General features: G+C 46.6%; 59 protein-coding genes, 3 tRNA genes, 1 pseudogene and 2 riboswitches (1 of these 65 running past the window's edge). Of the genes and pseudogenes, 51 read left to right on the forward strand and 12 right to left on the reverse strand.

The genetic code is table 11. The features are described 5' to 3' along the window. Positions 1-246 precede the first annotated feature (246 nt). Together L7E55_RS07745 and cysE are read left to right on the forward strand one after the other, a co-directional pair. Positions 247-702, forward strand: coding sequence for an RrF2 family transcriptional regulator (locus L7E55_RS07745; RefSeq protein WP_277443553.1), 456 nt, complete (start codon positions 247-249; stop codon positions 700-702). 119 nt (positions 703-821) lie between these two features. Then, the gene (cysE, locus tag L7E55_RS07750; protein WP_277443554.1) at positions 822-1,481 is read left to right on the forward strand and encodes a serine O-acetyltransferase; all 660 of its coding nucleotides are present in this window, start codon (positions 822-824) and stop codon (positions 1,479-1,481) included. Here the strand turns inward: cysE and L7E55_RS07755 are convergent. Next, positions 1,478-2,665 carry an SAM-dependent methyltransferase gene (locus L7E55_RS07755; protein ID WP_277443555.1) on the reverse strand — a complete coding sequence of 396 codons (1,188 nt, stop codon included), beginning with the start codon at positions 2,663-2,665 and terminating at the stop codon, positions 1,478-1,480. The two genes, cysE and L7E55_RS07755, sit on opposite strands and share 4 nt — an antisense overlap. A gap of 46 nt (positions 2,666-2,711) precedes the next feature. Beyond that, entirely contained in the window at positions 2,712-3,506 is a 795-nt protein-coding gene (locus L7E55_RS07760) for an alpha/beta hydrolase (protein WP_277443556.1), read from the reverse strand. A 148-nt stretch (positions 3,507-3,654) separates the two neighbouring features. Between L7E55_RS07760 and L7E55_RS07765 the strand changes: the two genes are divergently transcribed. Next, positions 3,655-4,305, forward strand: a complete 651-nt coding sequence (locus tag L7E55_RS07765) for an alpha/beta hydrolase (protein ID WP_277443557.1) — start codon at positions 3,655-3,657, stop codon at positions 4,303-4,305. A 10-nt stretch (positions 4,306-4,315) separates the two neighbouring features. Here the strand turns inward: L7E55_RS07765 and L7E55_RS07770 are convergent, their stop codons facing one another. Both L7E55_RS07770 and L7E55_RS07775 read right to left on the reverse strand, forming a co-directional pair. After that, entirely contained in the window at positions 4,316-4,591 is a 276-nt protein-coding gene (locus tag L7E55_RS07770) for a YqhV family protein (RefSeq protein ID WP_277443645.1), read from the reverse strand. 90 nt (positions 4,592-4,681) lie between these two features. Then, positions 4,682-5,791 (reverse strand): MFS transporter, encoded by a 1,110-nt coding sequence (locus L7E55_RS07775; RefSeq protein ID WP_277443558.1) that lies wholly within the window; start codon positions 5,789-5,791, stop codon positions 4,682-4,684. A gap of 216 nt (positions 5,792-6,007) precedes the next feature. Here L7E55_RS07775 and htpG point away from each other — a divergent pair, with 216 nt between their 5' ends. The 8 genes from htpG (at position 6,008) to L7E55_RS07815 (ending at position 14,894) form a co-directional block, all read left to right on the forward strand. Further along, positions 6,008-7,870: a molecular chaperone HtpG gene (gene htpG / locus L7E55_RS07780; protein ID WP_277443559.1), complete on the forward strand. Its 1,863-nt coding sequence runs from the start codon at positions 6,008-6,010 to the stop codon at positions 7,868-7,870. Between the two features lie 155 nt (positions 7,871-8,025). Beyond that, positions 8,026-8,706 carry an MBL fold metallo-hydrolase gene (locus L7E55_RS07785; protein ID WP_277443560.1) on the forward strand — a complete coding sequence of 227 codons (681 nt, stop codon included), beginning with the start codon at positions 8,026-8,028 and terminating at the stop codon, positions 8,704-8,706. A gap of 20 nt (positions 8,707-8,726) precedes the next feature. Further along, positions 8,727-8,834: an SLOG cluster 4 domain-containing protein gene (locus tag L7E55_RS07790; protein WP_277443646.1), complete on the forward strand. Its 108-nt coding sequence runs from the start codon at positions 8,727-8,729 to the stop codon at positions 8,832-8,834. Between the two features lie 285 nt (positions 8,835-9,119). Next, positions 9,120-10,763 carry a ribosomal protection-like ABC-F family protein gene (gene abc-f / locus L7E55_RS07795; protein ID WP_277443561.1) on the forward strand — a complete coding sequence of 548 codons (1,644 nt, stop codon included), beginning with the start codon at positions 9,120-9,122 and terminating at the stop codon, positions 10,761-10,763. 157 nt (positions 10,764-10,920) lie between these two features. Then, the gene (locus L7E55_RS07800) at positions 10,921-11,286 is read left to right on the forward strand and encodes a hypothetical protein (RefSeq protein WP_277443562.1); all 366 of its coding nucleotides are present in this window, start codon (positions 10,921-10,923) and stop codon (positions 11,284-11,286) included. Between the two features lie 204 nt (positions 11,287-11,490). Next, positions 11,491-11,973 carry an HIT family protein gene (locus tag L7E55_RS07805; RefSeq protein ID WP_277443564.1) on the forward strand — a complete coding sequence of 161 codons (483 nt, stop codon included), beginning with the start codon at positions 11,491-11,493 and terminating at the stop codon, positions 11,971-11,973. A 52-nt stretch (positions 11,974-12,025) separates the two neighbouring features. Continuing rightward, the gene (gene recD2, locus L7E55_RS07810; protein WP_277443565.1) at positions 12,026-14,230 is read left to right on the forward strand and encodes an SF1B family DNA helicase RecD2; all 2,205 of its coding nucleotides are present in this window, start codon (positions 12,026-12,028) and stop codon (positions 14,228-14,230) included. Between the two features lies 1 nt (position 14,231). Beyond that, positions 14,232-14,894 (forward strand): SOS response-associated peptidase, encoded by a 663-nt coding sequence (locus tag L7E55_RS07815; RefSeq protein ID WP_277443567.1) that lies wholly within the window; start codon positions 14,232-14,234, stop codon positions 14,892-14,894. Between the two features lie 10 nt (positions 14,895-14,904). Here the strand turns inward: L7E55_RS07815 and L7E55_RS07820 are convergent, their stop codons facing one another. Both L7E55_RS07820 and L7E55_RS07825 read right to left on the reverse strand, forming a co-directional pair. After that, positions 14,905-15,129: a hypothetical protein gene (locus L7E55_RS07820; protein ID WP_277443569.1), complete on the reverse strand. Its 225-nt coding sequence runs from the start codon at positions 15,127-15,129 to the stop codon at positions 14,905-14,907. A 336-nt stretch (positions 15,130-15,465) separates the two neighbouring features. Beyond that, positions 15,466-15,622: riboswitch (cyclic di-AMP (ydaO/yuaA leader) on the forward strand. A gap of 1,022 nt (positions 15,623-16,644) precedes the next feature. After that, positions 16,645-17,607 carry an FmdB family zinc ribbon protein gene (locus tag L7E55_RS07825; RefSeq protein WP_277443572.1) on the reverse strand — a complete coding sequence of 321 codons (963 nt, stop codon included), beginning with the start codon at positions 17,605-17,607 and terminating at the stop codon, positions 16,645-16,647. Between the two features lie 107 nt (positions 17,608-17,714). Here L7E55_RS07825 and L7E55_RS07830 point away from each other — a divergent pair, with 107 nt between their 5' ends. From L7E55_RS07830 to L7E55_RS07875, 10 genes are all read left to right on the forward strand, one after another. Further along, the gene (locus L7E55_RS07830) at positions 17,715-17,909 is read left to right on the forward strand and encodes a helix-turn-helix domain-containing protein (protein ID WP_277443573.1); all 195 of its coding nucleotides are present in this window, start codon (positions 17,715-17,717) and stop codon (positions 17,907-17,909) included. Between the two features lie 392 nt (positions 17,910-18,301). Next, positions 18,302-18,916: a CHC2 zinc finger domain-containing protein gene (locus tag L7E55_RS07835; protein WP_277443574.1), complete on the forward strand. Its 615-nt coding sequence runs from the start codon at positions 18,302-18,304 to the stop codon at positions 18,914-18,916. Continuing rightward, positions 18,913-20,301 (forward strand): AAA family ATPase, encoded by a 1,389-nt coding sequence (locus L7E55_RS07840; RefSeq protein WP_277443575.1) that lies wholly within the window; start codon positions 18,913-18,915, stop codon positions 20,299-20,301. The genes L7E55_RS07835 and L7E55_RS07840 overlap by 4 nt, the downstream gene beginning before the upstream one ends. Beyond that, positions 20,285-20,713 carry a hypothetical protein gene (locus L7E55_RS07845; protein ID WP_277443576.1) on the forward strand — a complete coding sequence of 143 codons (429 nt, stop codon included), beginning with the start codon at positions 20,285-20,287 and terminating at the stop codon, positions 20,711-20,713. Before L7E55_RS07840 ends, L7E55_RS07845 begins: the two co-directional genes overlap by 17 nt. 4 nt (positions 20,714-20,717) lie before the next feature. Beyond that, entirely contained in the window at positions 20,718-20,876 is a 159-nt protein-coding gene (locus L7E55_RS07850; protein WP_277443577.1) for a hypothetical protein, read from the forward strand. A gap of 123 nt (positions 20,877-20,999) precedes the next feature. Then, the gene (locus L7E55_RS07855; protein WP_277443578.1) at positions 21,000-21,215 is read left to right on the forward strand and encodes a hypothetical protein; all 216 of its coding nucleotides are present in this window, start codon (positions 21,000-21,002) and stop codon (positions 21,213-21,215) included. Between the two features lie 77 nt (positions 21,216-21,292). Beyond that, the gene (locus tag L7E55_RS07860) at positions 21,293-21,625 is read left to right on the forward strand and encodes a hypothetical protein (protein WP_277443579.1); all 333 of its coding nucleotides are present in this window, start codon (positions 21,293-21,295) and stop codon (positions 21,623-21,625) included. Beyond that, positions 21,604-23,796, forward strand: a complete 2,193-nt coding sequence (locus tag L7E55_RS07865) for a tape measure protein (RefSeq protein WP_277443580.1) — start codon at positions 21,604-21,606, stop codon at positions 23,794-23,796. The genes L7E55_RS07860 and L7E55_RS07865 overlap by 22 nt, the downstream gene beginning before the upstream one ends. A 303-nt stretch (positions 23,797-24,099) precedes the next feature. Continuing rightward, positions 24,100-24,261 (forward strand): hypothetical protein, encoded by a 162-nt coding sequence (locus L7E55_RS07870; RefSeq protein WP_277443581.1) that lies wholly within the window; start codon positions 24,100-24,102, stop codon positions 24,259-24,261. A gap of 67 nt (positions 24,262-24,328) precedes the next feature. Then, positions 24,329-25,099 (forward strand): hypothetical protein, encoded by a 771-nt coding sequence (locus L7E55_RS07875; protein WP_277443582.1) that lies wholly within the window; start codon positions 24,329-24,331, stop codon positions 25,097-25,099. Between the two features lie 164 nt (positions 25,100-25,263). Here the strand turns inward: L7E55_RS07875 and L7E55_RS17715 are convergent, their stop codons facing one another. Beyond that, complete coding sequence (locus L7E55_RS17715; protein ID WP_420852024.1) at positions 25,264-25,353, reverse strand: putative holin-like toxin; 90 nt, start codon at positions 25,351-25,353, stop codon at positions 25,264-25,266. Between the two features lie 268 nt (positions 25,354-25,621). On the opposite strand from L7E55_RS17715, the gene L7E55_RS07880 reads away from it, so the two are divergent. From L7E55_RS07880 to L7E55_RS07905, 6 genes are all read left to right on the forward strand, one after another. Continuing rightward, positions 25,622-26,092: an ECF-type sigma factor gene (locus L7E55_RS07880; protein WP_277443583.1), complete on the forward strand. Its 471-nt coding sequence runs from the start codon at positions 25,622-25,624 to the stop codon at positions 26,090-26,092. Then, complete coding sequence (locus tag L7E55_RS07885) at positions 26,044-26,382, forward strand: HIRAN domain-containing protein (RefSeq protein ID WP_277443647.1); 339 nt, start codon at positions 26,044-26,046, stop codon at positions 26,380-26,382. The genes L7E55_RS07880 and L7E55_RS07885 overlap by 49 nt, the downstream gene beginning before the upstream one ends. 85 nt (positions 26,383-26,467) lie before the next feature. Next, on the forward strand, positions 26,468-26,884 hold the full coding sequence (locus tag L7E55_RS07890) for an ImmA/IrrE family metallo-endopeptidase (RefSeq protein ID WP_277443584.1): 417 nt from the start codon (positions 26,468-26,470) through the stop codon (positions 26,882-26,884). Between the two features lie 137 nt (positions 26,885-27,021). Then, positions 27,022-27,375, forward strand: a complete 354-nt coding sequence (locus L7E55_RS07895; protein WP_277443586.1) for a hypothetical protein — start codon at positions 27,022-27,024, stop codon at positions 27,373-27,375. A 50-nt stretch (positions 27,376-27,425) separates the two neighbouring features. Then, entirely contained in the window at positions 27,426-28,169 is a 744-nt protein-coding gene (locus L7E55_RS07900; protein ID WP_277443587.1) for a tyrosine-type recombinase/integrase, read from the forward strand. Then, positions 28,170-28,589, forward strand: coding sequence for a site-specific integrase (locus tag L7E55_RS07905; RefSeq protein WP_277443588.1), 420 nt, complete (start codon positions 28,170-28,172; stop codon positions 28,587-28,589). A 92-nt stretch (positions 28,590-28,681) separates the two neighbouring features. Here the strand turns inward: L7E55_RS07905 and L7E55_RS07910 are convergent. Further along, positions 28,682-28,767, reverse strand: a tRNA-Leu gene (locus L7E55_RS07910). Between the two features lie 479 nt (positions 28,768-29,246). Here L7E55_RS07910 and L7E55_RS07915 point away from each other — a divergent pair. Together L7E55_RS07915 and L7E55_RS07920 are read left to right on the forward strand one after the other, a co-directional pair. After that, complete coding sequence (locus L7E55_RS07915) at positions 29,247-30,176, forward strand: methyl-accepting chemotaxis protein (RefSeq protein ID WP_277443589.1); 930 nt, start codon at positions 29,247-29,249, stop codon at positions 30,174-30,176. 721 nt (positions 30,177-30,897) lie between these two features. Then, positions 30,898-31,731, forward strand: a pseudogene (locus L7E55_RS07920) (methyl-accepting chemotaxis protein); the annotation flags it as partial. 130 nt (positions 31,732-31,861) lie between these two features. Here the strand turns inward: L7E55_RS07920 and L7E55_RS07925 are convergent. Further along, a tRNA-Gln gene (locus L7E55_RS07925) sits at positions 31,862-31,937 on the reverse strand. A gap of 11 nt (positions 31,938-31,948) precedes the next feature. After that, positions 31,949-32,025, reverse strand: a tRNA-His gene (locus tag L7E55_RS07930). A 505-nt stretch (positions 32,026-32,530) separates the two neighbouring features. Between L7E55_RS07930 and tig the strand changes: the two genes are divergently transcribed. Genes tig through clpX form a run of 3 tightly spaced genes read left to right on the forward strand, consistent with a single transcriptional unit; the run spans position 32,531 to position 35,749 of the window. Then, entirely contained in the window at positions 32,531-33,847 is a 1,317-nt protein-coding gene (tig, locus tag L7E55_RS07935; protein ID WP_277443590.1) for a trigger factor, read from the forward strand. Between the two features lie 47 nt (positions 33,848-33,894). Beyond that, positions 33,895-34,485 (forward strand): ATP-dependent Clp endopeptidase proteolytic subunit ClpP, encoded by a 591-nt coding sequence (gene clpP / locus L7E55_RS07940; RefSeq protein WP_277443591.1) that lies wholly within the window; start codon positions 33,895-33,897, stop codon positions 34,483-34,485. Positions 34,486-34,498: 13 nt separating this feature from the next. Continuing rightward, positions 34,499-35,749 (forward strand): ATP-dependent protease ATP-binding subunit ClpX, encoded by a 1,251-nt coding sequence (gene clpX, locus L7E55_RS07945; RefSeq protein WP_277443592.1) that lies wholly within the window; start codon positions 34,499-34,501, stop codon positions 35,747-35,749. Between the two features lie 82 nt (positions 35,750-35,831). Here the strand turns inward: clpX and L7E55_RS07950 are convergent, their stop codons facing one another. Further along, a complete protein-coding gene (locus L7E55_RS07950) occupies positions 35,832-36,164 on the reverse strand; it encodes a helix-turn-helix domain-containing protein (protein ID WP_277443593.1) in 333 nt (110 codons plus the stop codon). A gap of 155 nt (positions 36,165-36,319) precedes the next feature. Further along, positions 36,320-36,408, forward strand: a riboswitch (cyclic di-GMP riboswitch). Positions 36,409-36,487: 79 nt separating this feature from the next. Here L7E55_RS07950 and L7E55_RS07955 point away from each other — a divergent pair. The 10 genes from L7E55_RS07955 to yihA all read left to right on the forward strand — a co-directional run bounded on the left by L7E55_RS07955 (position 36,488) and on the right by yihA (position 46,222). Next, on the forward strand, positions 36,488-37,063 hold the full coding sequence (locus L7E55_RS07955) for an HD-GYP domain-containing protein (protein WP_277443594.1): 576 nt from the start codon (positions 36,488-36,490) through the stop codon (positions 37,061-37,063). A gap of 1 nt (position 37,064) precedes the next feature. Further along, positions 37,065-37,421, forward strand: a complete 357-nt coding sequence (locus L7E55_RS07960) for a hypothetical protein (protein WP_338091191.1) — start codon at positions 37,065-37,067, stop codon at positions 37,419-37,421. Positions 37,422-37,441: 20 nt separating this feature from the next. After that, on the forward strand, positions 37,442-38,263 hold the full coding sequence (locus L7E55_RS07965; protein ID WP_277443648.1) for a GGDEF domain-containing protein: 822 nt from the start codon (positions 37,442-37,444) through the stop codon (positions 38,261-38,263). Positions 38,264-38,477: 214 nt separating this feature from the next. Next, complete coding sequence (locus tag L7E55_RS07970; RefSeq protein WP_277443596.1) at positions 38,478-38,981, forward strand: DNA-deoxyinosine glycosylase; 504 nt, start codon at positions 38,478-38,480, stop codon at positions 38,979-38,981. Positions 38,982-39,142: 161 nt separating this feature from the next. Beyond that, the gene (locus L7E55_RS07975; RefSeq protein ID WP_277443597.1) at positions 39,143-39,433 is read left to right on the forward strand and encodes a type II toxin-antitoxin system Phd/YefM family antitoxin; all 291 of its coding nucleotides are present in this window, start codon (positions 39,143-39,145) and stop codon (positions 39,431-39,433) included. Further along, the gene (locus L7E55_RS07980) at positions 39,411-39,728 is read left to right on the forward strand and encodes a type II toxin-antitoxin system RelE/ParE family toxin (protein WP_277443598.1); all 318 of its coding nucleotides are present in this window, start codon (positions 39,411-39,413) and stop codon (positions 39,726-39,728) included. Before L7E55_RS07975 ends, L7E55_RS07980 begins: the two co-directional genes overlap by 23 nt. Before the next feature lie 179 nt (positions 39,729-39,907). Next, a complete protein-coding gene (locus L7E55_RS07985) occupies positions 39,908-41,128 on the forward strand; it encodes an HD-GYP domain-containing protein (protein ID WP_277443599.1) in 1,221 nt (406 codons plus the stop codon). Positions 41,129-41,224: 96 nt separating this feature from the next. Next, on the forward strand, positions 41,225-42,943 hold the full coding sequence (gene lonB, locus L7E55_RS07990) for an ATP-dependent protease LonB (protein WP_277443600.1): 1,719 nt from the start codon (positions 41,225-41,227) through the stop codon (positions 42,941-42,943). A 265-nt stretch (positions 42,944-43,208) separates the two neighbouring features. Beyond that, on the forward strand, positions 43,209-45,623 hold the full coding sequence (gene lon / locus L7E55_RS07995; RefSeq protein WP_277443601.1) for an endopeptidase La: 2,415 nt from the start codon (positions 43,209-43,211) through the stop codon (positions 45,621-45,623). Further along, positions 45,620-46,222 (forward strand): ribosome biogenesis GTP-binding protein YihA/YsxC, encoded by a 603-nt coding sequence (gene yihA / locus L7E55_RS08000; RefSeq protein ID WP_277443602.1) that lies wholly within the window; start codon positions 45,620-45,622, stop codon positions 46,220-46,222. The genes lon and yihA overlap by 4 nt, the downstream gene beginning before the upstream one ends. Here the strand turns inward: yihA and L7E55_RS08005 are convergent. After that, a complete protein-coding gene (locus tag L7E55_RS08005) occupies positions 46,203-47,288 on the reverse strand; it encodes an ABC transporter substrate-binding protein (RefSeq protein ID WP_277443603.1) in 1,086 nt (361 codons plus the stop codon). The two genes, yihA and L7E55_RS08005, sit on opposite strands and share 20 nt — an antisense overlap. Positions 47,289-47,606: 318 nt before the next feature. Between L7E55_RS08005 and L7E55_RS08010 the strand changes: the two genes are divergently transcribed. The 9 genes from L7E55_RS08010 to mrdA all read left to right on the forward strand — a co-directional run. Continuing rightward, complete coding sequence (locus L7E55_RS08010; RefSeq protein ID WP_277443604.1) at positions 47,607-50,261, forward strand: valine--tRNA ligase; 2,655 nt, start codon at positions 47,607-47,609, stop codon at positions 50,259-50,261. Between the two features lie 3 nt (positions 50,262-50,264). Next, a complete protein-coding gene (locus tag L7E55_RS08015) occupies positions 50,265-51,572 on the forward strand; it encodes a bifunctional folylpolyglutamate synthase/dihydrofolate synthase (RefSeq protein ID WP_277443605.1) in 1,308 nt (435 codons plus the stop codon). A 235-nt stretch (positions 51,573-51,807) separates the two neighbouring features. After that, positions 51,808-52,065, forward strand: a complete 258-nt coding sequence (locus L7E55_RS08020; protein ID WP_277443606.1) for a DUF4321 domain-containing protein — start codon at positions 51,808-51,810, stop codon at positions 52,063-52,065. 16 nt (positions 52,066-52,081) lie between these two features. Further along, the gene (locus L7E55_RS08025) at positions 52,082-52,645 is read left to right on the forward strand and encodes a Maf family protein (protein WP_338091195.1); all 564 of its coding nucleotides are present in this window, start codon (positions 52,082-52,084) and stop codon (positions 52,643-52,645) included. A 27-nt stretch (positions 52,646-52,672) separates the two neighbouring features. After that, positions 52,673-53,368, forward strand: a complete 696-nt coding sequence (gene radC, locus L7E55_RS08030) for a RadC family protein (RefSeq protein WP_338091192.1) — start codon at positions 52,673-52,675, stop codon at positions 53,366-53,368. A gap of 39 nt (positions 53,369-53,407) precedes the next feature. Next, entirely contained in the window at positions 53,408-54,439 is a 1,032-nt protein-coding gene (locus L7E55_RS08035; RefSeq protein WP_277443607.1) for a rod shape-determining protein, read from the forward strand. A gap of 60 nt (positions 54,440-54,499) precedes the next feature. Beyond that, positions 54,500-55,327: a rod shape-determining protein MreC gene (gene mreC, locus L7E55_RS08040; RefSeq protein WP_277443608.1), complete on the forward strand. Its 828-nt coding sequence runs from the start codon at positions 54,500-54,502 to the stop codon at positions 55,325-55,327. Positions 55,328-55,357: 30 nt separating this feature from the next. After that, positions 55,358-55,849, forward strand: a complete 492-nt coding sequence (mreD, locus tag L7E55_RS08045) for a rod shape-determining protein MreD (RefSeq protein WP_277443609.1) — start codon at positions 55,358-55,360, stop codon at positions 55,847-55,849. Positions 55,850-55,874: 25 nt separating this feature from the next. Next, positions 55,875-57,671, forward strand: partial view of a penicillin-binding protein 2 gene (mrdA, locus tag L7E55_RS08050; RefSeq protein ID WP_277443610.1) — the 5' portion only. The gene runs 177 nt beyond the window's last position; the window shows 1,797 of its 1,974 coding nt (coding positions 1-1,797); its start codon is at positions 55,875-55,877; its stop codon lies off the right edge, out of view.

Below are 57,671 nucleotides of genomic sequence, written 5' to 3' on the forward strand. Positions count from 1 at the left end.
AGTTGCAGTACACCTCGGGTAAAGGGTAGGCAGATTCCCAAAGTGGAATCGTGATTGTCTACCCTTTATCTTTGTTCCCAGGGTAATTGATTCATTTTGTTCGGACATGAGCCGCGTTATTTGTCACAGGTTTCTGTTTTTAGTAACTGTTTAGGTAGGTGTAGAAATAAAATGGAGAATATAGTATAGTAATAATAGTATACTTAGATAGATAATAAACATTTTTAGAAAGGGAGTTAAGTGGCCTTGAAGTTTTCGACACGAGCGCGGTACGGCCTGCGCGCTATGGTAGATCTGGCTCAAAACTACACCCCCAACGAACCTATCGCGCTCGTCCGGGTTGCGGAAAGAGAAGGAATATCCGAGGGGTATTTGGAACAGCTGGTGACTTTCTTGCGCAAGGGGGGACTGGTTCGGAGTGTGCGGGGAGCTCAGGGAGGCTATCTACTTACCCGGGAACCGGCCCGGATTACGGTCGGTGAAGTGATCAGGTGTCTGGAAGGGGCTTTGGGGCCGACCGATTGTGTCAGCGAAGATGATCCGGAATCATGTGTGCGTGCCGACACTTGCCCGACAAGGATAATGTGGGAAAGAATCAGAGATTCTATTGCTCATGTTTTGGACAGCACCACATTGGAAGACCTGTGCCAAGAAGCTGAAAAGATACGTCTTTCGCGAGAAGCTAATATGTACTATATCTAGATCTAGCGTTAGTATTTAGGGGAATAACCGGACACCTGCATAAATAATTATAAAGGATAATAATATTAGTTCCATCAACAGTAAAGCAATTGGTTAAATTATGTATGGAGAGGTTAATAATGTTTAGTCAACTTAGAAGGTATATCAGGAGTATTATGCGGCGCGATCCCGCCGCCAAGTCCGCGTTGGAAGTAATTCTTTGTTATCCGGGTTTTCACGCCGTAGTCATACACCGGGTGGCGCATTTTTTTTATCGGCATGGTTGGTTTTTAACGGCCAGGTTAATTTCACAGTTTGCGCGTTTTCTCACCGCTATTGAAATTCACCCCGGGGCGAAAATAAGCGAAGGTTTATTTATCGACCACGGAGGGGGAGTAGTGATTGGTGAGACTGCCGAGATAGGTAGGAATGTTACTATTTATCAGGGAGTAACCCTGGGTGGAACTGGAAAAGAAAAAGAAAAGAGGCACCCCACCATTGGTGATAACGTCGTGATCAGTACCGGCGCCAAGGTGCTTGGCTCGTTTACCGTGGGAGACAATTCCAGGATTGGGGCCGGTTCAGTTGTTTTAAAGGCTGTTCCGCCGAACAGCACGGTGGTCGGTGTCCCAGGCAAAGTTGTAGCCCGGAACGGCCAGAAATTGGCGCTAGTTGATGAAGCCGATATTGATTTGCGGCACGACCTGCTTCCCGACCCCGTAGCGGAAATGATGTCAAACATGCAGGCGAATATTGAATTGCTTGAACAACGGGTTAAAGCGCTGGAAAACAAGGACTAATTGTATAAATACTCCCGGGTAAGGGGCAGGTCGTTGTTCAACCCATTCGAGAATAGAATCTGGTGAACATTTAAGCCGCTGACACGGAAAGAAGAGGCGCAGGAACGAAGGTACAGGCGCCACATCCGCACAAAACGTTCATCGTACATGTCCCGTATTTTGTCGGTGTGTTTATCAAATCCTTCCGCCCAGCGCTCCAGTGTCATGGCGTAATGCATCCGTAAACTTTCTATATCTAAAACATGAAAATCATAATCGGGCAATAGACTGATTACTTCGCGCAAGGAAGGGATATACCCCCCGGGGAAAATATACTTTTTTATCCAACCATTGACCGGCCCTTCTTTGGTATGCGTTATAGTATGAAGCAAGGCTAAGCCGCCTTCTTTCAGGAGTTTTTTCAATGTCATCATGAACTGGGGATAGTTTGCCTGACCAACATGTTCGAACATCCCGACGCTGGCAATTTTGTCAAAAGCAAGCCCTTTACCGGCCAGTTCCCGGTAATCCATCAACTCGACTTCCACCTGATCTTTAAGACCCAGTTCCGTAATCCGGCGCTGGGTTTCCTGATATTGTTCACGGCTCAAGGTGATTCCCACCGCTTTTGCCCCGTAAATCTGGGCGGCGCGGAGAATCAGCCATCCCCAGCCGCTGCCGATGTCAAGAAGAATTTCCCCGGGGCGCAACTGTAACTTTTTCAGCACGTGGTCAATTTTTTGAATTTGGGCTTGAGTCAGGGAATCTTCAGCATTTTGGAAATAAGCGCAAGAATAACTCATTGTTTCATCCAGCCAGAGGGAGAAAAAATCATTGCCTAAATCGTAATGATGCCGGATGTTTTCCTTTTGTTCGCGTAAGGAAGCTGAATGCGTCCGGCGTGAAAAGATTTTGGTCAGGATTTGCCGGCCCCGGTTTTCCCCGTTTAACTCCATACTGGAGCCGACCAGTTTGATGATATCGTCCAGATCCCCGGTGATATCAATCAAACCGTCCATGTAAGCCTCACCAAACGCCAGCACCGGGTCTTTAAGCATTTGCTTGTAAGGAATTTTTCCGTGAAAAATCACCTTAACGGAAGGAGTATCACCGCCGTAGTGTTCAGTCGTACCGTCCCAATAGGAAACTTCAAAAGCGCCGGCCTTAGCCTGGTTGAATAAATTTTGGAGCAAACGCTTTTGCATGAACCGTCACCTTCCATATTAGTAACAAAATTTAGGTTTCCCGCTGTCAGTCTCCTTTATGTGTTCCCAAAGCGTTCGAGATAAATTCTTGAATTGCCTTAAAATATTGCCTTAAGCCCACGTACATAATATCGTTATGGCCCGCGTCAGGGATGGTAACCAGTGTCTTGCTGGTAGTCCCTAAATTTTCATATAGGTCCAAGGCTTCTTCATATGGAACAATATAATCATCTTTTCCGTGAATAACTAAAACAGGTATTGAAATATTTTTAACCAAATCCAGGCATTCCTGATCAAACTGGCGCAGGGTAACTTCTTTGGGGAAGTGGTCAAGGTGTTTCATGATTCTGACCACGTTGGCAAAACCGCTTTCAATAATCATACCCTTAATTGCATCCGGGTATTGATTAGCCAGTTCCAAGGCGGAAATGCTGCCTAAGGACCTGCCCATCACCCATAATTCTTGCTGGAAACCACGGTTCGATATTTCTCTTGTTGCAGCTGTAAATATGGATTTTGCGTCATGACACACATTAGTAAAGGAAGGAGTGCCTCCGCTGGCGCCATATCCGCGGTAGTCCGCCACCACCAGGTTAAGTCCCAGTTGGTTGTAAACCGGCGCGATATCATCGTAGTCGCTGACCACTTCCCCGTTGCCGTGAAAGTATATAACCCAGGGTTGGTTGGCGCCGCCGACGTAAAAGCGGGTCGATACAAAAACGTCTTTATCCACCGGTACGTTCAAATCAAAGGCGTTTTCCGGACATGGGCTAAAATCTTTACGCGGATAGAAAATCAGATTTAATATCGGAGGCAAATCAATCAGTGTGTAATCCGGCATAATACTTTCAACTCCCAAAAATGTTAATTCATACTGGTATTTTTAAAATCATGGTACTAAAATATAACAAGGAATTCAAGGACTAATCATCGAAAATTCAATTTACCGCGGCATTAGAAAATATTCATTGGCAGTACCGGTTAAGGAGATGAAAAAAACGCGAAAATTAAAAACGACATTGAATAATAACGGTATACTTCTGGAAGCCTGCCTGGACATGCCTGACGCGCCCGGCGGTCCATGCCCGGGGGTGGTGTTATGCCATCCCGACCCGCGTTACGGCGGTGACATGACTAACAATATAATTATGGCGGTTAGCTGGGCGCTTACCGAGAAGGGAATTGCCGGCATGCGCTACAATTCCCGCGGCGTCGGCCGGAGCCGGGGTTTTTTTGGCGGGGGCGTGCCGGAGCAGGATGATGCCCGGGCTGCTTTATCTTTTCTTGTCCAACAGAAAGAAATCGATTCAGGCCGGATTGGTATCATGGGGTACTCTTTTGGCGGAAGAATTGCTTTGCCGGTAGGCGGCGGCTGCAATGAAATCAAAGCGATCGCCGGCGTGTCCCCGGTTGTTCCGCCGGATGTTCTGATTGATTGCGCAAAGCCCAAGTTGATCGTCTGCGGCTCGGAGGACGATGTTGTTTCTACCAGTCTGGTTTTGCAGGAAGCCGCCAAAATGAGCGAGCCCAAGACCGTTGAGGTGATTCCCAATGTTGACCATTTCTGGTGGGGCTATGAGGAAAAAGTAGCGGAGCTGGTGGCGGAATTTTTTGTGAACGCACTAGGCCGGTCCGGTTGAGGGCGGGTTTTTAAAGTTTATTGATCCCGATAAAAATTAATAGGACCCCGAGTATGACTGTTGCCATTCCGGCCGGTGATATTTTCCCGGCGAGGCCGATCAAACCAAGGCTGGTTACAGCAATAAACACCGTGGGTCCCACCAGCGCCAGCGCGGCGTTTATTTTAAACGCGGTTTCCACCCGCCCGTATTTCAACATCAACATAGCCGCCGTAAATTCGATAGTGGCGGACAGCACTCTAATACCCGCCATGCCAAAAACGATTTTTTCCGTGATGAAAAACAGTAGATTCACCTCCACCTTAGAGCTTACATAGATTTCATATGCTCCAGGGGCGGCTTAAATGACTGTTCTTAATAAATTCTCTTTAGGCGGCTAACTGTCCGCTGTTTCCCGGCCTGCCGGCACGGCGACCAGCATACCCACCACGCCCAGTGCCGCTGCGAAGAACATTACTCCGCGGTAACCCCATCCCTGGGCGATCAGGCCGCCGAGCAAGGGACCCACGGCGTTGCACAGGTTTAATGTGGATTGAAAAATGCCTCCCGCTGTACCGCGCTCCTCACCGCTTTTGAGGATTATCAGCAGGGCGCCGACGTAAAGACAGGACCAGGCCACACCCAATAGCGCCTGGACTACGATCAGGGAAAACCGGCCGGAGGCGAAGGCAAAAGCGACAAATACGATAACAGATAAGACCTGTCCGATAGCGAATACTTTATATTCAGAGAATTGCTCCAGATAACGCATTACAATGAATTGTACAGCAAAGTTGACCCCCCATAGGATGCCGATCCAAAACTGGTCCATACCCACTGAAACCATGTAGAGGGGAAGGATAATCCAGACGGCAGTGGCGCCCAGGTGCCGCAGGAATACCGCCAGGTAAACCCGGTGGCCCCGCCGCGCCACTTCCCAAAGATTGGGCGGCGCCGGTGAGTTGAGCGGCGGTGTTTCCCGGAAAGCCAGGGAAAGAAAAAATGCCAGCAGGCAAACCAAGAAGCTTAGCAGAAAAAGCATGTCAATATTGCCCACCACGGCTGCCGCCAGGGCGCTGAAGATCCAGCCCAGGGAGCCGTAAGAGCTGTATTTGCCCATGTCCACACCTGATTCGAACGCATAAGCGATAGTTGCCGCGGTGGTGATACCCAGCGCGAACCCTACCGCACCCCGTGTTGCCATCAAAATGAAGACATTATCGGCCAGCAGTTGGGCTGCGAAAGCCGCACTGCTGATCAGAAGGCCCCACCGTACAAAAAGGAGCCTTCCGGTGCTGTCGGATTTCCAACCTGATAATAGGGAAGATATTAAAAAAGCAGCCCCATATGCCGCGCCCACCAGACCCACCTGAAAGTCGGAAGCCCCTAACTGGGCGCCGAGCAGGGGAATAAAGATAATAGAGCCTTGAATGGCAAAGCTGAGAAAAAAGTTTACCAGTCCGAACAACCACAAGCGGGATTGTTCTTCGCCGATCTCGTTATCCAAATTAATACTCCAATCTCCAACATTGATATTAGTTCATTTTAACAGCCTGCCCGGCCGGTGTCTACAACAGGTGTAAAATCCCTTACCTTGGCTGCAGGCGATAAAATGGGCGACAGGTCTTTTTCATTAAATGCTTTATGTGGTAAAATTTTATTTAGTCAGATTTTATTGACATAATTTATTATAAAACAAATCTTAACGGAGGTGTCTATTCAGATGTCGGTGTCAACCGGGGAAAACACTTATGAAACCAGGGAATTTCAAGCAGAAGTAAAGCAGATCCTAGATATTGTCGTAAATTCGCTTTACACAGACCGTGAAATATTTCTACGCGAGTTAATCTCCAACGCTGCCGACGCCCTGGAAAAATTCCGGTACGAGAATCTAACCAACAAGAATGTAAAGGATGAGGAACTACCGCTCGAAATCACCATTGAGCTGGACGATAAGGAGCACATTCTGACCATAACCGATACCGGGATTGGCATGACCAGGGAGGAGTTGATCGAAAACCTGGGCACCATAGCGCACTCGGGTTCAAAAGCATTTATTAAGCAAATGGCTGAAGCCAATCAGAAAGATTTGAATCTAATCGGCCAGTTCGGTGTGGGATTTTACGCCGCGTTTATGGTGGCCAAGAAAATCCGGGTGCTGTCACGTTCGTACCAACCCGACGCGGCAGGCTGCGAGTGGGTTTCCGATGGCATTGGCAATTACACCATCGGTACGGCGACGGATTTGCCGCGAGGCACTAAAATCATCCTGGAGCTTAAGGACGACGCTCATGAATTTGCCGGAGTTGAGACTATTAAAAGGATCATCAAGCAATATTCCAGCTTCGTACCTTTTACAATCCGTGTTAACGGTGAGCAAATCAACACCGTTCAGGCGATCTGGACACGAAATAAAAATGAGATCAAGGAAGAAGAGTATAACGAGTTTTATAAGTTTATCGCAACAGCATACGATGAGCCGCTTTACCGGCTGCATTTCTCCGCCGACGCGCCGCTGGCCATTAACGCTCTTTTATTTGTGCCGAAGCAGAATTTTGAGCGTTATGGTTTCAGCCGGACGGAGCCCGGTGTCAATCTATACTGCCATAAAATCTTGATCCAGCAGCAAGCCGAAGGGATCCTGCCGGAATGGCTGCGTTTTGTAAAGGGAGTTGTAGATAGTGAAGACATTCCGCTGAACATTTCCCGTGAAACCATGCAGGACAGCACCATGGTATCCAGGTTGCGTAGGGCTGTTACCGGCCGGTTCCTCAGGTTCCTTAACGAACAGGCGAAGGCCGATCCGGACAAGTATGAAGAGTTTTGGAAACAATTCGGCTTCTTCCTTAAAGAAGGGATTTCCAGCGACTTTACCCACCGGGATGAACTAGCCAAGCTTCTGCGGTTTGAGTCTTCCAAATCGGAGCCGGGTAAGTTAATATCATTGGCGGATTACACACAGCGAATGAAGGAAGGACAAAAAGACATATATTATATTAACGGTCCCACCCGGGAAATTATTGAAGCCGGCCCTTATCTGGAGGCTTTCCGGGCCCGTGACCTGGAAGTCATCTACACGCATGAAGCTGTCGATGACTTTGTCCTGAGCAATTTGATGGATTATGAAGAAAAGAAACTGGTGTCCGCCGATCAGGCTGAGCTGGATCTCCCCGCGCTGGACGAGAAGCTTGACGGGGAGCAGCTTGACAATGAAACGGTTCAATCGTTGACAGGATGGTTGAAGGAAATACTGGGGAATAAAGTTACCGAGGTCAAGGAATCAAAGCGTCTCATCAACAGCCCCGCGGTTATTTTGAATCAGGACGGCATGATGACCAGCAGCATGCAGCGGGTGATGCAGGCGGTAAACAGAGACCTGGGCGCTATTGGCAGGAAGATGCTGGAGATTAATCCGCGGCATGAACTAATCAAGCGCCTGGCCGCGCTGCGTGAAAAAGACGAAAAATTTGCCCGCCTGGCGGCGGAGCAGATCTACGACAACGCCTTGATTTCCGCCGGGCTGATGACTGACCCGCGCGACATGGTAAACCGCATGTATGATATCCTGGAGCGCGCCCTGGCGTAGTGAACTTGATTGGGGACATTCCTCCGACCCCAAAGTCAGGCTTTAAAGGGAGGTGTGTCCCCTTTCTCAATAGGGGGACATTCCTCGGCCCCAGAGTAAGGCTCAAAAGAGAGGAGTGTCCCCTTTCCTATTCACAGGTGAAAGGAGAAGCCTAAATGCAAAAACCGGAAAAAGTTTTTGACGGCGTTTACCTCGTGGGCGGACAGGACTTGACTGATATGAGAGATTGTTGCGTTTACCTTGTCGACGGGGGCAGCGAACTTGCTCTGATTGATGCCGGCCTTGGTTATTCATGCCGGTCGATATTGGACAATATAAAGAAACTGGGGTTTGACCCTTCCCTGTTAAAGTATGTAATTGCCACCCACGGGCATATCGACCACATTGGCGGCCTGAGCCACTTCCAATCGCTCGGCGCGAAGATAGTGGGTCACGAAGTGGAGCTGGACGCCATTTCCAAAGGCCTGGCCCATTTGACTGCGGCATCGTATTACAGGGTAAATTACCAGCCCGTCAACGTTGACGTTGTTCTTAAGGGAGAAAAGCAGGATATAACAGTCGGGGAACGCACTCTTCACTGCCTGTTCACCCCGGGGCACACTCCCGGCGGGATCAGCCCTTATGTTGACCTCGACGGTTGCAGGATTCTGTTCGGTCAGGACATCCACGGGCCTTTTAACGCGTCCTGGGGTTCGGATATTAAGAAGTGGATCGCTTCGATGAAAAAGCTGATTGACTTGAAGGCTGATATATTATGTGAAGGACATTTCGGTGTTTATAAGCCGGCGGCAAAGGTGCGGCAGTATATTGAACATTACCTGGACCAATATGACTGATGAATAAATAACAAGGACTTATCGCAAAAGAAGGCTGGGTGCTTCTTAACGGCGGGAGGCCGGCCGGTGTTATGGAAGCGTCGGCAAAAGGCGCCAGGGAAAACGGCGGGATGACCGTGGGTGATTAAAGAAATTGCATTTTAAAATTCATTCTGATAGTATAATGTTGTAAACGCTGGGAAAGGGACAGGTAACAAGGAATGAGGATTAGCTAATTCTGGAACCAATAATTCTTTGCGAATTGCATGGGCAATTCTGTTCCGGGATGGGTTATCCTCGTGTGTATACATGTGCCCTTTTTGAAAGCGTACTTAATGCTGGTATTTATTAGTACGATTTTTTATATGGGTAGTTATTATTTAAGATTTAACGAGGATAGTCCTTCCGAAAATATGTGTTCGGGAGGATTTTTTATGTTGGTGTTACATGCTTATAACACGAAAAAATCTTATGGTGACAGGGTCATCGTCGCATTCGATGATTTGAGGATATATTATGGAGAGAGGATAGGAATTGTTGGTGCGAACGGCGCCGGCAAAACTACACTGTTAAATCTTCTGTCGGGCCGGTTGCAGCCGGACGAGGGTTCCGTGGAGTGGTATGCCCGGCTTTCATATATTGAACAGGAATGGAATCAAGGGGTGACGCCGAACGAAAAACTCGCCGGGGAATTTATGGTCAGCGGTATTACAGGAAATCATGCCAGTGGTGGTGAAAAGACAAAACTTAGAATCGCGGCCGGCTTTGATGAAAACGCCGGCATACTGTTCGCTGATGAGCCTACGGCTAATTTAGATCTGGAAGGGATAAAGGTTCTGGAAAAAAAGCTGGCGAATTTTAGAGGAGCCTTGCTGCTTGTTTCACACGACCGGGAACTACTTGATCATTTGTGTGACAAGATTGTTGAAATCCAGGAAGCGAAACTGCATGTTTATAAGGGCAATTACTCTTCTTATCTTTGCCGGCGGGAAGCCGCTTACAAACTGCAGCTTTTTGAATACCGGCAATATGTTCAAGAGAAAAAAAGGCTTAAAGAGACGTTGGCCGAGCGACGCGGTAAGGTTAAAAAGGTCAGGAAGGCTCCAAAAAGAATGGGTAATTCCGAAGCTCGCCTGCATAAAAGAAGTTCGACGGAAATCCAGAAAAAGTTGAACAAGACAGTTAAAGCCTTGGAAACCAGGCTGGATAAAATCGAGGTTAAAGAAAAGCCGGCATCGTCTCCCCGTGTAAAAATAACCATCAATCAATCTGCGGAGCCACATGCCGGGATCGTGGCGCAAGGGGAAAATATCAACCTTTATTTCGGCAGCAGATGTATTTTTGAAAAGGCTTGTTTTACGATACCCAGAGGTAAAAAAACGGCGTTGGTTGGGCCGAATGGTTCCGGCAAAACCACCCTCGCTAATATAATCGCCAGCGGCGCTCCGGGTGTAAGACTCGCGCCGGGCTTGAAAACCGGTTATTTCAGACAGGATCTAGCGGTTGACCTTGATTTTCAAAGGACGGTTTTAGAAAGCGCCATTCAGAAAAGTGTCCTGCCGGAGCCGATGGTCAGGATAATTCTGGCGCGTCTTCTTTTCAAAGGTAACGACGTTTATAAAAAGGTATCGTCGTTGAGTGGCGGGGAAAAGGTAAAGCTTTCGCTGGCGAAAATATTGGTCAGCGACGCAAATTTTATCATCATTGACGAGCCGACAAACTATCTGGATGTCCTTTCGATGGAAGCGTTGGAGTCTGTGCTGTGTGATTATGAGGGGACATTGCTGGTAATATCCCACGACAGAAAATTTCTGAACAACGTAGCCAACCGGGTTCTGTTCATAGAAGACAGCAAAATTAAATCCTGGGAAGGCCGTTTAAAAGAATATTTTGATGAGCCTGGTATTGAGCCTGATATTAAAGAAAAAGAAACCGGGGAGATGGTTCTAAGGCTTAAACTCGCGGAAATAGCCGGCAAGATTGCCGGCTGTAAAGATGAACAGGAACGGATTCGTCTGGATAAGGAATACGCGTTGCTCTTGGATAAAGCGAAATATTTAAGTAGCAACACTGAGTAGCGCTTGTATTAAGAATTTGAATGATTGTCACAGTTGTACCCCTTGCTTCCATCAGGAGCGGGGGTATTTATTCTTTTTATGGTGACTGTAACAAGATTGCAACAAATGGAATATAGTGTAAAAAATGGATAACAACAATTATGAGGAGGATTATTAAATGGAAGAAGTAAATGTCGACGTTGAAGTGAATGAGTTGGAAGAGGTTTTGGAATCAATCAGAAGCTTAAGACCCGAGAGAAGCATAGGCCACTACTTTAAAGGCGGTAGTGGAATGGTAAGGGACAGTTTTTTTACCTTTAAACACCACGGGCACTATTACTGGGTTGTTTTTGTTTGTGGTTTAGAAACTTTTGCTTATAAGCGTATTACGCCGGAGTGGATTGAATTATATTCAAATTTGATCCTGCTGTCTCCGGAAGTGTTTGTTGTATGGGACAAGGAGCATAAAATAATAGAGTGGGCTGTTGAACAGGATAAAGTATGTGAATTTCCTGTTAAGAAGAATATGACACGGGCAACATAAGCATAAAAACTAATTATTATCATTGTAGACCCTGCTCAATAAGCAGGGTTTATTCATCGTGTGACTAGTGCGGCAGTCTCTTTTTTATTGTTTCTCATAAGTTTGTTTACGAAAGTTCAATATAAAATATATAATTTAATTTTAAGGAGACATTCATTTTTTTGATTTTAGTTTGGCTTAATTCAAAGATAAGGAGCGAATGAGATGAAACAAATCTGGGCGCCTTGGCGCAGCGTTTACATTGGCGGGGACCACGGGGACAAGTGTGTCTTTTGCGGGATCTTGGAATCTGAGCAGGACGAGGAAAACCTTGTTCTCCTACGGGGAGATAAGACGTTTGTAGTGATGAACCGCTACCCTTACACTAACGGACATGTGATGGTGGTGCCCAAGAGGCATGTTGGAGAAATTGAAGAATTAACCGAGGAAGAAATGTTGGAGCTTTTTAAAAACACTCAGAAAATGGTTAAAGCGCTGCGCGCTTTCAACCCGGATGGATTTAATGTCGGGGTCAATATCGGCAGAATTGCCGGCGCCGGAGTGCCTGGCCATGTCCATATCCATGTGGTCCCCCGCTGGGGCGGGGACACCAATTTTATGCCGGTGTTCGGTGATGTGAGGGTTATTTCCGAATCACTGGAAGTTACATACCAAAAGCTTAAGGATTCTATGGCAAAACTAAAATAATCCAAGAAAAATTATTCGTTGTCAGTTGGGTGGCTTGGGGGTTGTCCCTGGTATGATCACAATTTACGGTTTTCTGGAAAGAATAGTATATCTTAATGAAGAAACTCAATTCATCGTAGCCAGGCTTCAGGAAAAAGGAAAGAAAGAACTCACTACGGTGGTTGGGAATTTGGCCGGTATAAATCCCGGCGAATCTTTAAAACTCACCGGCATATGGGAGCACAACAAAAAATTCGGTGAACAGTTTAAGGTTGAGAAATTTGAAACTATCGTTCCAGCCACCGTAAATGGCATAGAGAAATACCTCGGTTCAGGACTGATCAAGGGTATCGGTCCGGTCATGGCCAGGCGTATCGTGAAGGTTTTCGGGCTGGATACCCTTGATATCATTGAAGACAATCCTGACAAACTGACTGAAGTGAATGGCATCGGCTTAAAGCGGGTCGCCATGATCACAAAAGCGTGGGAAGAACAAAAAGAAATCAAGGAAATAATGGTTTTTCTCCAGGGCCACGGGGTCAGCGCCACTTACTCCGCTAAGATATTCAAGAAATACGGGAGTGCTTCTATAGAAACAGTTAAAAGCAATCCCTACCGGCTGGCTTCCGATATTTACGGTATCGGGTTTATTACCGCCGACCGGATTGCCAGGAGCATGGGAATCGATCCCAACTCCGTGATGCGTGCTGAAGCGGGCGTCATCTATGTTTTGAATGAGCTCATGGCGGATGGGCATGTCTATTATCCTTTTGAACCTCTCTCGAACAAAGCCGTGGAAATGCTCCAGGTCAGCAAGGACGTGGTGGTTAACGCCATGGTGAAGCTGTTTGAAGAGAGGAGATTGGTCCGGGAAGAACCACTGGAACAAAACCAGGATGTTAAGACCGCTCACAATGCCGTATATCTGCCTCCACTTTACACGGCTGAGGCCGGACTGGCTAAAAGACTTCTTTTATTGAAGTCGGAACCGTCTGTCATCCGCCCCACAGACCCGGAGAAAGCGGTAGCCTGGGTCGAGACACAATTGAATATTCAACTTGCTGATAAACAAAAAGAAGCGGTTATCTCCTCCACGCGGAACAAAATTTCCATTATCACCGGCGGGCCTGGCACCGGGAAGACAACCATTATCCGGGCTATCATTAAAATATTTCAGGCTATGCGGCTGAAAGTTCTGCTGGCGGCTCCAACCGGCCGGGCTGCCAAGCGGATGCAGGAAGCGACCGGAAGCGAGGCCAGGACGATCCACCGACTACTCGAATATAGTCCACGTCAAGGCGGTTTTCAAAAGAACCAGGAATTTCCCCTGGAAGCTGATGTGGTCATTGTGGACGAGTCTTCCATGATTGATACTGTTCTGATGTATCACCTTGTCAAAGCTATTCCCGCTCATAGCGCTTTCATTTTGGTCGGTGATATCAATCAGCTTCCCTCAGTAGGTCCGGGGAGCGTTTTAAAAGACATGATCGATTCCGGCGAATTCCAGGTGACAGTCCTTGACGAAATATTCAGGCAGGCCAGGGAGAGCAGGATTATTGTCAATGCGCATATGATTAACCAGGGCGAGTTTCCGGATATTCGCAGACCACAGGCCGGTAATAAAACAGATTTTTATTTTATTGCGGAAGACGATCCGGAAAAAGCCCTGCAAAAGATCTTGACGCTTTGCAGGGAGCGCATACCTAAAAGTTTTGGCTATCACCCGGTAAGAGACATTCAGGTCTTAACACCCATGCACCGGGGTGAACTCGGAGTGGCAAACCTGAATGTCAGACTGCAGGAATTGTTGAATTCCAACGAGAGTAAAACAATAAGAGGGTACAAAACGTTTAAGGTAAACGACAAAGTGATGCAGGTGACGAACAACTATGACAAGGAAATCTTTAACGGGGATATGGGACGCGTTGTTTCCATCGATCAAGAAGAACAGGAAATCCGGGTAGATTTCGACGGGAGAGTGGTTGCTTATGAATTTTCGGAAACAGACGAGTTGGTGGCGGCCTACGCTATTTCCATTCACAAATCTCAGGGCAGCGAATACCCGGCTGTAATTATCCCGGTTATGACCCAACACTACATGCTTCTCCAGAGAAACCTGATCTATACCGGAATCACCAGGGGAAAAGAATTGGTAGTGATTATCGGCAGCAAAAAGGCGCTGGCCATAGCCGTTAGAAATAATAAAACCCAAAACCGCTACACCAGGTTGAGAGAAAGATTATTATCCGCCGAGGGAAAAAAGATTGGAGTGTCTTGAATTGTGTGGACGTTTTACCCTGTCAACTGACTCGGACGAACTGAGAATTTGTTTTAATCTTGAGGAAAACTTTGATTATACTCCACAATACAATATTGCTCCGGGCGCTGATGTGCCGGTGATTGTCAATAATTCAGGCGGGAGAAAAGTTTCCTTGATGCGCTGGGGGTTGGTTCCTCACTGGGCCAAGGATAAGAAAATCGGCTATAAGATGATTAACGCCAGGGCGGAGACGGTCGAACAGAAACCCGCTTTCCGGGATGCTTTTCTGCGCCGGCGATGCCTGGTTCCAGCCGACGGTTTTTTTGAATGGCGCAAGGCAGGCGGCAAGAAATATCCAATGTATATTAACCTGCCGGGCAAATCACTTTTTGCCTTCGCGGGCATCTGGGACAGCTGGACGGCGCCCGACGGGATTATTATTAATTCCTGCAGTATCATTACCACTCCGGCCAACGCGTTTATGAGTAATATTCATGTGCGGATGCCTGCGATATTAGCCGGGGAGCGTGAATACAAGGTATGGCTGGAAGCGGATCATGTCATGGCAAAAGAGTTGTTACAGCCGTATGAAGGTATTTTAACTGCTTACAACGTGTCAACGATAGTGAATTCACCAGGGGTGAACAGTCCGCTTTGCGTAGAAAAAATTGATCAAATATAAAAATGCAGTTTCATCTCTTTAATTCCATGATCATTTTTGATAAAAGCAGGAAATTAATTTTATTGTGATAATCTATCGCGGCGTCAATGCAGTCTAAGATAGCTATAAGAGTTAACTGTTTTACGTTTATTTTTTCCGGTCTATTAATTTTATTAAATCCTAGCATGCGTTCAAAGTAGTCCTGTAAACTGCCGTCTATATTAGGATTAAGGTAATAGTCATCTATGTTATCCATGTCTTATCCTCCAATTGACTTAATTCCCCTTATATTTTAGTGTCATTATATGCGGCGTTAGTTACTCTTGCCAAATTTTGATAATGTGATTTTTAAAAGGCTAGTCCAAGAAATATTAAATTGCGTTGAATGAAGCGAAAGCATGTTGAATTGATAATAGATATAATGAATTCAATCACTAAGATGTGGTATGGAATATAAACCCTTACTATCTTGATATTCAGTAAACATATTTAATTATTAGCATGCTTCATGTCTGTTATATTAAAAGTAACTGTAGGCGGTATCTTAATTTTGCTATTGAATTATGGAATGTAGTATACTCTAACGAAGCTGGCTATATCTTTGCCGAATCCCAGAAAATTTGTCAACTGGGTACGGGGGAACCATTCATGGGGTGAATCCCAAATTCTCTTAGATAATGGTGAACTTGGGTAGGGTTTCTTTCACCGAACCCGTCAGCTAACCTCGGAGGCAACAAAAGAAAGGGGAAAAGAAAATGGTCAGAACGAAACGTATCCTTTTTGTAGCCGCATCTTGTCTCTTATTGCTTTTTGGTGTACTGGCTAGCGCAAGTGCCGCAGTGCCGGCATATTCGCTGCAAAGTTGTGCATCAGGTCAATGTCTGAGTGCCTACAACACACAATGTGGCGCCAGCATACAGCAGCCGGCTTCGCTGGCAAGTATGTTGTCGAATTGTGCATCAGGGCAATGTCTGAGTTCCTGCCCGCAAAGTGCTACTAGTGCATTACAGCAAACTTCGCTGGCAAGTCTGTTGCAAAATTGTGCATCAGGACAATGTCTAAGTGCCATCAATTCACAACAATGTGGCACTAACGCACAATCCTGTATTACTTCATTGCTAAATTGTTTTAGTGCCGCAAGATAGAAAAATACGAACAATGCTAATAGTACGATAATAATCTAAACTGATGTTATATGGTTAATATTGTTAGGCCGGTGGGAAACCCCCCCGGTCATATTTATTTTTAGAATTATGCTTTCCATGATTTGTGGATACCGGCCGGGCTGGTCCCCCCCCCCAATTAAGTAAAAGCCCGGCACGTGGCCGGGTGGAGCGGGATTATAGTAATTGAATTAATTCCTCTACCGCCAGGGACTGGACCGCTCCCGGCGATGCGGACAGCCTGGGCAATGCTGAAGCAGGGGCAGTTTTACAGCATTTTGGCGCCGAAAAAGTAAAAATAGCCAAAAGTAAAAGACTTCCAAAACCTCGGAAGTCTTATTTTCATTGGTGCGGGCGGGGGGAGTTGAACCCCCACGAGGTTGCCCCCACTGGATCCTAAGTGTCGGGAGAACATATTTTCTGGTTATAGCATAATTTTTGTGTTCACGAAAGACCTTTAAAACTAAGGGTTTTTATTTTTGCCGTGGATAAGGTAGACTAGAAAAATAGGGTGAAAAATAAAAGACGGCACCATTTTGGCACCATTTTTTTACCTGTCAGGGCAGTAGGGACAAGAGTTAGCGGTCTTTTATGTGGCGTGTTCTAGGCTAGCTTTGCCCGCCTTTGATAACGTTATCAATCCACCTGGTTACCGTTTTAATATTACGACTTGTCGTGACGGCAATTTCATCAATAGATTTTCCCTCTTTCCATAGACGCTCAGCGGCCCTCCTGTCACTTATATATAATCTTTTTGCTGCCTTCTTATCTTGACCGCAATCAGGGCAATAATTTTTTTTGCTCTTTGAAATAGCCCTGTTTCTAAAATATAAGTGGCCACAACCGTCACAGGTAGTTACTCCACCTGTCTTTTTTGTTATTGTCTGTACTAATAGGACCCACACTATTCTTATAAATCCTAATCCAGCATTGAGAGATAATTCTGGCTGTGTATCTTTCCAGCTCAGCCATAAAATAGGTCCTTGTTGAAGGTGGCTTAGGTGCTTATTAATGGCAGCGGTTAAGAAGTATTTTTGAGCTTGTATCGGTAATCTGGAGATATTTAAATCCGGATCTAATCCAGCGATTTCCCATAGATCTGCTTGAGGGGGTTTGTTGTTCATAAGGGAAACAGAAATATCAAGTAAAGACTTAACATATAACGCTATTCTTCTCCATTGTTCAATATTTTCTATCGGAAACCAATCACAATCCTTTGATACCGAGGACCAAAAACAAATATGGTGAAGGGGATGGTTACAAATCCATAAAGGTCCCCATTGTTCTGAAAAAAGCCTTATTTTTTCAGAATCTGCATCCGAAAGACAAATAAACCGTTCAAGTAGATTCTTAGTATTTTGATTCCTAATGAATTTCCATTTCAAAGAGAGAAGGTCATGAAGATCTTTCTTTCCAGGGTGCTCCCAGCCATCAGGAACAGGGTAGACCAAAAAGTCCTGTTCATCATGCCTATAAAGCTTGACTAATGGCGGTTTCCATATCCCCCCACCTTCAGTTAAAAAAGTTTCATCATATGTAAGTCCTTCTAATTGGTATCCTTCAAAATCCATAAAATATTTTCATCCCCTAAAAAGTAGAACTTATGTAGAACTATAAACATTTTATATTAATGAGTTAAATTGTATCATATAGGAAGAAAAAAACAAGGGGGAAGACAATGGATATGGATAAGTGGCAAGAAAAACCGACGCTTAGTGTTCCAGAAGCAGCAAAGATACTAGGTATTTCCCGCTCTTTGGGTTTTCGGATGGTGGAGCGGGGAGAATTACCGGCATTACGTCTGGGCATGAAACGGTTGGTCGTTCCAACAGCGGCAATAGTACGGATATTGGAGCGGGCAGCGGGTGTATAAAAACAACCCGCCTGCTCGGCTTACCGGATACCAAAGGAGGCTCTGCGGACGTTGCTCCTACGACACGCCGCGGGAAAATAATAAACATCCATCCCGATGGACACCAATCGGTGTGAAGGGTGGACATGTTTAAAAGCATGAAGGGAGGATTTATTTAGTGTCTCCCGAAGCAAAGGCCCGGAGGCGGGCAAACCGGAGGCTTGGGAAAAAGGGACTTGAACGGAAAAACAATTACGGTATAACGGATTTAACACCATACAATATGGTAAGGCAATTGAAGGGAAAAAACATCATAATGCGATAAACCCCGCTTTTCGATGGAGCGGGGTTTTTGGATGGAAAAGTATAGCCGGTGAACTATAACCCGGCAGGCAGGCCGGGCGTGACAGGAAGTGATTAAACTGTCTGTACCTATCTTACAACAAAATAATGATATTTTTCAATTGGTCAAAGAACTTCCCTTTATTGAGGTAGCCCGCCGTTACCTGCCCGGGGAGTTACGGCACCAGGGAAGCCGGTGGGTAACCCGCTGCCCTTTCCATGAGGACCGCTACCCTTCCCTGGTGGTGTATCGAGATGGTTGGAAATGCTTTGGCTGCCAGGAACACGGTGACAGCGTTGACCTGGTTGCCCTGCTGCATAACCTCCGGCCACTGGAAGCGGCCCGGATGATTGCCGCTGATTTTGGTATCCCGCTCCCTGATGCAACCCAGGAGGACATTGCCCAGGCCCGGCAGGCTACCCTATTAGCAAAGGCACGGCGGGAATTAAAAGCCTGCTTCAAGGTGAAGGAGAATGAAGTTTATCAGCGTTTATCATCCATTTACCGGGCGGTAGACAGTAAGCTTGCCGGGATCCAGACTGAAGAGGATTTGGAGCGGCTGGGTGGGCTGTATCATATTGAACCAATTTTGGAGCATGTGTTGGAAGTACTGAGAACTGGGAAGATGACTGATAAGGTTGCTGTCCTAAAAAGTGATCGAGTGAAGCGGTGGTGCAATAAATGAGCAAACACATAGATGATATTTCAGATGAAGAATTAAAAGCGCTACTTGATGACCTGGATGGCAAACAATCGCAGGAGAAAAAGCAAAAGCCAGCAGATGGAAAGGAAATCAAATTTGTCCGGATGTCCGATGTCAAGCCTGAGGAAGTTTCCTGGCTGTGGGATCCATATGTGCCGTTAGGGAAAATAACCCTTCTGGAAGGTGATCCGGGCTGCGGCAAAACGTGGGCGGCCCTGGCGATAGCAAGCGCCATTTCAACCGGCAGCGCCTTACCTGATGGTGACAGCGGCAGGTGTATTATGAAGCGTGCTCCTGGCAAGGTGATCTATCTAACCGCTGAGGATGGTATAGCTGACACGCTACGCCCACGCCTGGACGCTGTTAAGGCTGATGTAGAGAACATTTACGCCATCACCGGGACACAAGACGAAAGCGGTGATAATGCTTTCTCATTCGCTGACCTGGCCCTGCTGGATGGCATGGCCGAAGCGCTCAAGCCGGCGCTGGTTGTTATTGACCCGCTCCAAGCCTTTCTGGGCGCTAGTATTGACATGCATAGGGCTAATGAAGTAAGGCCCCTCTTAGCCAGGCTGGCCGCTTTGGCCGAGCGGCATAAATGTGCCATGTTGTGTATCATACATTTATCAAAAGCTACCGCAAGCAAGAGCATATACCGCGGTATGGGTAGTATAGACTTTACAGCGGCTGCCCGGAGCGTTCTCCTTGCTGGCAGTGACCCTCAGGACACCAAAAGGAGGGCACTGGTGCATATTAAATCAAGCCTAGCTGCGGCAGGTCAAAGCCAGGGCTTTGAGTTAGGAGATAACTTCTTTTGGACAGGTATTTCCGAACTGACAGCAGGCGCGTTATTAGCCAATGAAGTTAATTTGGCTGATAAAAAGAACAAACTTGATAGCGCGGTAGAGTGGCTTACTGAAATCCAAGACGAGGACATTTCACTAATGACACTAAGACGGGTTAAGGAAAAATTATGTATAAAAGCATACAAGAAACCGGGTGAAAAGAACGGTCCATATCTTTGGGAATTACCAGGGAATAACTTCCAAAGCGACAATGATAATATTATACCTTTTGGTATGGTCCCTAAGGGCAAAAAAATGAGCAACCCGTCAACCCGTAATTATTCCAGTAATGACGCAGACTCCATGGGTCGTTCATCAAAAAACAATGAACAAAACATGGAAGTCAACGGGGTCAAGACTTCCGGAGATTCTTACGGGTTGTTCAATAATGTGCCCTTAGAGGAACAACCCAAAAATCAACAAAATGAGCAATCGGTAACCGAAACCGCTACTGGTAATAATGGTAATCAATTACAGGACATTTTAGGGCAGGAGGTTGATATAGATGAACTCCCCTTCTGAGTTAATCAGACAGTTAAATTATTACGGTGTTCACGTTTTGAAGGGGGATTCTGGCATCCGGGTAAAGCTACCTAAACCGCTCCCTCCTGAAGCTATCCAGTTATTGAGAGAGTTAAAACGGCTCTCTAAAGCGGAGTCCTGGGACGAAGAAAAAATTATTCAAATTTACGTCGATATGCTTGCCCGACAGAACAAACGCTACCCTAAAGGCGCGTTAGAATTCACATACCAGAGCAGACCCGACCTGTTGGCAGCTTTACAGAAGGCAGAGGCTAACTATACGGCGGCATATCACCAGCAAGACATGTCCGGCTGCCGGCAGGCAATTAGCAAAGTTGAAGCGGTGCTAATCAAAATGATTGAAGCCTTCGAGCTTGAGCATGAAGATATCTGGCAAGAAGGGAGAGACTAACCCAATGCTTTTATCGGAGCAAGAAACCATCATAAGATTTGACGAGGAAAGCGAGATTGCCGAGGTTTACACTATTAGCCCGCGCGTTCAAAAGTTGTGGATAAGCAGAAGGGCGAGCCGTCCGGGTGGTTTTACAGTTTGCCCAAGGCTACCGTTTTATTGAAACCGGCGAACAAGATAATTCGGATAGGCGGTAGGCGCAAGATGCCCGCTAATGCTTCAGACGGTGCAGCAGGTGAATAGGTGGAGCGGGTATCTCAAAGTACTGGAGTGGTAGGAGGGTGAAATGAGACAAAAGTATGTTGAGATTCGCTTAACAAAATGCAGGCTCTTCCTGACGGAACCGGAACTGCAAAACCTGCTTTCCTTAAACCCGCTCCTATGGAAAGAAGGGATCCGGCGCGGCAAATACATCCTCCGGGCACGGGCTGCAAAGGGGCGACAGGCAGGCGGTAAGCAAGCAGAGGAACTGCCCTGGAATTTGAAAGGGGGTATGCGATAGGTTATAGGCTTTATGTGTGGTACTACTGTGGTACTACATTGATATTACTGCTATTTAAAGGAAAAGGTAGGTTATAAATGGGGGCTTTAGCAGATAAAGACATATACTGGGCCAACAACGTTGAGCCAGTCAGGGGTTTAGAAGTGATTCAAAAATACATTTCTGAACTTAAACAAAGTAGTAATATTCTGGAGAAGACAATCGCAAAAATGTCGAAAATCCATAAGGAATTCAGGAGCCTATCCCGTCAAGGGAAGTTTCCGCTGGCTGATTATGAAAAGATGGTGGCGGAGGATTCAAGACTAAAAATGGAAGCGGAAAAGGAATTAAAAGAAGGTTTGAAGCGTTACAGGCAATTACAAAAAATTTTAAAAAGAAGGATAAGGGAATGCAAAGTGAGACAACGATAACAATTAGTGTTGACGCATCGCAATGTTATGCTGCTATGAAGAATGTTGCTGATAGGACTGAAAAAGAGACTGACAGAGCTAGGGCTGCTTTCGATAAAACTAACAAAAAAATGGAACAACTTCAGAAGCGAACCCAAGCTTTGGGACGCATGACGGTTAGTCCCACTCGGCTTGTTGACCGTGTATCAAGTCCTTTGAGGAACATAGAATCAAAGCTGAGTCGCCTTTCCACGGTCAAGAAGATACCAATTGAGGCGGTAGATAAGACAACCAGTATAGTACAGAGGATCACAGGGGCACTGACCAGCCCTTTAGCCCTGCTTGGTGGCGGAGCTGGTGCTGCTGCCTCAGTTGTTTTTCCTTTAAATTTAGCTGGCGAGATGGCCAGATCGCGCAATGCCGTGATAAATTATTCTAGCTCAATAGAAGAGGGTAAAAAGAACTTCGAGGACCTTGTTAATTACGCGATAAAGTCGCCTGTTTACGAGGTTCCTTTTGCAACTCAAATGGGTGGCCGATTACTGACGCTTACTAAGGATATTAACTTTACCAAAAGAGCACTTGAATCATTTGGTAATTCAATGTTATATACTGGGGCAACCACGGATGGTCTAAAACTTGCGTTCCGTGGGTTTACACAGATTGCAACAAAAGGCAAGCTACAGGTGGAGGAATTGTATCAGGTCACTGAAAACCTTGGTGTCCCTTTACAGTGGATTACTGAGGAACTTGGAATCACCGGGGACGAACTAAGCGATCTGGGAAGGCTTGGGATTTCTGCGAAGGATGCAATGGAAGGCATTTTAAGGACATTAGAAAAACGGTACCCTAAAGCAAATTATAATAATGATTTATTAGCTCTCGCTTCTAACACTAAAGAAACAGCCAGGGTTGTAGTTTGGCAATTTGGTGAGGGTATGGCACAGCCCGTTATTCGAATTCTGCAGGATTTGACCGGAACCCTTGATCCCACAGGTGACAAATTTGTTGCCTTTAGTGAACGAGTTAAAAACGCTGGCAAGCAAGTAGGTGAATTCTTTGAGCGTAGCTATAATTGGATTAAAGAGTTGTTTAGCGATGAGAAATTTCAGGGCATGAGTCCGGGTGATAAATTTGTCTACATTATAGACCGGGGCCTTGACGATGTTATTGCATATATTAATGGCGACGGCGGGGAAAAGGTCGGGTCTATATTTACCAAGCTTGGGGAAATAGCTGCAAGGGCTTGGTGGACTGGGTTAACTGGCATGGCAAGCGGATCTGCTCAGGCTTTAATGCATGGCAATATTATGGGTGCTATCGGGCTTGCGGCTGGTGCCTCCCTGCTGGGCGGTGGCATGCTGGTGCGCGGTGCATGGGGCGCAGGAAAAGGACTTGTTAATGCCGGGAAGTGGGCTGCTGGGAGAATGGGGCTAACAGGTGCGGCAGAGGCCGGAACGGCGGCGGCTGAAGAAGCAGCGACAGCAACAAGGGGTGCCGACTTATTGCCGCGTTTAGGGATTCTTGGACGAATGGCAGGCAAAGTTGTTATCCCGTTAGGTGTTGGTCTTGATGTACTTTCAGTTGCAAGGGCAAGGCCAGAAGAGCAGGCAAAGAAAATAGGTGGCTTAACAGGTCGCTGGACCGGTATGTTTGCCGGAGCTAAACTAGGCGCTATGGGTGGCGCGGCGGTAGGTTCAGCTATTCCCGGTGTAGGGACTGCTATTGGTGGAGGTGTAGGTGGCTTTCTTGGTGGTATCGCTGGCTTTTCGGGCGGCGGTGCAATTGGTGAAAAAATTGGTGCAAATCTAAAGCGCATGAAAACTGTCGTTGCAACGAAATTTAGTGAGATTAAGAATAGTGCTATAACAGCGGTACAGCAAATGGGTATAAACATTACTGACTGGTTCAGTCAACTGCCAGAGCGGGCCGGTTATGCTGTCGGCTATATAGTTGGCTGGTTTTCAGGTTTGCCGGGTCGTATATCCATTTTTGTCCAACAGTTGCCGGGTATTATAACCACATGGTTTAGCCAAGCATGGTCCTCCGCTACCCAATGGGCAAGTCAAACCGTTGCAGATATAGGGGTCTGGTGGAGTTCGTTACCGGATCGTGTGTCTGAATGGTGGTCGGGTGTAACATCAGCAGTAGATACGTGGGCGCATAGTTCTTATACATCAGTTGTGAATTAGTTTAGCGGTATTCCGGATGCGATAGAAAGTTGGATTACTGATGGTATTAATAGGATTAAATCCCTTGGAGTTGGTATCGGGGAAAAATTCGAAAGTGGTTATAGTGCCGGGAAAGAAGCAGCAGAACCACATGCCGCTGGCGGCATTCTTACGAGGCCTCATCTCGGATTAGTGGCTGAAGCGGGACCAGAAGCAATAATACCACTGTCTGCAAGGATGAGGGATAGGGGTATTGACCTGTGGCGACGGACGGGAGAGTATTTAGGCGTCAGGCCATACGCTGAAGGAGGATTTGCAGGGCTAATGCCAGCGTTAGCTAGCGCCAACGGGATTGCAATTCAAATAACTGGCGATACGCATATTCATATTTCCAATGCTAAAGAATTAGATGAAGATGCTTTGGCTTTAAAGATAGGGCGACAATTTGCTCAGAATATAAAGAAGGCACTGGAAAATAGAGCATAATCAAAGGAAGGACTTTCCTGTGTTGACGTCGAAGCCTCCGCATAAAATACCAAACGGATGTATTGTTATGGATATCCTAGCTGGGTTTATGGTATTTTTGGCCCTTGTCGGGCTGGGAATTGCACTTGTGCTTTTTGGGGTCAAAGCGATAACAAAGAAGGGTTGGGAATATAAAAAGACCGGCATTTTAGCTGCTGTTGCTGGTGTTCTATTTCTCGCTGGCATGGTGATGGCTGGACCATCAGTTAAACAAGGCTTTGAAGCTGGGCGGCAGGCTGCGAAAGAAGATTCTGCTGCCCCTGCTTCAACAACCCCTCCCCATGAAGAGGTATTACAAGAACAGAAAAATGAGGGCGAGAAAAACCAAGCACAGCAGGCTGAACAATCAGTATCCACAAAAGAGGAACATATTGCCAAGAATGAGCAAGACCTTCTTTATGAGGAGTGGTTAAAACATACCATTACCAGCACTATCGGAGAAAGCACCAATACCGACAAACCGCGAATCGAATCCGTTCTTTTTTATAATAAAGAAGAGACAGAAGTGGAGATCACTCTTTGGGCTGATAACAACCTAACTCCTGGCTTAATCCGGGATGGAGCTATAACGAAATCGACAGAGGTGTTACATCGAATATTTTCTGATTCTCGCGCAAAGAGGGTACTTTTATACTGGTTATTCCCAGTCAAAGATTCTTACGGGCAAGAAAGGCAAATGGTTCTCATGCAAGTAATTATGACTAGAGAGACGGCAAATAAGATTAACTGGAGTGGATTAAGTCCCTTGGGTCTTCCAAATGTGGCAGATAAATTTCATATTCATCCAAGTTTGCAATAAAAGCAAGGGTTTGAAACCTATATAATGTATGGTATACTGAATTTAGAAAATGCGTAAAATTAAAGAGGAACCATGCGGCAAACACGGTTCCTCACAACAGCCGCTTTATGGGCGGTCGGCTTCGGAGAAACGGAATAGACCGTTATTCCTTGGGCAGGAGCGGTCTATTTCCTGTTATGGAAAGAAAGTACCAAAACGACTAATGTCGCAAATGAAATCATCAGCGTCAAAGCCTGGTATACTTCCATAGGCATCACCTCCTTCCGGAGGGAATGCCGACCGCCCTGAGCCTTTCTGTTGTGAAATTATTATAACACAAGAGGAAATACTTAGGTAAATATTAAGAGGTCATTATAATCACTCTCATATGAGAGTGTTTTTGTTTTGTAAATTTAAGGAGGTAATCTCCATGGACATATACCTCAGGGACCCAGAGGGATTAGAACTCCATCTCCCGGTCAACCCCAGCGAGATAACGGCGAAGGGAGTCAAGAAACAAGTTTATGGGAGCGTGATCCGGTAATGGCCAACCAAAACCCTACCTCCTCGCGTATGGTTGATTGGTTTCTCTATAACCTGCCGATGCTTAAAGAGCAGGTGGAGACCATGGAAGGTAGCACGACATGTAAAATAACCATTGTTTGGGCGCGAACCCAAAACACTGAGAGTAAGATAGAAAAATACGCCATAAAAAGGAATACCGTATTGTCGGCAGTAAGTGCGGTTGAGAAGGGGATCAGGTCTCTTCATCCCGATCAGCGTAAAGTATACCGGCTAAAATACAAGCAAGGATTTTCTAATAAAGCTATAAGAAAACGACTTTATTTCTCCACTAGAACCGTTGAAAGGAGATTGGCGGAAGTAAGGAACATGATCTCAATGATAATCGCCAACGCGCTCCACTACCGCCAGGGACTGGACCGCTCCAGGGCAATGAAGACGGCCTGGGCAATGCTGAAGCAGGGGCGTTTTACAGCAAGGTTGCCGGTGTAACCTACGGCCTCCGTCAAACAGCCCTTTTAAGGCTGAAGCGGTATAACCTGGATTCCATAGCGGTTAACCTGGTCCGGGAGAACAACCCGGAGGACGGGAACGCAGTGGCTGTCCTGGTGACAGTGGCTGGCAGACGGCCCTTCAAGGTTGGGTACCTGCCCCGCTCCATAGCAGCAACGTGGAGTTACCTGGTGGCAGCCGGCAGGGTAGAAGCCAGGCTGGAGCGGGTGACCGGGGGCAACGGCAAGGCTCTGGGCGCGGTGATAAGATTGGTACTGGCAGCAGCATAAGGAGCGGGTATGGTCCCGCTCCACCTTCAGCAGGTTGTAGTTGAGTTCGAAGGACCATGAAAAAACAGGAACAGGAGGTGCCATCATGTATTTTCGTGAAGCCGGTCAACCCATTCCGGCAGCCGGGGCAGCGGCAATTAAACCTCATATTAATAAAGATGAAGCTATGAAATTATTAACTGGATTGGCGAAAGTTTTGAAGTTAAGTGTTTGCCTTGTGGATCATATCAACTATCGCGGAGAAAAATTAAACGGCTTATACAATGGCGCTAATAGACGGATTTATCTTGATAAACACCTAAAAGGATATAAACTAAGGTTTGTTTTGATGCATGAAATTGCGCATTATGTTTTGCATACTGGTAAACTCGGCCCACGTTACTGGAAAGATCCTACTTACAGACAACAACTTGAAAAAGAGGCAGACGATTACGCAATGAGTATATTGAATATCTTGGAAAGACGGCAACCTTTTAGATCTGAGGTGAAGGAGATGGCGTAATGAAAAAGCTGTGCCGCTGGGAACACCTGGCCTGACCGATGCCGGGCATAGAAGTCGGCGGGATGCCTAAGTAGTGACCCGGTCGCAAGCGGAGCGGCGCTAGGGAGCGGGTATTATTAGTTGGAGGTGGAATTTGAATGATCAGTGATAAGGCGCTTTACTTGGTGAAAATAGACTCTTGGGGAGCTGAACAGCCGGTAATCCTTGGTCTGGCTGTAGAAGTGCACGAGGACTACATGGGATTCCATGATAAAGTCCGCGGGCACCACATAAATGGAAAACTTGAGAGAGAAACCGAAGACGGTTTTGTCTGGCACCGTATAGAAAACGGGGAAGACATGGGCAATATTTCACTTAGGGCGCTCGCCCTGGAGGAGTTTAACCAGGTGGTAAGGCCGGGCATGGATTATCCGCCACCGGAATTCCTGACCACGGAGGACCTCTGGGAATTTTACCGGCGCAAGTTTGGCGACCGGGGCAGTCATTATTAGGTATTGAACAGAGATGTGATTAAGGAAAAAATAATAGGGGGGTGGCATGGATGAGGGGGAGGATTGTAAAAAACGAAGGCAAGCGGGGTGTTAGTTATTCGGCTATTGTCGACATTGGTCCGGACCCGGTGACTGGGGATCGAAAACGTAAAAAGGAAACTTTCTCCGGGAAAAAAGAGGCTGAAAAATGGCTTGCCAAAACCATAGTGGAAATTAATAAGGGAACCTATGTTGAACCAGCTAAAACTTCCGTTCGGGAGTGGCTGTTAGACTGGCTTAAATCTTACGGCAAACAAAACCTTGCACCTACTACCTACCAGGGATACAAAATTATAATTGAAAAGCACCTTATCCCGGAATTAGGTGCGATCCCTTTAAGAGACCTAAAGCCAAAACATATTCGGGACTATTATCAGAAGGCCCTTGACGGTGGGCGCGTGGATGGCAAGAAAGCCCTGGGCAAGAGCTTAAGCCCAACCACAGTAAGCCAACATCACCGAGTATTAAGGGAAGCCCTGCAGCATGCCCTTGAATTGGAAATGATAGCCCGGAACCCGGCCGATGCCGTCAAACCCCCAAAGAAGGTAAAGCATGAAATCAAATTCTTGCCGGTGGAGGATGCGAACAAGATTATTGACCTGTTTAAAGGGACCTATATGTTTATACCGGTTTTCTTGGCGGTAACTACCGGAGCCAGGCGCGCTGAAATCCTGGCCTTGACCTGGGATGATGTTGATCTGAAAAAGGGAATTATAAATATCAGGCGCGGTTTATACGTTACCAAGGAACAGTGATTGTTCTTTAAAGAGCCAAAGAATAAAACAAGTCAAAGGGCAGTTGCTATTTCCCCCGAAGTGGTTAAGACATTAAAGACGCACAGAATGGAACAGAAAAAAGACAAGGTAGCTCTGGGGGAAGGGTATCAGGACAATAACTTGATTTGCTGTCTGCAGGATGGAAGTCTGATTAACCCATCTACGGTAACAAAGCGTTTTCAGGAGTTAACCGGAAAGGCAGGTTATAAGGTAACATTCCACCAATTGAGGCACGCTCATGCGAGCTTTCTACTAAAGCAGGGAATACACCCGAAAGTTGTTTCGGAGCGGCTGGGACATAGCAATATCTCCATGACAATGGACCTGTGTAGTCACATAGCGCCGACACTGCAGAGGGATGCTGCTGACCAGTTAGATAATATTCTCTTTAAAAAGTAGCTTCCAAAAACTGCATGGCACCATTTTGGCACCAAAAAAGAGAAAAATGCAAAAGTAAAAGACTTCCAAAACCTCGGAAGTCTTATTTTCATTGGTGCGGGCGGCGGGAGTTGAACCCGCACGAGGTTGCCCCCACTGGATCCTAAGTCCAGCGCGTCTGCCATTCCGCCACGCCCGCAAATAACTATCATTGTTTAAAACCTGTTTTATGCAATTAGATGCTAGCATAAAAAGCTAGACACGTCAAGGTCATTACCAATTGTTATGGAAAACTTCAAATATACGGGTTGAATTTAAAAGCCTTTTCTGCCCGCCCGGGCTACGCCGGAAATGCTCTGGCGCGGTTGGAAATTGAAACAATTAAAATCCTAAAGAGTCAAAATATTTTTAATTGTTCTTGGTTTTATTTTTAGTTTGGAAGGATAATTGATATTTTTGTCGAAAGTAACTTATTGATTGGTTATTGCCTTATTCTTCCATGAGAATCCTTTGCGAATATAATGTTTGGTTTGTTCGAGCAGCAGGGTGATAGCATAACTTTTTTTTGAAGGAAGGCGACAGTGGACCCGGTTAAAAAAATAAACGTAAAATACAAATTAACGCATTGATCTGTTTGAGATTAACTATGATTCTATAAATACAGGGGGGATATATATAATGCTATGGAGTAAACCTCAGAAAAAGCCTGATACTAATCTAGCCGAAAACAGGCAGCCTGCTATGGCGGCAGTATCAACCACACCCGGCGAAATTCAAAGAACTGAAAAAAAAGAAACCATTGTAGATTTAGTAGTCAAGCTTGCGCCAATTATTCAGGAGATGATTCCGATGGACTGTACAATTGGCGTATCAGACAGGGAGAAGTTTGTCTATTATCTTCCCGGTGAGGGAATTAACTTTGGGGCGAAGCCCGGAGACGCGATCCCTAAAGGTAGTGGATTATATGGCGCCGTCAGTACCGGAAGAACTATTGATACAGTGGTGCCCAAGGAAGCTTACGGGGTGTCTTTCAAGTTAAGAGGACTGCCGTTAAAGGATGAAAAAGGGCAAATTATAGGGGCGGTTGCTTTTGGTCTGAGTCTTAAAAACCAGGAGGCGCTAATAGAAGTAGCCCAAAATGTCGCGGCTTCAACACAACAGACATCTGCCACCGTTGAAGAGCTTGCTTCATCAGCCCAGCAGTTGGCCGGCAGTCAAGAAGTCCTTGAGAACTTGGGTAAAGAAGTATTGGAACAGGTGAAGAAAACAGATGTGATACTGGGATTTATTCATGAGGTGGCCGATACATCAAACCTGCTGGGCCTTAATGCGGCTATCGAGGCGGCAAGGGCTGGAGATCACGGGAGAGGTTTCTCGGTCGTAGCTGAAGAAATCCGCAAGCTTTCAATAAAGAGCGCGCAGGCCGTAAAGGAAATCAGGGATATCCTGGCTATTATCAATGATAAAGTGATGGTGATGTCTGAAAAAGTTGTCGAGGCAGCGGCTTTGAGTGAAGAGCAGGCAGCGGCTACCGAGGAGATATCTGCCGCTATGCAGGAACTGTCCACTTCAGCAGGAAAGCTTGAGGAAGTAGCTTCGGTTATTTAATTGATCAAATTTACTGCAATCAATTTGTTACCGGTCCCGGGGCGATAGATAAAAATCGGTATTATTCATTTCCGGAATATGAATGGGTGATCTTCTGGGAGTACTCTACTATCGGACTGGTATTGGGGAGGGGATTCAGTTGACTTTAGGAATTAAAGCGAAAATACTTTTTTTAGTGGCTATCTTTGGTGCTTTTATGCTTGGAATAGTTGTTTTTGGTTCCATTTCTATGACTAGTATTGACAATAACTATAATAAGATGTTGGAAAAGGATGTCAAGGCTACCCAATCGATTTTGGAACTGCAAGGTCACCTATATAAAGTAGGATATACTGTGCGTGGGTATTTTATTGATCCTAATGAAAGTAATTTAAACCATTACCGCGAAGCTGTTGAAGAACTGAAGGGGCAGGTGGCTTTTCATAACAACAACGACCTTGCTACTGATAAGGAAGCCTGGTCAAATCTGGAGATTAACGTTAATAGCTATCTGGGTTTGGCGGATAGTATTGTGTCCTCAATGCAACGAGGAGTGCCTCTCCAACAGCTCAGACCTCAAATTGCCGAAGCCGATAGTGTTATGACGAGTTTGGAAGATAACTTGGAAAAAGCTGTTACCCGGTATGAGGAAGTCATCGATACCCGAGGCCAGGAACTAGCCCGTGAAGGCGCCAGGACCGTGGTTACTTCATTCGTGGTTGGCACCATCGTGGCCTTGCTGATGCTGGCTCTCGGTTACTGGTTTGCCGCCGGCATTGCCAAGCCGGTTGTGTCTTTGGCCAAGGCAGCCGGTATTGCTTCATCTGGTGATTTAACCGTGGATATCACGGCTAATTCCAAGGATGAGGTAGGCAAGCTGGCCGGGGCTTTTGGTGACATGGTTCGCAATATGCGCTTGATGGTGCGGCAAATAAACGAAAAGTCCGAGATGGTTGCCGATTCATCCCGGCAATTGACGCTTAACGCTCAGCAAACAGCTGCCGGCGCCAGCGAGACTGCCGCTGCCGCGGGTGAAATTGCCACTACCATTGAACAGGTTTCTTCTAATATACAGGAGATATCTGAATCTTCGCAGTCAGTTAATGAGCAGGCTAACGCAGGCAGTAAAGACGTTGTTAAGGTCAGTGAACAAATGGGGAATATAGCTGAATCAGCTGAGGATGTTTCCAAAGCAATTAACGGCTTGAGTAAAAAAACGCAGGAGATTAACCATATTGTTGGTCTGATCACCACCATTGCCGATCAGACTAACTTGCTGGCCCTAAATGCGGCAATTGAAGCAGCCCGGGCAGGTGAACAAGGACTGGGATTTGCCGTCGTGGCTGAAGAAGTCAGAAAACTGGCTGAACAGGCAGCCAGCGCCACTAAAGAAATAAACGCTTTGGTAAACGACATCCAGGATGAATCGAAAAGAGCAGTTGAGGAAACAGCCAAAAGCGTTAGATCGGTCGAGTCAGGCACTAAGATAGTGCAGGGGGTCGGTGAAGGATTTAGGACTATTATTGAAGCAGTGCAGGGTTTAACAGAGCAAATCCGGGATGTGGCGGCCGCGGCGGAACAAGTGTCGGCGGGGGTGCAAAATGTGGCGGCATCCACCGAAGAACAAACTGCTGTCATGGAAGAGGTTTCGGCTTCCGCCGAATCCTTTTTTGCAATAAAATTAACTTTTTTCTCATATCTTAATATGGCTGGGGCGGCTGGATTCGAACCAACGAAATGCCGGTTCCAAAGACCGGTGCCTTACCGCTTGGCGACGCCCCAGTGATAATGAGTGGGGTGGATAGTGGGACTTGAACCCACGACCCCCAGAGCCACAATCTGGTGCTCTATCCATCTGAGCTATACCCACCACGTTGCCAAAAAAATGTGCTGTTAAAGTTTCCCCAATATCCGCAAGTGATATGTTAACAAATAATAAAGACATTGTCAAGAAAAAAACCATTCACTCGAATGTTTATATTATTAGGTTAAGTCCATATATTCAATATGTAAAGAAATTCTTTTTACCAGTTGATAATTTTCACCGGTGCGGATATAATTGAAAAGTAATATAATACCGCTTTGAGACGGTAGTATTGAGGCACCCGGTTTTTCGCAGCGGCGTAACAGGCGGGTGAGCCCCACCGGTAATAAGAAAAGTGATTGGTGCCAGGGCTATTGTATGCCTTGGTTTTTTAGTTGCGTTTGAAGGAAAGATTGTGGTTATCGTAGAATAATTTATTAAACCGGTTAAAATATTATAACAGGGATATTGTGGTATTCCATAATTAACGGAGAGGGTGTGACTTTTCTACACAGCAATTGTCTAGGATAAATTACCAGAATGCAATCAAACCATTTAAGGGGGAGCATATATGAAAGCAAACGCGGAAAGGATAGAAAAGAACACTGTTCTCCTTGAGGTAGAGGTGGATGCCGAACTATTCTCACAGGCAGTAAATAAAGCCTACCGCAATATAGTTAAGAAAGTAAACATTCCGGGTTTCCGCAAGGGGAAAACCCCGCGACATATTCTTGAGCGTTATATCGGTAAGGAAGCTCTGTATGAAGAAGCGATGGAAGCCCTGGTGCCTGAGGCTTATTTTGACGCAGTGAAGGATACCGGTATAGAACCTGTTGACAAGCCTCAAGTTGAGATTGTGCAGGCTGAAGAAGGCAAGCCGGTGGTGTTCAAGGCCACTGTAATAGTAAAACCGGAAGTGGAACTAGGCCAGTACAAGGAGTTGGAAGTAGTTAAACAGTCCTATAAAATTGAAGATGAAGATATTCAGAAAGAACTTGACCGCCTGCAGAACAGCCATGCCAAGCTGCTGACAATGGAAGAAGGCACTGTGGAGAAAGATGATATAGCGGTTATTGATTTTCTGGGAAAAACGAATGGCGAGCCCTTTAAAGGAGGGGAAGGAAAAGACTATTCCTTGGAAATTGGTTCCGGTTCCTTTATTGAGGGATTCGAAGACCAGATAATAGGCATGACTATTAATGAAACCAGGGATATCCAGGTAACATTCCCCAACAGTTACCAGTCGGAAGAATTAGCCGGTAAGGAAGCCACTTTTACCGTAACAGTTAAAGAAATAAAAAGAAAAGAGCTGGCGCCCCTGGATGATGAGTTTGCCAAAGATGTCAGTGAGTTTGATACTCTTCAGGAATTAAAGGACGATATCAAGAATAAATTAATACAAGCTGCTGAAAGCAGGGCAAAATTCATGCTCAGGCGGGAACTGCTTGATAAAGCCGTCGACAACGCTGTCGCTGAAATTCCGGACAGTATGATTGAGCAGCAAACCAGGGAAATGTTTAAAAACATTGGAGACAACTTTGCCAGACAGGGGCTTTCGGTAGAGGATTATCTTAATTACAACAAGTCCTCTATTGAAAAGATGAAAGAAGATATGCGTCCGGAAGCCGAACGGAACGTTAAAACTTCGCTGGTTATGGAATCTATTGGTAAGGCTGAAGGTATTACGGCCACTGAAGAAGAAATACAAGCGGAAATTGAAAAAATCGCTTCAGCGTACCGTCAGGATCCGGAAGAATTTCGTAAGACGATTGAAAGTGAAGGCAGCTTAGATTTTATCAAAGATAATATAGTAAAAGAAAAAACATTTCAATTTTTGGTCGATAATGCAAAAATAATTGAGGACACGAACGTGGAAACTGCGGAATAGTAATAGAGGTAGCAAAGCAAACAGATTGTTAGGAGGAATAAACCAAGATGAATCTGGTGCCTATTGTTGTAGAGCAAACTAATCGCGGTGAGCGCTCATATGATATTTATTCCAGGCTGTTAAAGGATCGCATCATTTTTATCGGCGGGCCGATTGACGATTACGTCGCCAATCTGGTTATTGCGCAATTCCTGTTCCTTGAGGCGGAAGACCCGGAAAAGGACATCCATATTTACATTAATTCTCCGGGCGGTGTGGTTACTGCCGGCATGGCAATATATGATACCATGCAGTACGTCCGTCCGCCTGTATCAACTATCTGTCTTGGCCAGGCGGCCAGTATGGGTTCGTTTCTTTTGGCAGCCGGGGAGAAAGGCAAGCGTTACGCTCTTCCTTACGCCAGGGTCATGATTCACCAGCCGATGGGTGGGGTCCAAGGCCAGGCGACAGACATCGATATTCACGCCAAAGAAATTTTGCGGACGAAGGATATTATCAACGAAATCCTCTCCAAGCACACCGGTCAGCCTCTTGAAAAAGTGGCTCTGGATACCGAACGGGACTTCTTTATGTCGGCACAGCAAGCTAAGGAATATGGTATTATTGACGAGGTGTTCGATGTCAGGAAGCAAAGGTAAAAGAGGTGGGAATATGTTTAACGATAAAGGGCAGTTGAAGTGTTCCTTCTGTGGTAAACTTCAGGACCAGGTGAAAAAACTGGTGGCTGGCCCTGGCGTTTATATTTGTGATGAATGTATTGAGTTGTGCAATGAAATTATTGAGGAGGAACTCAGTGAAGACCTGGGCCTGGAACTCGGCGATATACCAAAACCTAAAGAGATCAAAGAAATTTTGGACCAATATGTGATTGGACAGGAAAATGCGAAAAAATCCCTCGCGGTTGCTGTTTACAATCATTATAAAAGGATTAACCTCGGCGGTAAAATTGACGATGTCGAATTGCAAAAAAGCAACATTGTAATGCTTGGGCCTACCGGAAGCGGTAAAACTCTTCTGGCTCAAACTCTGGCCCGGCTGCTGAATGTGCCTTTTGCCATCGCAGACGCCACATCCCTCACTGAGGCCGGTTATGTGGGCGAGGATGTGGAAAACATTTTGCTGAAGCTGATACAGGCCGCGGATTATGATGTGGAAAAAGCGGAAAAAGGCATTGTATATATCGACGAGATTGACAAAATCGCCCGCAAGTCGGAAAACCCGTCGATAACACGCGACGTTTCCGGAGAGGGTGTTCAACAAGCGCTATTAAAGATACTTGAAGGCACTGTGGCCAGTGTCCCGCCACAAGGCGGGCGCAAGCACCCCCACCAGGAATTCATTCAACTGGATACCACTAATGTTTTGTTTATCTGCGGCGGGGCTTTTGACGGGATTGAGAAAATCATCCAAAACCGCACAGGGAAGAAGTCCATGGGGTTCGGAGCTGAGATCAAACCCCGGAAGGAAATGAAAATAGGAGAAATCCTTAGTAATATACTGCCGGAAGACCTTCTTAAATATGGGCTTATTCCTGAGTTTGTCGGCAGGCTGCCGGTTATTGTCACCCTGGACGCCCTTGATGAGGAAGCATTGATCCGCATCCTCACCGAACCGAGGAACGCGCTCGTTAAGCAGTATGAGAAATTGTTTAACTTGGATAATGTTTCTTTGGAGTTCGCTCCGGAAGCGTTGAAAGCGGTAGCCGAAGAAGCGCTCAGGCGCAACACCGGCGCCAGGGGGTTACGGTCTATTCTGGAAGAAGTCATGCTGGAAGTGATGTATGATATTCCATCCCGTGATGACATAGCTAAATGTATCGTTACCAGGGAAACCATTCAGAAAAAGGAACTCCCGCGGATTATCGCCGTGGATCGCAAGAAGAAAAAAGAAGAGACGGCTTAAGGCGCGCCGGAGTTGTTATACGCGAAAGAAAGCTCCTGACGGGAATAATCCCGCGGGGGCTTTTTTATCGCTTAAATAAGCGTTATGTATCTTTTAGTTTCAAGTAGGATTCCATCACTTCTTTTAAAAATGTAACATGTTTTACATCGTTTAAATTAATGAGCAAGTCATGCAGTTCATACAGAGCCTTTTCAAATTCATCTTTAGGCACTCGAAGGAGTATATCTGGCGGAACTCCTAAGATTTTTGCTATTTTCGCCAGAGTCAGTAGTGAAGTATTTCTCTGGCCTCTCTCAAGATAACCCAGATATGAACCAGTAATACCTAAACTATGTGATAATTGTTCCAATGTCAAATCTTTTTCCTTGCGGTACCGGCGAATATTTTGTCCACATACTTTCAGTATATCAAACACTTGTTTTCTCCAGCCATTTAAGAATATTTGTTAATAAAATTCCCATCTAATAAAATAACTATCCCAAAGATACACTTTTCACTGTAAAGTAATTGATAATGTAAACACATAGTTGTATAATTATTGTTAATTGTCGGGAAAAGTAGAATAATAGTTTCTTTGGCGGGCAGACCATTTCGAAAGAGTGGGGCGCAAAGCCTTGAATCTAAGGTAACTAAGTTGCTATGATTGTCAGGCTGCAGAAAGAAACGGTGATACAAATTTTTACTCGTCCTTTCTGGAAAAGCCCCTTAATGCCATTGTGATGGAAGGGGTATTGATTAATGTTAGAGGAATTAAATAACTTAGTTAAAATGATCTCTATTTACAGTTTAGAAACTTATCAACATTCAGTCAATGTGGGAATAATTGCCACTAGAATAGGAAATTTTCTAGGATTGCCAGAAAAGCAAGTTTCGTTAATCAAATATGCAGGTTTGCTTCATGATATCGGTAAAACTAAAATTGATTTAAAAATATTGAATAAACCAGGAAAGTTAACAACCAAAGAATTTAACATTATTAAAAAACATACAGAATACGGAGTTAAAATACTTTCATCTTATCCTTGGACCAAACCTTTTCTCCAGTTGGTAAATTTACACCATGAAAGATGGGATGGCAACGGTTACAATGGTATCCATGGACCAGATATTCCTATAGGAGCAAGGATACTTGCTCTGGCAGATGCTTTTGATGCCATGTCTTCATGCAGGCCCTATTCCCCAATTAAAAGTATGGATCAAATTATAAATGAATTAGATAGGTTTAGTGGCGCTCAGTTCGATCCCCACTTAGTCGAAAAGGTTATTCAGGCTTCAGACAAAGTATTGCTAAAAGATTGGGATGGTGTTGTTTAACTTGAAATCAGGTAATTTGAATGACAGTGGGAGAAAGGCACAAATTTCAATTATTCTGTCTGAGTTTGAGATTCCTCCCATACAGGACGTACTGCTCATCGGCAAGAAAGCGCCCGTTGGTCCCGAAGCCGTTCAACGGATGATAGACGTGCTGAGTCCGGAACAATATGAAGTTTTACAGGTAAATGAGGGACCCTTTGAAGCAGTGGTAATTCGTAATTCACTTTCCCGATTGATTACACGGGAAAAGCTATTAAGTATTATTCTAAATGAAGGGTGTAAAGTTGCATCCGAAACAGCAGTTTTGAAAGCTCAAGTAGATATAGTTTTAAATATTAATGTTGAGGTTGATCTATAATGTTCAAAGTTTCCGATGTTATGTCTTCTCCCGTTATCACAGCCGAAATCCTGGATAGCGTTAGTAAAGTGGCTTCAATTATGGAAAAATATAAAATAGGCGGTCTTCCAGTTTTAGATGAAGGAAAACAATTGTGTGGCATTATAACCTCTCGGGACGTGCGTAACACCCACCACAATCGTATTGTTGCCGACGCCATGAGCAAAGATGTAGTACATGTTAGTAAAAATACTTCTCTATGGGATGTTAAAAGCATTCTTGAGGAAAAAAAACTGGAAAGGCTACCGGTTTTAGATGACTGCAAACTAGTCGGAATTATTACTAAAACTGATATTCTGGTTGAAATCGGCAGGCATACAGATCCGCTAACCGGGCTTATGACAGGTTCATATATAAGATATCTAGCTGAAAACATCCTGAATGACAGGAATGAACTTACGGTCATATTTTTTGACCTAAATGGTTTCGGACTTATTAACAAAAGTCATGGACATGTTTACGGAGATCGTTGTTTGAAAATAGTCGGGCAAATTTTTGCCGAAAACACATCCGGCGGACTCTATTTTCCAGGGCGCTATGCCGGGGATGAATTCATAGTAGTGACCACAGAAAACAAAGATGATGCCGGTTTATGGGCCAATGAAATAATAAAAAAAATAGCCAATATCACAAAGAAAAAGGGCATGCCAGTAAGTATCGCCGCTGGAGTGGCAGGCGGCCGCAGAAAAAACGCGCGTGCACAAACACATCTTTCTGCGACAGTTGATGACTTAATCAATTCGGCCAGCCTTGCCTCGACTTTATCAAAGCAACATTGTGTGCCGGTTACATTTTCAAATTGACACAACGCTTGCCGCAACTAGGGTTAACCATATACTACTTCTCTTTCCCTTCCGCTTTCCGCAGCACTCTTTTGATCTACGCCCCCAGTATTTCGACCGTTTATTATATTGCAGCTCTTCATCATTATAAATTGACGTATTAAATTAAATAATATAAATTATTAGTTGATGAAAATTATACCAATTTTAATTTTTGAAAAAATGAGGTAAGTTAATGCCAGAAATTAGTTCATTCAATCCGATTGTCGATAACAGGTCAAAAGTTTTAATCCTTGGAACAATGCCGGGACCAGAATCACTTCGTCAAAATCAATATTATGCAAATGCTAATAATAAATTCTGGAACATAATATATGAAATTTTTGGACGTATTCCAGACCTAGAGTACGAAAAGAAAGTTATTTTTTTACTTAATAGAAGAATTGCTCTGTGGGATGTGTTAGATAGTTGTTCAAGAGAAGGAGCACTTGATGCCAACATAACAAATGGTAAGCCAAACAATTTTTTGAATTTTTTTGAAAAGTATTCTAACATTGAATATGTTTTCTTCAACGGAACATCGGCTTACAAGCTGTTTAAGAAATATTCCAAACAAGATTTTAATAATATTCGTAAGTACATCATATTACCATCGACAAGTCCTACGCCTGGAAGATATGTTAAACCTTATAAAATAAAATTATCAGAATGGATAACTCTTTTGGAATATATGAATTGATAAAAACTTTATGAGGCGGCAAGGACATGAACGACTATTTAAAAATAGCATTAGGGATAAGACGATCAGGAAATTGAAAGGCCGTAACGAAATTGCCGGTTGATTCCATAGCATGAAAGAAATATAATATGGTTAGAATTCTGCTACAAGGAGTTGGTACCATGCAGATTAAACCGTCCGCAAACATCCGGCAGAACTACAATGAGATTGCGGCATTATGCAAGTCTACCGATGAGCCGGTGTATCTTACCAAAAACGGCGAGGGCGATCTCGTGGTGATGGATATAGAGGCGTTTACCCGCCGTGAAAAAATGCTGAAGCTGCGGGAAGAACTGCTGGCCGTTGAAGAAGACCGTTTGGCCGGTCGTGCCGGAACGACGCCGGATGAACTGGACAGCTATCTGGAAAGCATCATTGACGAGGTGGAGCATGGAAAAGAAGCCTCAATATAAGGTGATTGTTTCCGACCGTGCCCGTCAGATGCTGGCGGGCCATGTCCGTTTTCTGGCGCAGAAAAGCCCCGCCGCCGCCCGCAGAGTGAAAAACGATCTAATAGAAGCCATCCTTTCCCTGCATCAAATGCCGGAGCGTTTCCCGTTTCTAAACGCTGAATTTATACCGCTCAATAAGTATCACAAGATGTTCGTAGAGAAGTGGTATCTCATTTTGTATCAGATTAAAGATCAGACGGTATATGTTGACTATATCGTGGATTGCAGGCAGGATTACGGGTGGCTGGTGCGGTAGATTTAGATATATGGCGTAATGGTTGTTAGAATAAAAGTTTGGGAAATTACTGAGCTTTCGAGGTATGTCTATAGCATGGAACTACGGAGGTAGAGGCACAATCTATGGCGTTAACTCTCGGAGTAAGATTAGAAAAGGCAATATAGCTGTAACATTTGAATTTATCACGGAGGAGACGCATGGAAATATCAGTTGATCTATGCCGCATGCTTTCGACGCTGTCTCTCTGTCTGGATTTTACAAGCGAGGGAATCCAACGGCATCATCAGAGGGTAGCCTATATCGGATTAAGTTTGGGTAAAGAAATTGGCCTGACAGACGAAGAAAAAAACCTTATTTTTATGGCGTCCATAATTCATGACGCTGGTGTCAGCACTTGGCAGGAAAAAAATAAGCTAATAAATTTTGAGGTGGAAAATCCGTGGGATCATTGTAAAAAAGGTTATGAGAAGATTTCCGGTGTAGACATTTTATGTCCGGTTGCCGAGATCATCTTAAGTCACCATGACCGCTTCGACGGCAACAACATATCCGGGCTTTACGGCAAGGAAATACCATTAATTGCGCGGATCGTCCACCTGGCCGACCGTGTGGAAGTTTTGCTGAGACATGATACGCATGTTTTAAAACAGTATAACGGTGTGACGCATGCGATAGAAAAGCTTTCCGAACAGGCCTTTGATCCGGAGCTTGTGTCTGCTTTTAAAAACCTGGCCGGCCGGGAAAGTTTCTGGTTAGAATTAACATCACCTTTTTTATCACACGGACAAACGAACGTCTGTTTAAATTCAATAGTTAATATTAATGAAAAAGACATGAAACAGATGGCAACAATGTTTGCCAGTGTAATTGATGAAAAAAGTCCTTTCACTCATAGACATTCCCAAGGCGTGGCGGCAGTGGCTGTGCACCTTGCCGCCGCAATGGGTTTTGGACGTGAAGAGGTCTTTTTAATAGAACTAGCCGGACTTTTGCATGACATAGGCAAACTCTCAATACCAGACGAAATTCTAGAGAAGCCGGGCTCTCTCACCGCGGAGGAATTCGCGGTAATTAAGCAACACACTTACTACACTTACCAAATTCTTAGTGAGGCCGGCGCTCCTTATCCAATTCCGGAGTGGGCCGCCTACCACCACGAAAAACTGGACGGCAGCGGTTATCCATTCCACTTGGATGCTTCACAGTTAGAGACCGGTTCAAGGATTTTAGCTGTCGCAGACGTTTTCACAGCTCTCCGTGAAGATCGTCCCTACAGACCGGGTATGAGCAAAAGAAATATTGAGGAAATTATGGGCAAGATGGTCACTACCGCCGCGTTAGACAGCAAAGTGGTCAATGTTCTTTTGGATCTATATGATAAATTAGATGAAGTGTTCACTGCCATAGCACTTGAATAGGATTAGTAAACTTCTCCCTAAATAGAATTTTGGTTAAAATTTCAAAAACTTAGCAATACTATGATTAGTATTTCTGTTCGATGGGAGGAGAAACTAATGGGAGAGTATTCTTCCGGTTTTGGCAGCTTATTGACTTTTATTCAGGTCTTTTTCGCGGTGGTTATCGGCTTATATTTTTGGAATTTGTTAAAAAATCAGCACAGCAGCAAAAACGTATTGGAAAAGGAATCAAAAAGGGAGATGGAAAAGCTAAAAAAGCTGCGTTCTATTTCCCTGACTGAACCCCTTACTGAAAAAACTCGCCCGACCAGTTTCGAAGATATTATCGGGCAAACGGAGGGGTTGAAGTCTTTGCGCGCAGCTCTTTGCGGGCCAAATCCCCAGCATTTGATTATTTACGGGCCGCCTGGTGTCGGCAAAACCGCCGCGGCCAGACTGGTGCTGGAAGAAGCTAAAAAAAACGCCTGCTCACCATTTAAGGAGGACGCTAAATTTATTGAAATTGACGCCACCACGGCCCGTTTTGACGAGCGGGGCATTGCCGACCCGTTGATTGGATCGGTCCACGATCCAATTTACCAGGGAGCGGGCGCGATGGGTGTCGCGGGCATTCCCCAGCCTAAACCCGGCGCTGTGACGAAGGCGCATGGAGGAATGTTGTTTATTGATGAAATCGGCGAACTTCATCCCAATCAGATAAACAAGCTGTTAAAAGTGATGGAAGACCGCAAGGTCCTTCTGGAGAGCGCTTATTATAGCGCGGAGGACCCCAATATACCCTCGCATATTCATGATATCTTTCAGAATGGATTGCCGGCGGACTTCAGGATGGTGGGCGCGACTACAAGGGGTCCGGAACAAATTGCGCCGGCTATCCGCTCCCGTTGTCTGGAAGTCTATTTTCGCCAGTTATTGCCCGACGAAATCGAAACGATTGCCGCTAACGCGGCTGAAAAAATTAAGATGCCTCTCAGCGCGGGAGCGCTTGAAGTGTTGAAAAAATATGCCACGAACGGACGCGAGGCTGTAAATATTATTCAAATCGCCGCGGGGTTGGTTATAACCGAAGAGCGGGGAGAGATCCGCACCGCCGATATTGAGTGGGTTGTCCAAAGCGGTCAGTACGCGCCGCGTCCCGATAAAAAAATACCTGACCATCCTCAGGTCGGGCTGGTCAATGGCCTTGCGGTGTATGGCCCGGGAATGGGGGTTCTCCTCGAAGTGGAAGCTAACGCTCTGCCCGTTGCCAGGGAACAAGGCAAGTTAACTGTTACCGGGCTGGTGGAAGAAGAGGAGATGGGGGGAGGCGGCAAAACTATTCGCCGCAAGAGTATGGCCAGAAGTTCGGTGGAAAATGTTCTGACCGTACTGCGGCGGGCTATGGCATGTGATCCCCGCGACTATGATATCCATGTTAATTTGCCTGGAGGAGCGCCTACCGACGGGCCTTCGGCAGGTGTTACCATAGCCACGGCTGTTTATTCGGCAATCCTTGGCCTGCCGGTGGACAACACAGTGGCTATGACCGGTGAGGTCTCTATTCGCGGCCTAGTCAAGCCGGTGGGCGGAATAGTGGCCAAGGTGGAGGCCGCCCGCCGGGCTGGAGCCAGAAAAGTGTTAATACCTGCTGAAAACTACCAGGAACTGTTCAGTGATTTTACCGGGATTGAAGTGATTCCTGTTAATCGCTTAGAAGAAGTTATGCGTGCAGCGTTAGTTACCATGCCGGTGTTGGGCAAAAAATTGGAGCGGCAGGCTACAACCCCGCCGGAAGTGTTAAGCGCTAATGGCTTCATGGCGGGACATTCATTGTAACGAAATCATAAGTTGCGAAAGATATGATTGGAAACCGCAGGATTATCCTGTCTGGCCAGGCTTGCATTGATTAGCAAGAAGAAGTAAAATAATAGATAGAAGTCCAGATCTTCATAATAACCCGGCATAGGCCGGGTTTATTGGTTTTCTATGTAATTATTACTATAGGGGTTTTCAAAATTTCATGTTAAAATAAACGCATATACAAGTACGTCCTAATATTATGACAACGTAAGCAACATCATTCCTAAAAGGGGGCGCAGCTATGGATTCAGAAATTAAGACTTTGCCTTTACTGCCTTTAAGGGGTATCCTGGTCTTTCCCTATATGGTCATTCACCTGGATGTCGGCCGCGAGAAGTCGGTGGTTGCCATAGAGGAAGCGATGATCCACGACCGGGTTATTTTCCTTGCCACCCAGAAAGAAGCGCAGACTGACGATCCGGGGCAGGATGATATTTTTGATATTGGTACTGTCGCTGAAGTTAAACAACTTTTAAAACTGCCGGGCGGCACCATCCGGGTGTTGGTAGAAGGATTGGCCAGAGCTAAGGTCAAACATTTTATAACTAACGAGCCATATTTTCAGGTAGAGATTGAACAATACTCCGAAAACTTTCAAAAAAACAGTGAGATAGAAGCGCTGATGCGCAGTCTGGTTTACCAGTTTGAACAATATGTTAAACTGTCCAAGCGCATTCCGCCCGAAGCGGTTGTTTCCGTCGTTAATCTTGACGAACCCGGACGTCTGGCTGATATTGTCGCTTCACACCTGACATTGCGCATTGAAGATAAGCAAAGCATCCTTGAGTCTGTAAATATATCTCAACGTCTTGAAAAACTGTGCGCTATCGTGGCAAAAGAGCTGGAAATCGTTGAATTGGAGCGCAAGATTAACATTCGTGTCCGCAAACAAATGGAAAAGACCCAAAAGGAATATTATTTGCGTGAACAGTTGAAAGCGATCCAGCGCGAGCTCGGCGAAAAAGATGAACGGGTGGCCGAGAGCGAAGATCTTAGAGATAAAATCGCTCAAGCCAAGCTGCCAAAAGAAGTGGAAGAGAAAGCCATCAAAGAAGTGGAAAGGCTTGAGAAAATGCCGCCGATGGCGGCGGAAGCGGCAGTAGTGCGCAACTATTTGGACTGGCTTTTATCCTTGCCGTGGAACAAATCTACCAGAGACCGGCTTGATCTGAAAATGGCTGAAACTATTTTGGAAGAAGACCATTACGGATTAAAAACGGTAAAGGAACGTATTTTGGAATACCTGGCAATCCGGAAGCTGGCCAAGAAAATGAAAGGCCCGATTATCTGTTTTGTTGGACCGCCAGGTGTGGGTAAAACTTCTCTTGGCCGTTCTATAGCCCGAGCCCTGGAGCGGAAATTTGTCCGCATGTCCCTGGGCGGGGTGCGCGATGAAGCTGAGATCCGGGGGCACCGCCGCACTTATGTCGGCGCCATGCCGGGGCGGATCATCCAGGGCATACGTCAGGCCGGCTCCAGGAACCCGGTGTTCCTGCTGGATGAAATTGACAAGATGAGCATGGATTTTCGCGGCGACCCGTCCGCGGCGCTGCTCGAAGTGTTGGATATGGAACAGAACAACACTTTTAGCGATCACTATATTGAATCTCCGTTCGACTTGTCCAATGTCATGTTTATCACCACGGCGAATGTGCAGCAAAACATTCCCAGACCGTTGCTGGACCGGATGGAGGTAATCTATCTGTCTGGTTACACGGAAGAGGAGAAAGTTCAGATCGCCATGCGCCATCTCTGCCCCAAGCAAGTAAAGGAACACGGATTAAGTAAAGACATGCTGAAGATTTCTGAAAATACTATTCGCAAGATTATCCGGGAATACACCAGGGAATCAGGCGTGCGGAATCTGGAAAGACAGATAGCGGCAATCTGCCGTAAGACTGCCAGGCAGATTGTCACCGACAAGACTAAAAAAGTCCTGGTGAATACGCAAAACTTAGGCCAATTTTTGGGCACGCCCCGCTTCCGTTACGGTGTGGCGGAACAGGATGACCAGGTGGGTGTGGCGACAGGCTTGGCCTGGACAGAAGTAGGCGGCGATACGCTGGCGATTGAAATCACTATTTATAAAGGAAGCGGCCGGCTTACTTTAACCGGTAAACTGGGTGACGTGATGAAAGAATCGGCGCAAGCCGGTTACAGCTACATCCGGAGCCGGGCTGACGAACTGGGTATTAATGAGGAGTTTTACGATAAACAGGATATTCACATTCATGTCCCCGAAGGGGCGATTCCTAAAGACGGTCCCTCGGCGGGCATTACCATGGCTACTGCCCTGGCTTCTGCCATTACCGGGCGCAAGGTGCGGCATGATGTGGCCATGACTGGTGAAATTACCTTGCGGGGCCGGGTGCTTCCGGTGGGCGGGATCAAGGAAAAGGTGCTGGCAGCCCACCGTGCCGGTATAAAAACGCTGCTTTTACCAAAAGATAATAAGAAAGACTTGGACGATATTCCTAAAAAGGTTAAAGATAAGATGAAATTTATCCTGGTGGACCACATGGACGAAGTTTTGGAGACAGCTCTTGCGGAAAAAGAATACAGAACCGAAGGGCTTGACGCTGTTCCCCCGGTGGTGTCGCCGGAAGTTTATCACCCTGCTGTAATAAGCGAGGGAGGCACCCCTGTACCGTCATGAAAATAACCAGCGCAGAATTCGTTGCCAGCGCGGTTAAAGCCGCTAATTACCCGGCCGGGGAACTTGCTGAGGTTGCCCTGGCCGGGCGTTCTAATGTGGGGAAGTCGTCCCTGCTGAATAAAGTTGTCAACAGAAAGGCGCTGGCCCGCACCAGCAATACCCCGGGACGTACCCGCCTGATAAACTTTTTCCTGATTAACGGGCAGTTTCATCTGGTGGACCTGCCGGGCTACGGGTATGCCAGGGTATCTGCCAGTGAAAGAGAAAATTGGGGTAAAATGATTGAATCCTATCTGACCGGGAGGAAAAACTTAAAGGGCATTTTACTGCTTATTGACAGCCGCCACCCGCCGACAGCCCAGGACATTCAAGTGTTCGGCTGGTTTAAGGACAACGGCATACCGGTAGCGGTTGTCGCGACAAAAGCTGATAAAATGTCGCGTTCGAAGTTGCTTCGTTCTATGCAGACAATCAGAAAGGAATTACCGCTGGCCGGGGAAGACATGTTGACGCCGTTTTCCGCGGAAACCGGCCAAGGCCGTGAAGAACTGCTGAGTATAATTGAACAATGGGTGAATATTACTGAAAGAACATCATGAATGATTTTCTTTTTTTCTTTTCTGTTTCCTGAACGTATATTACCGTTTCAACCGCTTGCCGGGCGAAATTAGTGACAACGGTAGTGTCGTAAGGAACGGGCGCGGCAATTTCTCCGGCATTTTTTGCCGCTATGTTGAATCTTTCATAAGGTTCCCGTTCGACTACCGGATTATCCGCCCATATCCTTAATGTACCGTACCGTTCGATGGATTTTATCAAAACCTGCATTTCAAGATTGGAAAACGACGGATAAACCGCTCTGGCTGCTTCTTCGGCACTGTGTTGTTTTAACCAAAGTTGGGCCTTGTATATTGCGTTTGTGAACCTTTGGATTGTTTCCGGATGAGATTCGATATATCCGGGCAAGGCGGCGTAAGCTGTAATTGTCATATCCTCCCCCGCCGCACCCACCGAGGCGACCACCTGGCCGTAACCTTTCATTTCAGCGACGGTAGCCTCTGGTTCCAGCAACTGAAGGTAATTGCCCGTTCCGGCGCGAAAAGCGCCAACGCGCAATGTTTCAGGGATGTTGTGATAAATGGTCACCTGCCTGTAGGGAAGGATGCCGGCCTTTCTAAGAACATCTTCCAGCGCAATTTCTGAACTGTCGTTATGAGGACTGCCGATAATTGTTTTGTCTTTCATATCTAGCCAACGAAAATCGGAATCGTTTTTCCTGGCTAAAAGAAAGGACCCGTCCCGGCAGGCCATGGTGGCGAAGACTATTGGAGCAGTCTTTTCTCTTCCGGGATCGTCCGGGTTGAAGATTATTTTTTGCAAGCCGCAAAGAGCCACATCTGTTCTCTGGTCGGCCAAAGCGGCGCGGATGGCCTCAGGACTGGTCGTGGTTATTTTTACATCCAGGTCTTGTTCTTTAAAAAAGCCCAAATTCAGGGCCAGGTATTGGGGCAGGAAATACGGCGACCTTACCGACTCCAATACCCGGATGGTGTGAACCTCCTGTTTCGGGGCAGGTTTTTTAAGCACACTTTTATATAAGGTTAAAACAATTAATATGATCAGGAGGATGATTACAGCAATCTTGATAGAGAATACTGGACGCAAGTTTTTCAACCCCCATCTTAACTTATTGTAACTACTCAGGTTACAGGAATCAGTAGTCAGTATTCAGTAGTTAGAATAATAGAACGGATTATCGTCTTGAAAATATTCTGACTCCTGAATTCTGACTACGTGAATAGCAATCATAAAATTTTTATTTTGGGGTAAGAGTTTTCATGCCATAAAAGCAATTAAATATTTTTTGAAGGATTTTTGCCATTCCTGGAGAAAATATGCCATGGGGTTCGAATGATTCCTCCTCCGCTAAACAGGTGGAGGGGTTTTTGGTTTTTTTAATATGGAGGTAAGGAGAGGTGCGCTTTGGCTAAAGCAGATATTCCTTCCACCTACGATCCACGTTCGGTGGAAGACCGGTGGTATCCCTACTGGGAAAAGGGCGGGTTTTTTCACGCCGGGGTTAACCCGGATCAGGAGCCTTTTTGTATTGTAATGCCCCCGCCCAATGTTACAGGGCAGTTACACATGGGACACGCCCTGGATTATACTTTACAGGACATCCTGACCAGGTGGCGGCGGATGCAGGGTTACAGTTCGCTTTGGGTGCCCGGTACGGATCACGCCGGTATCGCCACCCAGGCCAAGGTCGAAGAGCAATTGGCGAAGGAAGGAACAAACCGGTATGAACTGGGCAGGGAAGCGTTTTTAGAACGGGCTTGGGCCTGGAAAGAGCAGTATGGCAGCCGGATCACCGCCCAATTAAGAAGACTGGGCGCCTCCTGCGACTGGCAGCGGGAACGGTTTACCATGGATGAAGGCTGCTCGGACGCAGTGCGGGAGGTCTTCATCAAACTTTTCGAGCGCGGTTTGATTTACCGCGATTACTACATTACCAACTGGTGTCCCAAATGTCACACCACCATATCCGATATCGAAGTGGAGCATATAGAAAAACCCGGGCATTTTTGGTATCTGAAATATCCTTTTAAAGACGGGGAAGGGCATGTTATTGTCGCGACAACCCGGCCTGAAACGATGCTTGGTGACACGGCCGTGGCGGTGCACCCGGATGACGAGCGCTATACCGGCTTGATTGGAAAAATGCTTGTTTTGCCCCTGGTCGGGCGGGAGATGCCGCTCATCGCCGACGAGTATGTGGACCCTTCCTTCGGCACAGGGGCGGTTAAAATCACCCCGGCCCACGATCCCAACGACTTTGAGGTGGGGCACCGGCATGGTCTGGAGCAGATCATAGTAATTGATAAAGAGGGCAAGATGAGCGCGGAAGCGGGCCCGCGTTACCAGGGGCTGGACCGCTATGACTGCCGCAAAAAAATCGTGCGCGACCTGGAGGCGGGCGGTTACCTTCTGAAAACTGAAGACTTGTCCCATGGTGTAGGCCACTGTTACCGCTGCAACACGGTTATTGAGCCGATGCTTTCCCGCCAGTGGTTCGTAAAAATGAAACCGCTGGCTGAACAGGCTATCACCGCGGCAAAAGCGGGAGATGTCCGCTTCATCCCGGAGCGGTTCACCAAAGTGTACCTTGGCTGGATGGAAAATATCCGCGACTGGTGCATATCCCGCCAGCTTTGGTGGGGCCATCGCATACCGGTATGGTACTGCAAGGATTGTGATGAAATGATCGCGTCCAAAGAGCCGGTGTCACAGTGCCCTAAATGCGGCGGAACGGACTTAGAACAAGATCCCGATGTGCTGGATACCTGGTTTTCCTCCGCCCTGTGGCCTTTTTCAACCTTGGGTTGGCCAAAGCAAACAATTGAACTTGCTTATTATTATCCCACCTCCGTCCTTGTGACGGGGCGTGATATTATCTTTTTCTGGGTTGCCCGGATGATCTTCTCGGGTTTGGCCTTTATGAACGACGTCCCGTTCAGGGTAGTGTCCATTCACGGGATGGTTCTGGACGCCCTTGGGCGAAAGATGAGCAAATCCCTGGGCAACGGGGTGGACCCGATTGATGTCATCGAATCGCACGGCGCGGACAGTCTGCGTTTTATGCTGGTGACCAGCAATACCCCGGGCAATGACCTGCGTTTTAACTTTGAGAAGCTGGACGGGGCGCGTAATTTTGCCAATAAACTATGGAACGCATCAAGGTTTGTTTTGATGAACCTGGAGGATTATGAGCCGGGCGAGCGGCATGGCCAGTATACATTGGCTGACCGGTGGATCATCAGCCGTTATCAGAACCTGACAGAAGAAGTTACCCGGTTGCTTGAATCATATGAGCTGGGAGAGGCTGCCAGAGTCCTTTATGAGTTTATCTGGAACGAGTTTTGCGACTGGTATATCGAACTGGCCAAACCCAGACTTTACGGAAAAACTACCCCGCAGGACCGCTATACGGCGCAGAGTGTGTTGACAGCCGTGCTTAAAGGCACGTTGGAACTGCTCCATCCGTTTATGCCGTTTATTACTGAGGAAATATGGCAGCATTTGCCCGGCAAAGGATTGACGATAATGCGCGCGTCCTGGCCGGTTGCCAGGAAAGAACTGAGTGATCCGGAAGCGGAGCGTCAGATGGGAATGTTGATGGAGGTAACAAAGGCTGTCAGACATATCCGCAGTGAAATGAACGTCCCGCCCGGCAAACAGGTAGAAGCCTTTCTGGAGGTTCCCCAGAACGCGTCTAGAGAAGTTTTGGAACGGGGAACAGGATATGTTCAAAGCCTGGCAAACGCAAAAGTAGCTATTTATGATGCGTTGCCGGAGAAACCGGAACAGGCTGCTCACGCTGTAACCCGTGGCGTGGAAGTATTTGTCCCGCTAAAGGGCTTGATCGATATTGAGCAGGAAGCCGCCCGGTTGCGTAAAGAACTTGCGGGATTGGAAAAAGACCTGGCAAGGGTTAAGGGCAAGTTGAATAACCAGGGCTTTTTGAGTAAGGCGCCGGCCGACGTGATTGAGAAGGAAAGGAAAAAGGAAGATGAATTAACCGGCAAACAGACAGCCATCAGGGAGAGGTTGTCCATGCTGGTTGGGAAAAATGAATAATTATTGCGCCGGAGGCGGATTATTCTGGACTACAAAGAAGCGTTGGAGTACCTCGCCAACCTGACCAAATTTGGCGTTAACTTTGGTTTGGGACGTGTCGAAGAACTATTAAACCGGTTAGGCAACCCGCATAAGTCTTTAAAAATAGCGCATATCGGCGGGACAAACGGTAAAGGTTCCACTACCGCCATGCTGGCAAATATATTGCAGTCGGCCGGATACCGGGTGGGAACATTCACTTCGCCCCACTTGCATTCCTATTGTGAGCGGTTCCGGATCAACGGTAAAAAAATCGGCGAAAGCCGGATAGCCGGTTTGATCGCGGAGCTCCAGCCGCATTTGGAGGCAATGGTGTCGGAAGGCTTTGAACACCCTACTGAATTTGAAGTATCCACAGCCCTCGCGTTTCAATATTTCTACCGGGAAAAAGTTGATTTTCTGGTGCTTGAAGTGGGTATGGGAGGGGCAGTTGATTCTACGAATGTAATTACACCGGTACTTTCCGTCATTACCAATGTGAGCATAGACCATACGGATTACTTGGGGAAATCGATTAGAGAAATCGCCGGGGTTAAGTCCGGTATCATTAAACCAGGTGTTCCGACAGTGACGGCGGCTGCTGGAGAGGCACTGGCAGTGCTCTCGGAGACATGCCGGGAGAGAGGCTCCCCGCTGACGCTGGCAGGACGCGACATTACCTGGAAGCATCAGTCCACATCCCTCGCCGGACAGCAGTTTTCGGTTCAGGGACGCCGGTATTTATACGAGAATCTGTGGTTGCCCCTGATTGGCAGACACCAGCAAATTAACGCTGTTTGTGCAATAGCGGCGGTGGAAATACTGATTGACCAGGGCTTGACAGTAAACGACAGGAACGTGCGGGACGGTCTCGCGGCCACGTGCTGGCCGGCTAGACTGGAAATTATGCGCAGGGAACCGTACGTGCTGATTGACGGGGCGCATAACTTTGCAGGCGCCCGGAGCCTTCGCCAGGCGTTGGAAGATTATTTTCCGGATAAAAAAGTTGTTCTGGTTATCGGCATGCTGGAAGACAAGGAGCGAGCCAAGGTAGTGTCGGAACTGGCCCCGGCGGCAAGGGCGGTCGTCGTGACCAGACCGGACAACCCGCGAGCCGGGAATTGGCGGGAGATGGCCGTGGAAGCGCGTCGTTTCACCCCGGATGTTTATCTGGCGGAAGAAATCGAGGGTGCTTTAAATAAAGCGCTTTCAATAGCCGGGCCCGACGAGTTGATATGTGTCACCGGATCGTTTTATATGGTGGCGGAGGTTCGGGAATTGCTATTAAAATAAGGCGGTTGGTGTCAATGAATTGCCCCTGGACAGTGTGGTGGAGATAGAAATGATTGTACAGGTAAAAGAACCTTAAAGAATTCGTTTAGCCTGTTGGTAAGTATCGCTTCTGCCTTGATTTACGAAAAATAACATTTTTTTAATATTTTCGTCAAACCTTGTCATCAAATATTTAAAATGATAAACTGTTAAATAGTGCATGTGCTTGTTTCTTTAGTTAGCCGGGGGATGTTTTATGGCAAAAGGTTTTAAAAACTACAGCAATGTTTGGGTTTTAGTACTGCTCCTGCTGGTTGGCGGATTGACCGGGAGCGCTATCGGGAACGCCCTGGCCCCGTTTTTGCCCTGGTTGAAAGCTACCTCAACCATAGGTTTAAAGCCATTTACGCTGGACTTGCAGTTTTTTAACCTGACCTTTGGTTTTACTTTTGCATTAAGTCCACTAACAGCATTGGGACTTTTACTGGGTTATTTTATTTACAGGCGGGTGTGAAACAATAAAAGAAATAATTCTCGCGTCTTCCTCTCCGCGCCGTTCGGCCTTATTGGAACAAATTGGTTTGAATTTCCGGGTTATCGTATGTGATCTGGAAGAACATACTCCACCGGGGCTGCAACCTTTTGAAGTTGTTGAACGCCTCGCTGCCAGGAAGGCCATGTTTGTAGCGGATAGATTGACGGAGGGGATTGTCATCGGGGCCGATACCGTGGTGGTATGGCGCGGGCAATTGCTTGGCAAGCCGTCCTGTGAGCAAGATGCCGTAGAGATGTTGAAACGCTTGCAGGGCAGCGCACACGAAGTATTTACCGGGGTTGCGCTGGTAGATGCCGGCAACAATAAAGTTGAAGTGAGCCATGAGAAAACCCGGGTAATATTCAGGCCGCTGGACGAGGAAGAGATCCGGCGGTACGTCTCCACCGGCGAGCCGTCGGATAAAGCCGGCTCTTACGGTGCTCAGGGGATTGGCGCGATTTTTATTGAACGCATTGAAGGATCTTATACAAATATTGTCGGTCTCCCTATGTCCAAGCTTTCCCTGATGCTAAAAAAATTTGGCTATGATATTCTGTAACCAAGGTTTCTGTTAGGAGATGGACCTTTGGCTTTATCAGGCGATCGTCCAACTATTAAGGAACTTCCGGCAGAAATGCGACCCCGGGAAAGATTATTGAAAGAAGGGGCCGGAGCGCTGTCGGAAATAGAACTTTTGGCTATTCTTTTAGGAACCGGTTCTCCTGAAAATACTGTGCTGGAGTTAGCTTCCTTGATTTTGACGCGCTTTAGAAGTCTCCGCTTGCTGGTAGATGCCACGATTGAAGAACTGAGCGAGATTAAAGGCGTTGGGCTAGCTAAAGCAAGCCAGGTAAAGGCGGCGCTGGAACTGGCCAGGAGGCTGTCCCGTTTTACCAGCCAGCCCCGTCCGGTGATTAAATCACCCGCAGATGCAGCCGGGTTGGTAATGGAGGAGATGCGCCATCTTGATAGGGAGCATTTCAGGGCCTTGCTGCTAAACACCAGAAATCAGGTTGTTGCTAACGACGAGGTGTCGATTGGCACACTAAATACTTCCAGTGTGCATCCTAGGGAACTTTTCCGCAATGCGATTAAAAGAAGCGCCGCGTCGTTGGTTTTGGTCCACAACCACCCCAGCGGCGACGCCACTCCCAGCAAAGAGGACCTGGATGTAACCAGAAGACTTTGTGAGGCCGGGAGAATCATTGGCATTGAAGTCTTGGATCATATTATTATCGGCGATAACAAATTCACCAGCTTTAAGGCAGAAGGGCTTATTTGATTTTTAGATTTTGCATTATACGCAGAAAGGGGCCGGGAAATGCGCGTCGGTCTGTTTTCAAAAGACATGGGTATGGATTTGGGTACAGCCAACTCCCTCGTATATGTCAAAGGAAAGGGTATAGTTATCCGTGAGCCTTCGGTAGTAGCGATCCAGAAGGATACGGGTCAGGTGCTTGCGGTCGGGGAAGACGCCAAGAGAATGATTGGCCGTACTCCGGGGAATATCGTGGCGATTCGTCCGATGAAAGATGGAGTTATAGCTGATTTCGACGTTACTCAAAGCATGATTAAATACTTTATCAATAAATCTCTGAGAAACCGTACTTTTTTGGTCCGGCCGCGAGTGGTTGTAGGCGTTCCATCCGGGGTTACCGCGGTGGAAGAAAGGGCGGTGCGTGAAGCGGCGCTTCAGGCGGGAGCCAGGGAGGCTTATCTGATTGAAGAACCGATGGCGGCGGCTATCGGGGCGGGATTGCCTGTTCACGAGCCGACCGGCAATATGATTGTCGATATAGGCGGGGGTACTACGGAAGTAGCTGTAATATCCCTCGGCGGCATTGTTACCAGCCGCTCGATCAGGATAGCCAGCGACGAGATGGACGAGGCCATTATCAACCACGTTAAGCGCACCTATAATTTGTTAATCGGAGAGCGCACGGCTGAGTTGATTAAAATTCAAATCGGCACGGCTTATCCGCTTTCGACGCTAGAGACAGAAGAAGTCAGGGGGCGTGATTTAGTCACGGGGTTGCCTAAAACTGTGAATATAACCTCTGAAGAAATCTACAAAGCCCTTTCTGAACCCGTAACGAGTATCATTGAGGCTATTAAGGCCACGCTTGAACAAACCCCGCCGGAACTGGCGGCGGACATCATGGACCGGGGTATTGTCATGGCTGGTGGCGGGTCATTGTTAAGAGGTCTTGACCGGCTGGTTATTGAGGAGACCGGGATGCCGGTGCATCTGGCGGACGAGCCGTTGCTGGCCGTCGCTTATGGCGCCGGCCGGGTGCTTGAGAATATTGATGTGTTGCGCAAAGTATTAATTCAGCCCAAAAAATTGGCTTAAGGCAGTTTCCGTACCTGATTATCAATATCCGGAATCATTAAAGCAGGGAGTGAATGATGGGTGCGTTGGGTAACTGCCAGGCGGCTATTGTTACTTGCGGCCTTGGTGGCGGCCGCCCTGGTGGCCATGCGTATTACGGTACCGGAGCGAACCCGGCTGACACCCCTGGAATTCAAGTTCAGGGATGCTATAGCACCGGTACAGACTGGTTTAACTTGGTTGGGCAAACAGGCGAGTCATATGTTATCTTTCCCAATTTCCATGTATAGGGCGGGAGAGCGCAACCAGGCTCTGGAAGAGGAAGTAGACCGCCTGCAAAGCCAGATAATCCAGTTGAACGAGTATAAGTTGGAAAATGAGCGTTTAACCAGTTTGCTTAGTTATAAGCAAGTGATGGCTAAGACATATAATCTGGTCGCCGCGTCTGTCGTCGGCAGAGATCCGAGCAACTGGTTCGGTACCATAACCTTGAACAGAGGAACCAATGACGGTGTCAAGGAAAACATGACTGTCCTAACACCGGAAGGACTGGTAGGGCGGGTTATATCCGTTTCCTCCTCTACCTGTGATGTTCTTCTGATTACCGACCCGCGCAGCGGGGTGGGTTCGTTAATTCAGGATACGCGTACTTCCGGTATTGTTGAAGGGACAACCACCAGTTCAGGTATGACCAGGATGATTCATATCCCCAACAGCGCGACGGTGGAAGCAGGCCAGGCGGTGATTACCTCAGGGCTCGGGAGCATTTTCCCAAAAAACATACCTGTGGGGAGAATAACCGATATCCGGAGTGAACCATCCGGTATGTTCAATAGCGCCGATATTCAACCATTTGCCGATTTAAGCCGGCTGGAGGAAGTACTGATAATTATCAGCAGGTATCCTTAAAGCCTGGATCGCTGTGGGGAGGTTATAACAGTGCCGTTTCCCGCTTTGTTGCTCCTGCTGGGAGTGGTTTTGATACTCCAAACCACGATAATGGACTATTTAAGCGTATACGGGGTTAAACCCGACCTGGTTATGCTGCTAGTTATTTTTAACGGCTTCCTCCTGGGTCCTAAGGAGGGGGCTTTTTTGGGTTTCGCCGGTGGAATAATTGAAGATTTGTTTTCCGGGAGCTATATTGGAATAAACGCTCTTACGAAAATGGTTGCCGGCTATTTAGCCGGTTTCTGCGGTGAGCGTCTTTATAAAGAGAATTCACTGGTAGTAGCGGGAGTTGCCTTTTTTTCCACGACAGTTGGTTTACTGATAAATTATTTTTTACTGCTGTACCTAAAAATTTACATGCCCTTTTTTTATACCTTGTTTAGAGTGATTCTTCCCACAGCGCTTTATACGGCAGTGCTGGCGCCGTTTTTCTACAAGCGTGTGCTCCATTTGGTAATCATTAAGAATAAGGATTTATAAATGCTGCGCAGGGGCGGGGGACAGAATGGAAAAGAAAACTGTTGAGCGAAGAATGCGTGTTTTCCTTTATATAGTAATTTTTATCTTTGTTGTTCTTGTGTCCAGGCTGGCTTACATGCAGTTGCTGCAAAACGATAAGTTTTCCACGATGGCGAGGGAAAACCGGATGAAGTTGATTACTATCACCGCCCCCCGCGGTGAAGTTTTCGACCGCAATGGTGTTAAAATAGTGGGCAATCAGCCGGTATATACAGTTTCTCTTGATAAAGTTTCCCTGGTGAGCCTTGGACAAAAAGATACTGGTGAGGTGGTCCGGCGGCTGGCAGCGATTTTAGGCACAGATCCCCAGGAAATTCAGCAAAAAATCGACCAGCAAGAACGCCTTTACGAACCTGTAAAACTGGCTACCAAGGTGCCTTTGGAGGTTGTCACCAGAATTGAGGAGCAGCGTCTGGAACTGCCTGGCGTAGTCATTGATATTGAGCCGCTGCGGGAGTACCCCAATGGGAATTTGCTGGCTCAAGTTATGGGATATGTGCGGCAAATCAACGAGGACCAACTTAAAGAAAATAAAGATAAAGGATATAAGTCCGGTGACCTTTTTGGGCAGTCAGGACTGGAATATACGTACGAGCAATACCTGCGCGGTCAGGACGGCGGGAGGCAAGTTGAGGTTGACTCCATGGGGAGGCCGGTACGTGATCTGGGTGTTAAAGAACCGGTGCCGGGCAATAATTTAGTGCTTACGATTGACCATAAGGTGCAGAAGGCGGCGGAGGAAGCCCTGGCCAGGGCCTCCCAGGAAGCGTTGAAACAGGGTTATAACGAAGCCAGGGCCGGCGCCGCGGTTGCCCTCGACGTGCGGACCGGAGCAGTGCTGGCTATGGCCAGTTACCCCGGATACGACCCGGTAAAGCTCTCTGGAGTATTGTCCCAGAAAGATTATGACGAAATCTTTAACTCGCCCTGGAAACCCATTCTTAACCGGGCATTGTTATCTTATGCGCCTGGCTCAACTTTTAAAATGATTGTTGCCATGGCCGGCCTGGAGACAAACACCATCACCCCTCAGAACACAATATCCGACCCGGGTTATTTTATTTGGGGCACTCGGTACGATGACTGGCAGCCGGGTGGCCATGGGATCGTGAACATGGTCAAGGCAATTAAAGTGTCTTGTGATACCTATTTTTACCAGCTTGGTTTTAAGACAGGTATTGATAACATTGCCCGTTTTGCCAAGGAGTTTGGACTGGGCAAGAAGACAGGCATTGAGCTCCCTGGTGAGGACGCTGGCGTTGTTCCCAGCCCTGACTCCAAACTGCAGTTGCGCAAAGATTATTTAAGCTCCCAAGATCTGAAGAAAGTGCAAGAAATTGAACAGCGATACAATGATCTTCTGGCCAAAGCGACCAGCGATGAACAGAGAAAACAATTGCTCAACAAGAGATCTGATGAGTTGCTCGCGGTAGACTGGGAGTTGGCATGGCATGATTATGACACGATTATTTCCTCAATTGGCCAGGGTGATAACCGCTATACGATGCTCGAAATGGCAAATTACGTTGCCACCATCGCCAATGGGGGCACTCTTTATAAACCATTTCTGGTGCAGCGGGTAGTTGATCCTAATGGTAAGGTTATTAAAGAGAATAATCCAGTTGTGGTAAACCAGGCCAAGGTATCACCAAAAACTCTGGCTGTAGTCAGAGAGGGGATGCATGAGGTAACGCTGCCTCCTGACGGCACGGCTTACGGTTTTTTTGCCGGGTTCCCGCCTGTGGCCGCCAAAACCGGAACTGCTGAAGTAACCGGCCATAAC

The sequence above is a fragment of the Pelotomaculum isophthalicicum JI genome (assembly GCF_029478095.1).
Classification (GTDB): Bacteria; Bacillota; Desulfotomaculia; order Desulfotomaculales; family Pelotomaculaceae; genus Pelotomaculum_D; species Pelotomaculum_D isophthalicicum.

Excerpts from the sequence above, each read along its gene's own strand:
- L7E55_RS07980 (WP_277443598.1), top strand. The coding sequence starts at position 39,411 with ATGGAAAAGAAGCCTCAATATAAGGTGATTGTTTCCGACCGTGCCCGT.
- L7E55_RS07765 (WP_277443557.1), top strand. The coding sequence starts at position 3,655 with ATGAAAAAAACGCGAAAATTAAAAACGACATTGAATAATAACGGTATA.
- L7E55_RS07955 (WP_277443594.1), top strand. The coding sequence starts at position 36,488 with ATGTTAGAGGAATTAAATAACTTAGTTAAAATGATCTCTATTTACAGT.
- L7E55_RS07880 (WP_277443583.1), top strand. The coding sequence starts at position 25,622 with ATGGCCAACCAAAACCCTACCTCCTCGCGTATGGTTGATTGGTTTCTC.
- lon (WP_277443601.1), top strand. The coding sequence starts at position 43,209 with ATGGATTCAGAAATTAAGACTTTGCCTTTACTGCCTTTAAGGGGTATC.
- tig (WP_277443590.1), top strand. The coding sequence starts at position 32,531 with ATGAAAGCAAACGCGGAAAGGATAGAAAAGAACACTGTTCTCCTTGAG.
- L7E55_RS07975 (WP_277443597.1), top strand. The coding sequence starts at position 39,143 with ATGCAGATTAAACCGTCCGCAAACATCCGGCAGAACTACAATGAGATT.
- L7E55_RS07785 (WP_277443560.1), top strand. The coding sequence starts at position 8,026 with ATGCAAAAACCGGAAAAAGTTTTTGACGGCGTTTACCTCGTGGGCGGA.
- L7E55_RS07985 (WP_277443599.1), top strand. The coding sequence starts at position 39,908 with ATGGAAATATCAGTTGATCTATGCCGCATGCTTTCGACGCTGTCTCTC.
- lonB (WP_277443600.1), top strand. The coding sequence starts at position 41,225 with ATGGGAGAGTATTCTTCCGGTTTTGGCAGCTTATTGACTTTTATTCAG.
- L7E55_RS07850 (WP_277443577.1), top strand. The coding sequence starts at position 20,718 with ATGCTTTTATCGGAGCAAGAAACCATCATAAGATTTGACGAGGAAAGC.
- L7E55_RS07755 (WP_277443555.1), bottom strand. The coding sequence starts at position 2,665 with ATGCAAAAGCGTTTGCTCCAAAATTTATTCAACCAGGCTAAGGCCGGC.
- clpP (WP_277443591.1), top strand. The coding sequence starts at position 33,895 with ATGAATCTGGTGCCTATTGTTGTAGAGCAAACTAATCGCGGTGAGCGC.
- L7E55_RS08020 (WP_277443606.1), top strand. The coding sequence starts at position 51,808 with ATGGCAAAAGGTTTTAAAAACTACAGCAATGTTTGGGTTTTAGTACTG.
- L7E55_RS07805 (WP_277443564.1), top strand. The coding sequence starts at position 11,491 with ATGAAACAAATCTGGGCGCCTTGGCGCAGCGTTTACATTGGCGGGGAC.
- L7E55_RS17715 (WP_420852024.1), bottom strand. The coding sequence starts at position 25,353 with ATGCCTATGGAAGTATACCAGGCTTTGACGCTGATGATTTCATTTGCG.
- L7E55_RS07800 (WP_277443562.1), top strand. The coding sequence starts at position 10,921 with ATGGAAGAAGTAAATGTCGACGTTGAAGTGAATGAGTTGGAAGAGGTT.
- L7E55_RS08035 (WP_277443607.1), top strand. The coding sequence starts at position 53,408 with ATGCGCGTCGGTCTGTTTTCAAAAGACATGGGTATGGATTTGGGTACA.
- L7E55_RS07875 (WP_277443582.1), top strand. The coding sequence starts at position 24,329 with ATGGATATCCTAGCTGGGTTTATGGTATTTTTGGCCCTTGTCGGGCTG.
- recD2 (WP_277443565.1), top strand. The coding sequence starts at position 12,026 with ATGATCACAATTTACGGTTTTCTGGAAAGAATAGTATATCTTAATGAA.
- L7E55_RS07830 (WP_277443573.1), top strand. The coding sequence starts at position 17,715 with ATGGATATGGATAAGTGGCAAGAAAAACCGACGCTTAGTGTTCCAGAA.
- L7E55_RS07825 (WP_277443572.1), bottom strand. The coding sequence starts at position 17,607 with ATGGATTTTGAAGGATACCAATTAGAAGGACTTACATATGATGAAACT.
- L7E55_RS07760 (WP_277443556.1), bottom strand. The coding sequence starts at position 3,506 with ATGCCGGATTACACACTGATTGATTTGCCTCCGATATTAAATCTGATT.
- L7E55_RS07895 (WP_277443586.1), top strand. The coding sequence starts at position 27,022 with ATGATCAGTGATAAGGCGCTTTACTTGGTGAAAATAGACTCTTGGGGA.
- yihA (WP_277443602.1), top strand. The coding sequence starts at position 45,620 with ATGAAAATAACCAGCGCAGAATTCGTTGCCAGCGCGGTTAAAGCCGCT.
- clpX (WP_277443592.1), top strand. The coding sequence starts at position 34,499 with ATGTTTAACGATAAAGGGCAGTTGAAGTGTTCCTTCTGTGGTAAACTT.
- htpG (WP_277443559.1), top strand. The coding sequence starts at position 6,008 with ATGTCGGTGTCAACCGGGGAAAACACTTATGAAACCAGGGAATTTCAA.
- L7E55_RS07965 (WP_277443648.1), top strand. The coding sequence starts at position 37,442 with ATGTCTTCTCCCGTTATCACAGCCGAAATCCTGGATAGCGTTAGTAAA.
- cysE (WP_277443554.1), top strand. The coding sequence starts at position 822 with ATGTTTAGTCAACTTAGAAGGTATATCAGGAGTATTATGCGGCGCGAT.
- abc-f (WP_277443561.1), top strand. The coding sequence starts at position 9,120 with ATGTTGGTGTTACATGCTTATAACACGAAAAAATCTTATGGTGACAGG.
- L7E55_RS07855 (WP_277443578.1), top strand. The coding sequence starts at position 21,000 with ATGAGACAAAAGTATGTTGAGATTCGCTTAACAAAATGCAGGCTCTTC.
- L7E55_RS07970 (WP_277443596.1), top strand. The coding sequence starts at position 38,478 with ATGCCAGAAATTAGTTCATTCAATCCGATTGTCGATAACAGGTCAAAA.
- L7E55_RS07820 (WP_277443569.1), bottom strand. The coding sequence starts at position 15,129 with ATGGATAACATAGATGACTATTACCTTAATCCTAATATAGACGGCAGT.
- L7E55_RS07840 (WP_277443575.1), top strand. The coding sequence starts at position 18,913 with ATGAGCAAACACATAGATGATATTTCAGATGAAGAATTAAAAGCGCTA.
- L7E55_RS07860 (WP_277443579.1), top strand. The coding sequence starts at position 21,293 with ATGGGGGCTTTAGCAGATAAAGACATATACTGGGCCAACAACGTTGAG.
- L7E55_RS07870 (WP_277443581.1), top strand. The coding sequence starts at position 24,100 with ATGCCAGCGTTAGCTAGCGCCAACGGGATTGCAATTCAAATAACTGGC.
- L7E55_RS07915 (WP_277443589.1), top strand. The coding sequence starts at position 29,247 with ATGCTATGGAGTAAACCTCAGAAAAAGCCTGATACTAATCTAGCCGAA.
- L7E55_RS07890 (WP_277443584.1), top strand. The coding sequence starts at position 26,468 with ATGTATTTTCGTGAAGCCGGTCAACCCATTCCGGCAGCCGGGGCAGCG.
- L7E55_RS07845 (WP_277443576.1), top strand. The coding sequence starts at position 20,285 with ATGAACTCCCCTTCTGAGTTAATCAGACAGTTAAATTATTACGGTGTT.
- L7E55_RS07865 (WP_277443580.1), top strand. The coding sequence starts at position 21,604 with ATGCAAAGTGAGACAACGATAACAATTAGTGTTGACGCATCGCAATGT.
- L7E55_RS07900 (WP_277443587.1), top strand. The coding sequence starts at position 27,426 with ATGAGGGGGAGGATTGTAAAAAACGAAGGCAAGCGGGGTGTTAGTTAT.